Here is a 54,759-nt window from a genome sequence, read left to right as displayed (position 1 = left end):
AACCCGACGACGACGACGAGAACGGGTGCGAGCCGCTTTCCTCTCATGCTGGTCCAGAGTTAGGAGTGACTCCATAAATAGGTGCTGAATGGCCGTCGGTCGGAGTCGGACAGGCTAAGTGTTCCGGGTCGTAACTCCGAGACGAGAGAGGACCGTGAACGGAAACACACCCGACCGGTTCGTCGCCGTGCTCGCCGCCGCCGCGATGGGCGTCTACACGCTGCTCGTGCTCGGCGCAACCACCGCCCTGACGGGTGCCGCCGACGCCTGTACGTCGTGGCCTGCGTGCGGCGGCCAGTGGTTCGCGCTCGACTCCCTGGACCTCGCGGTCGTCTGGGGGCATCGAACTGCGGCAGCAGTGACCGGCGTCGTCGTGGTCGCCGCGGCAGTGTTCGCGTGGCGTCGTGGCGAGTCGCGTCGCGTGCGGGCGGCGGTGACGGCCGCGCTCGCGCTCTACCCCGTCCAGATAGCGCTCGGTGCGTACACCGCGACGACGCCCGGGTCGAGCGCACTCGCAGGCGGCCACCTCGCGCTCGCCGTCGGCATCTTCGCCGCGCTCGTACTGGCGCTCGCGTGGACGCTCGACGCCCAGACCGGCCACCTGCCGTCCGCGGAGTGGGAGGGCGAACCCCGGCACGACGACAGCGAGTCCTCGGACCCGGGGACCGGGCCGCTGGCGACCGCGAAGGCGTACCTGCGGCTGACGAAGCCGCGGCTGATGTGGCTCCTGTGCCTCGTCGCGGGCGCGGGGATGGCGCTGGCTGGCGGCACCCAGCTGGCCGTCGAGACGGTCGCGCTGACGCTCGGCGGCGGCGTGCTGTCGATCGGCGCGTCCGGGACGTTCAATCACGTCCTCGAACGCGAGAAGGACAAGAAGATGGCGCGCACGGACGACCGCCCGCTCGCCACCGACCGCATCCCGCCCCGGAACGCGCTCGCGTTCGGTCTGGTGCTGGGTGTCGGGTCGCTGGCCGCGTTCGCGGCGGTGAACCTCCTGACGGCGTTCCTCGGGCTGACGGCCATCGTGTTCTACTCGGTCGTCTACACGCTCGTGCTGAAGCCGAACACTCGACAGAGCACCGTCATCGGGGGTGCGGCTGGCGCGCTGCCGGCGCTCATCGGCTGGGCAGCCGTAACCGGTGAGGTCGGCGTCGCGGGCATCGCGCTCGCGGCCGTCATCTTCCTGTGGACGCCCGCGCACTTCTACAATCTCGCGCTCGCTTACAAGGACGACTACGAGCGCGGCGGCTTCCCGCTGATGCCCGTCGTCGAGGGCGAGGCGAAGACGCGCCGGCACATCGTCTACTACCTCGGCGCGACGCTGGTCTCGGCCGTCGTGCTCGCCGCGCTCACCGACCTCGGCGCGCTGTACGCCGGCACCACCGTCGCCCTCGGTTCGGTGTTCCTCTACTTCGCCGTGCGGCTCCACCGCGAGCGCGACCGGTCGGCCGCGATGCGGTCGTTCCACGCGTCGAACGCCTACCTCGGCTGTCTGCTGGTCGCCGTCGTGCTGGACGCGATGGTGGTGTAGATGGGGACGCGAACCGTCTCCACCGGCCAGCTCGCGCCCGACCGCGGCACGCTGCTGACGTGGGCCGCCGTTCTGAACGGCGAGCTCGTGCTCGTGTTGCTGTACTTCGCGTTGTCGTCGTCGACGCCCGGCGACGTCCTCTGGCTGGCGTACCCGTTCGTCTGGCTGAACGTCGCCGCCTGGGGCGTCCGCCGCGTCGGTGTGCCGTCGGCGTCCCGCCGCCAGTGGCTCGCAGCGGGCGCTGTCGGCGTCGCGTACTTCCTCCTCCTTGGCGGCGTCGGCGGTCTCTACATGTTCCACGGGGCCGACCTCGGGTCGCGCATCGCGTGGCTGTCACCCGGCTGGGGTCCGGCGCTGGTCTACAGCGGGCCGACAGTCACCGTCAGCCTGCTGCCGTTCAAGGTCGGCGGCTACGCCGCGCTCGCGTACCTCGTCGCCGTCACGGTCGTCGACACCGCCCGAACGGGCCTCGCGGGCTTCCTCGGACTCCTCTCCTGTGTGAGCTGCACGTGGCCGGTGCTGGCGACGCTGGCTACGGGCCTGTTCGGGAGCGCGTCGACGGCCGTCGTCGTCGCCGAGAGCCAGCCGTACGCCCTCTCCACGGCCGTCTTCGTCTCCTCCGTCCTCCTGCTCGTCTGGCGGCCGTCCCGGTAGCCGCGTTCCGCAGTCCTTTATTCGACACGCCACCCACCCAGAGGCATGGATTCGGTACTCGTCGCCGACGACGTGCAGAAGTCGTACGGGGACACCGCAGCGCTCACGGGGGTCTCGCTGTCCGTCGGTGCCGGCGAGGTGTTCGCGCTCGTCGGCCCGAACGGCGCGGGGAAGACGACGCTCGTGCGCTGTCTCACTGGCACTGCGCACGCGGACGCCGGCTCGGTCGAACTGCTCGGCGACTCGCCGCGTGACGCGCGCAAGCAGCACGTCGGCCTGCTCCCGCAGGCGTTCTCGCCGCCCGAGCGCCTCACCGCGAGCGAGCTCGTCAGCTACTACGCGGGGCTCTACGACGACGCCCGCGAGCCCGCAGCCGTCCTCGACGAAGTCGGCCTCGACCCCGGCGAGGACACCTGGTACGGCGACCTCTCCGGCGGTCAGCAGCGCCGGGCGTGCGTCGCCGCAGCGCTCGTCAACGACCCGGACGTGCTGTTCCTCGACGAACCCACCACGGGCGTCGACCCGGCCGGTCGGCGCGCGCTCTGGTCGCTGTTCGAGTCGCTGGCGGACGCCGGCACGACCATCCTCCTCACCACGCACGACATGGCCGAGGCCGCCCGGCTCGCCGACCGCGTCGCGCTGCTCGGTGCGGGCGAGGTCGCTGCGACTGGCACGCCGAGCGAACTCGTCGCCGAGTACGCCGGCGACGCCCGCCTCGTCGTCGACACGGACGCGGACCCCGAGCTGTCGGGCTGGGAGCCCGACCGCACCGACGAGGGACTCGTCTTCCGCGGCGTCGCCCCCGAGAGCGTCGGGGAGATTGCGACCGCGCTCGACGACGCGGGCGTGGCGTTCGGTGCGCTGTCGTGGCGCGAGCCGACGCTGGAGGACGCCTACATGGCGCTCGCCGGCGAGGCCGAGCGCGGGGAGGTGACGCGATGAGCCGCCTCGCCCGGATTCGCGCGGAGGCCGCGGGCGCGATGCGGACGTTCCTCCGCCGCCGCACCGCCGTGTTCTTCACGTTCTTCTTCCCCGTCGTACTCATCGTCATCTTCGCTGGCTTGGTCCGCACGCAGGGTGGCGGTGGCGCGGGGCTGTTCTCGGAACCGACGGGCTACTACCTGCCGGCGTACCTCGCGACGGTCGTGCTGTTCACGCCGCTGTCGCGGGTCGGCAGCGAGGTGGCGCGCCACCGCGAGGACAACCGCTTCGAGAAGCTGTCGACGACACCGCTGACGCGGGCAGAGTGGCTCGCAGCGCACGCGCTCGTGAACGTCGCGCTCATCGTCGCGGCCTCCCTGCTGCTGGTCGTCGCGCTCCTGCTCACGGGCGCGAGCTTCGAGTTCTCGCCGTGGCTGGCGTTCTTCGTGCCCGTCTCCTCGGTACTGTTCTGTGGCGTCGGCGCGATACTCGGCAGCCTCGCGGAGGGACAGGACGGTGCCATCGCCGCGAGCAACGGTATCGCGCTCCCGCTGCTGTTCCTCTCGGAGACGTTCGTCCAGCCCGCCCTGTTCCCCGAGTGGTTCCGGCCGCTGCTCGACGTCTCGCCGCTCGTCTACTTCTCGCGGGGCGTCCGCGCGGCGACCTTCCCCGAGGCGATCGAGGCCGCGGGGTCGTCGGGGGTCGTGGCGACGAACGCCGCAGTGACGCTGGGGCTGGCCGTCGTCGCGTTCACAGTTGGGGCTGCGCTCATCCCCTGGACGGAGTGACGGACGGCTGCCCGCGGCGGGCGGGCTACGAGCCGGTTACGAGCCCGAACGCATCGACGAGGTGCGCGAGCGTCGAGACGACGAGCGCGAGGAGCGTGAATCCGCCGAGCAGGAGCGCGGCACCGTACAGCACCGCGGCGACGACCGACGGTGTCGGGAGGGCATAGCTCGCGGCCGCGACGACCGCGGTACAGCCGGCGGCGAGCAGCGTGGTGCGGGCCGAGGCGGACTTGACGTGTTCGATTCGGGTGGCGGTGAGGTCCGCGCCCGAGGCGGGCGTGTTCGAGAGCCCGGCGAGAGGGGGTCCCGGCCCCGCGGCACCGTCGGAACCCTCGCCGGAGACGAACGTGGTTCCCCAGCAGGACTCGCAGGGCGGCTCGGGGTCTCGCTGGACCGCGCCGCAGTCCTTGCAGCGCCAGACGTCGGCGTCCTCGCCGCCGTCGGTGCCGTCTCGCTCGCTGTCCACCGGTTCGACCGCCATGCTGTCGGGAGAAGGCAGTGCGGCCAGCAAATAGGTGTCGGTGCCGAGGTCCGTGTCGTCGTTACCGCGGCACCCAAGTGTAGACGTGGTTCAGCATGAGGTACGTGACGACGCCGAGGAACAGCGACACGGTCCAGGAGGCGACGGCGATGCGGCCGTACTTCGCGTGGCTGGTCTCGCGGAGCTCCGCGGGGGTGTGCGTGAGGCCGAGAATCACGGCGTACAACACGACCGGGACGGCGACGACGGAGAGGAAGATGTGAATCGCGAGCATCAGGAGGTAGGCGATTTCGACGGTGCCGGCGTACTGCCCGAGGAACATCCCCTCCTCGATGACGATGGACTTCTCGAAGCCGCCGCCGACCTTCCAGAGGTACAGCACGAGGAACAGACAGATGAGCGTGAAGGCGGTGAGCATCGCCGCCCGGTGCTTCCTGACCTCGCCGCGCTTGATGAACGCGACGCCCGCCAGAATGCTCGTGAGCGCGAGCGTGTTCACCACGGCGATGGCGTCCGAGAACAGCAACACGGTCTCTTTGGAGAGGTCCGGGAAGATGGGGATGAGTCCCTCGAACGCGCCGATGACGAGCGCGTACCCGATCACCGACAGCACTACCGTGACGCGTCTCGGGTGCGTCTTCGCGTAGCCAGGAGCGTCGGCCGTTGCCATGTCCGGACGTTAGGACGGGTGGGGGAACCCGTTTTCGCTTCAAGCCGAATTGGAGTAGTGCAACCGTAACTGTAATACAAGTCCGTTAGAGTGAAACGGTCATGCGGCAATTCTTCGTCCATGAGCGAGGAAACTCAGCGGAACGTCCGGTGTCTCGTGGCGAAGGTCGGGCTGGACGGCCACGACCGGGGTGCCCACGTCATCACGCGGGCGTTCAGGGACGCCGGCTTCGAAGTCATCTACTCGGGGCTCCACAAGGCCCCCGAGGAAATCGTGCAGGCCGCCGTTCAGGAGGACGTCGACGTGCTCGGCATCTCCATCCTCTCCGGTGCGCACAACACGCTCGTCCCGAAAATCATCGAGGGCCTCGAGGAGTACGACGCCTTCGACGACACGCTGGTCATCGTCGGTGGCATCATCCCCGACGAGGACCGACCCGAACTGGAGGACGCGGGCGTCGACGCCATCTTCGGGCCGGGCACGCCGATGGCCGAGACCATCGAGTTCATCGAGAACAACGTCCCGCAGCGTGACTGAGATGGCGACCGACCAGCCCGAACTCGTCTCGGAGCTCCTCGACGGCAAACACCGGGCGCTCGCCCGCGCCATCACGAAAATCGAGAACCGGACGCCGGGCTACCGCGGCGTCGTCTCGGCGCTCTACCCCCACACCGGGAACGCCGACGTCATCGGCATCACGGGGAGCCCCGGCTCCGGGAAGTCCACGCTCGTGGACAAACTCGCGAAAGCGTACCGCGACCAGGGCTTGACCGTCGGCGTCATCGCCGTCGACCCGTCCAGTCCGTTCACGGGCGGCGCTGTTCTCGGCGACCGCATCCGGATGGCGTCGACCGCGACGGACATGGACGTGTTCTTCCGGTCGATGTCCGCCCGCGGCAGCCTCGGCGGGCTCTCCACCGCGACCGCGGACGCCGTGAAAGCACTGGACGCGTTCGGCAAAGACAAGATCATCATCGAAACCGTCGGTGCCGGCCAGAACGAGGTCGACGTCGTGAAGACGGCCGACACGGTGGCCGTGCTCGTGCCGCCGTCCTCCGGTGACGACGTCCAGATGCTGAAGGCCGGCATCCTCGAAATCGGAGACGTCTTCGTCGTCAACAAGGCCGACCTCGAGGGCGCGAACAAGACTGTCACCGAACTCCGGAACATGCTCGACTTGCGGGACGCCGAGGACGGCGACTGGGACCCCGAAATCGCCGAGACCATCGCGAAAGACGGCACCGGCGTCCCCGAACTGATGGACGTCTTCGAGGCCCACACCGACTGGCTCGACGAGTCGGGCCGACGCGAGGAGAAACGCCACACGCGGTACGCCGAAGAGCTCCGGACCCTCCTCCGGGAGGACGCCAGCGAACTCCTCGAAGCCGAACTGGAAGCCCGCGGCGGCATCGACGAACTCGTCGCGCGCATCGACGCCGGCGAGACCACGCCCTACGAGGTCGCCGACGACGTGGTCGCACCGGTCCGGGACGCCCTCGGCGACTGACCCGACACAACGGCTAAACACCTGGCAGTTCTCGGTTCTCTCATGCGACTCCGCAGACTCCTCGCTGGTGCCGCCGCCGGCGTCGCCGCTACGGCGGGCGCGAACCGCCTCCTCCGAGCCCGAGTCGGCGACCTCGACCCCGCCCTCGACGGCGACCAGGGGACGTACCACTGGCGCGGCTTCGACATCGCCTACACCGAGGCGGGCGACCCCGAGCACCCGGACGTGGTGCTCCTGCACGGCGTGAACGCCGCCGCGTCCAGCCGCGAGTTCGGCGAGGTGTTCGACGCGCTCGCCGAGGACTACCACGTGCTCGCGCCCGACCTCCCCGGGTTCGGCCGCAGCGACCGACCGCCGGTCGCGTACACGTCGAAGCTCTACGAGCAGTTCGTCGCCGACTTCGTCACCGATACGGCCGAGGACGCGGTCGTCGTCGCGTCCTCCCTGACCGGGTCGTGGGCCGCGATGGCCGCCGACGAGGCCGACCTCTCGGGACTCGTGCTCGTCTGCCCGACCGCCGACACCGGACAGCGCCGGCCGGTGGTGCGTCGCCTGCTCCGGACGCCGGTCGTCGGCTCCGGGCTGTTCAACGCGCTCACCAGCCGGCGCGGCCTCGAGTGGTTCAACGACCGCGACGCCTTCTACCGAACCGAGAACGTCCCCGAGGGCCTCGTGGACTACCAGTACACCACGAGCCACCAGCCCGGCGCGCGGTTCGCGCCCGCGTCCTTCGCCGGCAGCTTCCTCGACCCGAACGTCGACCTCGCGGACACGCTCGCCGGCGTCGACGCCCCCGTCACGCTCGTCTGGGGCCGAGAGGCGAAAATCACACCGCTGTCGGAGGGCCACGACCTCGCGGACGACGCGGACGTTCGGCTGGTCGTCCTCGACGACACCAGCCTGCTCCCGCACGCAGAACAGCCCGACTCCTTCCTCGAAGCGGTGCGCGACGAGCTACCGGCGCTCGAACGTCACTAGGCGCTCGCCGGTCGTCTCCGTCTCGCCGACACTCGCGGTGACCTCGGTCCCGATGTCGACCTCGCCGGGGTCTGCACGCACCTGCCCGGTGAGCCGCACCGCACCGAAGTCCACCACGGCGACGACGTAGGGCGCGTCGTCGGCGAACGCCGGCGTCGCCACGTGGAGCGTCGAACACGAGTCGACGGTCCCCGTCTCGGGCAGCGGCGTCTCCGCGAGGTCGCGGTCGCCGCACTGCGGGCACGCCAGCCGCGGCGGCAGGCTGCCGTGACCCTCGCTGCACTCCAGGTAGTAGCCGTCGCCGGCCGCGAGCGCGTCCACGAAGTCGTCGTAGCCGGCGTCCCGCACGTCCTCGCTCATGCTCCCACCTCCTCGTCGTCGACGGCTTCGAGCACGTGGACCACCGCGCTCGCGACCGTCCCACCGGCGTTGTGCGCGACAGCCGTGGACGCGTCGGCGACGTGCTCGCTGTTCACGTGGTCGCCCCGCAGCAGCTTCGTCAGCTCGGCGACCTGACTGGTGCCGGTCGCACCGACGGGGTGCCCCTTCGCTTTCAGGCCGCCCGAGAGATTCACCGGGAGGTCGCCGTCGCGGGTCGTGACACCCTCGCGGGCGGCCGTGACCCCCTCGCCGTGCTCGAAGAAGCCCAGGGACTCGGTCGCCAACACCTCCGCGATGGTGAAGCAGTCGTGGACTTCCGCCAGGTCTACGTCGCCCGGCGAGACGCCGGCGTCCGCGTACGCCTCCTCGGCGGCGTCGGTCGCGGCCGGAGAGGTCGCCATGTCGTCGCGGTCCTGGAGCGCCATGTTGTCGCCGCCCTGGCCCGTGCCCGTGACCGCCACGTCGGCGTCGACGTCGTGCTCGGCCGCGTACGCCTCGCTGACGAGAACGACCGCGCTCGCGCCGTCGGTGACGGGACAGGCGTCGTAGAGGTGCAGCGGTTCGGCCACCGGCGGCGAATCGAGGGCGTCCTCGACGGTAATCTCGCGCTGGTACTGGGCGTGGTCGTTGCCCAGCGCGTTCGCGTGGTTCTTCACCGCGATATGCGCGAGGTCCTCCCGGGAGCCGCCGAACGCCTCGAAGTACGCCGACGCCATCAGCGCGTACGCGCCGGGGAACGTCATCCCCGCCCGCACCTCGTAGAGGTCGTCGGCCGCGATGGCCAGCGCCTCCGTCGACTCCGCGGTGCTGAGGTTGTTCATGCGCTCGCTACCGCCGACCACGACCACGTCGGCCTCCCCGTTCCGGACGTCCCGGACGGCCTGCCGGAGCGCCACGCCGCTGGACGCGCACGCCGACTCGTAGCGCGTCGCCGGCACGTCGAGCCCCAGTGCTTCGGCCGCCAGCGGCCCCTGGTGGCCCTGGTGTTCGCTCAGCTCTCCCATGAAGTTCCCGTAGTGGACGGCCTCGACGTCCTCGCGGTCGACTCCCGCGTCGTCGAGCGCGGCGAGTCCCGCCTCCGCGAACAAGTCGCGGCTCGTCCGCTCCGGGTGGACGCCGAAGTGCGTCAGCCCCACGCCGGCCACGCGTGCATCTGTCATGTACGTCCGTACTGCAAGTGGGTTCAAAAGGTGTGCGGAACCGGGGACCAAGTCGCGGACTCGCCGCGGGCTACATCCCCATGTCCGACGCGGCCTCGGGCACCGGGAGGTCGTGCTCGCTCACGCCGAGCAGTTCGGCGGCGTGGTCGAGCGCCATGTCGAAGCCGTAGTAGCGCTCCAGCTCGTCGCCGTCCGCGGACGGCCGCACCTTCAGCATCGCGTACCCCTCGACGTTCTGCGCGACCGCCGCGGTCCCCGTGTCGCTGGAGAACTCCAGGACGCGTTCCGTCTCCGTCTCGTAGTACCGGGCAGTGATACCGTCGGCCTCGGCGGTCTCCTCGGTCATCGGCGGGAGTTCGGCCGGCGCGGGCAAAAACGCGGCGGCTCTGCCCGCGGGAACGTATATATCACCCACCGCCGAAAGCCACGACATGACCCCGGGGCCTGCACCGAATGGCTGACGTCGTCTTCTGGGCGCTGGTCGCCGTCGCCACCGCGACCAGCCTCGGGACGGCGTGGACGCTCGGCGCGAACAGCAACTCGCCGCCGTTCGCCCCCGCAATCGGCGCGAACGCCGTGTCGACGATGCGGGCGGCGTTCCTCATCGGGATTCTCGCCGCCGCGGGCGCGCTCACACAGGGCGGCGCAATCTCCGAGACGGTCGGTGCCGGACTCGTCGACGGCGTCGACATCACGTCGCTGGCGGCGACGGCCGGGCTGCTCACCGCGACCAGCTTCATGGCGTTCGGCATCTACACCGGCTACCCCGTGCCCGCGGCGTTCGCCACTACGGGCGCGATGGTCGGCGTCGGCCGCTCGCTCGGGGGCGATCCCGCCATCGGCACCTACCAGCGCATCGCCGTCTTCTGGGCGCTCGTCCCGCCGGTCTCCGGCGGGCTCGCGTACGCAACGGCGTCGCTGCTGCGCCGCGACGACGTGCCCGAGACAGTCTCGATTCCGCTGCTCGCCGCGCTCGTCGCGGGCGTCGTCGCGAACGTCCGGCTGAGCGTGCTGCCGTCGCCGCCCGGCGCGAGCCAGGGCTCGCTCGCGGGCGCAGTCGCGCGAACCGTCGACACGCCGAGCGTGGCTGGTGTCGACGCCGCTGCCGTTGCGGTGTCTCTGGTGTTCGCGGCGCTCGGATTCCAGTTCATCCGAGCGCGAACCAAGCAGTCCGTCGAGGGCGGCGTGAAGACGTTCCTGCTCGTGCTCGGGAGCATCGTCGCGTTCTCCAGCGGCGGCAGCCAGGTGGGACTGGCGACCGGTCCCCTCGAGAACCTCTACAGCGCCGAACTCGAACTCCCGAGCCTCGTCCTGCTCGCGCTCGGCGCGGCCGGCATCCTCGGCGGCGCGTGGATGGGTGCCCCCCGCCTTCTCCAGGCGACCTCCCGGGAGTACGCGCAACTCGGCGTCCGACGGTCCATCGCAGCCCTCGTCCCGGGGTTCATCATCGCGCAGGCCGCCATCTTCCTCGGCATCCCCATCTCGTTCAACAACATCATCATCTCCGGCGTCATCGGCGGCGGGCTCGCCGGCGGGTCGGCGGGTGTCTCTCGCGGCAAAATCCTCACCACGGTCACGTTCTGGGTCGTGACACTCGTCGGGTCCGTGCTCGTCGGCTTCGGCGCGTACAGGGGGCTCGCTGCGGTCCTCGGCCCGTGACGTTCACCGAACGACCGTGACGGACGTCGGCGACTCGGTCACGACCTTCGTCGCGACCGTCCCAAGCAGGCGTTCGGCCAGCCCGGCGTCCGGGCCGCCGTGGCCCCCCATCACGACGTGGTCGACGTCGTTGGCCTCGACGTACGCGAGAATCGTCTCCGCCGGCTCCCCGGTCTCCACGACGGTCTCCACGGTTCGCCCCTGGCTGGCAGCCCGGTCGCTCGCCCGCGCGACCAGCGAATCCGCGCGTTCCATCGCCGCGGCCTCCCGCTGTTCGTCGCGTTGGAGGACGCCGCCCTCGCTCATCCCGCTGTCCAGCGGCGTCACCACGTTCAACACGGTGACCGGGGCGTCGAACAGCGCCAGCGCCTCCCGGAGCGCCTCGTCGGCTAGCGGCGACCCGTCCAGCGGGACGAGCACCTCGCCCTGACTCATACCGGGCGTTCGCGGCCGACACACAAGTAGCTCCGTGTCGGTGTCAGTTCAGCGTCCCCAACCGCACCGTGCGCCTCCCTGCTGTCCGGCGCACCGACCCAAGCGCTCGTTTGACCCTCCCTGACCGCTTTCTTCTCGGGTGGTGAAGACGTGGTATGGACATCGGGCCTCGGCCGGCAGTCGTACTGAGTGTGGTCGTCCTCGTGGTGCTCGCGGGCTGTCTCTCTGTGGGCGGGACCGGTGGGAGCGACCAGCCGACGACGATTCCGCAGTCCGGAACGCCGACGCCAGTTCAGGACGGCTGTCCGAGCGGGCTGGCGTTCTACGGGCTCGGGAGCCCCGGCGACTACGGCTGGTCGACCGACGAGGTCGCCGTCGGATACACGCTGCCCGCGGACAGCAGCGCCCTCCTCGTCGTGCTCGAAGACGAGACGGTCCTTGGGACGACGAAAGTCAGCAATACGAACCCCGATTACGCGGTTGCGGCGGACGGAGACACGGTCGTTCTCGACGACCCACTGCGGGGCTCACACGAGATTCGCGTCGTCGCCTACGCCGACAGCGACGGCGACGGCGAGTTCGACGCTGGTACGGACGCGCCGTGCCACAGCGACGGCGGCGAACTCGTCATGACCGGCCCGGAAGTCGTCGACTTCGACGAACTCGCGTCGTAGCTAAAGGAGTCAACGAGAGTTTATCAGGCGGTAGTCCCGTTGCTCAGTCCAGCAGTTCGTTCGCGATGGTGTTTCGCAGCACTTCCGAGGTCCCCTCGTAGATTTCGTTGAGCTTCGCGTCGCGGTAGTACCGCTCCACGTCGAAGTCCTTCGTGTAGCCGTAGCCGCCGTGAATCTGGATGCCCTCGTTGGTGACCTCGCGAGAAATCTCGGAGGCGTACAGCTTCGCCTGCGCGGCCTCCTTGATGAAGCGCTCGCCGCGCATCTTCTTGTCCGCCGCCTTGTGCATCAGCAGTTCGGCCGACTCGACTTTCGTGTCCATGTCGGCGAGCTTGTGCTGGATGGTCTGGAAGTCGCTGATGGGCTGGTCGAACTGCTCGCGGTCCTGGGCGTACTCCAGGGAGTCCTCCAGCGCCGCTCGCGCCAGCCCGATGGAGCGCGCCGCGATGGTGATGCGGCCACCGTTCAGCGTCTCCAGCGCGTGCCGGAAGCCGTCGCCCTCCTCGCCGAGGATGCGGTCCGCGGGAATGCGCATGTCGTCGAAGCGGAGTTCGGCGGTCGGACAGCCCTTGTCGCCGAGCTTCTCCTCGGTGCCCTCGACGATGAAGCCGTCGTCCTCCTCGGGTCGAACGACGAACGACGAGATGCCGCGGTGGCCCGCATCGGGGTCGGTCTTCGCGAACACGGTCACGGTGTTCGCGACGCTCCCGTTCGAAATCCAGAGCTTGTCGCCGTTCAGGACGTACTCGTCGCCGTCCCGTTCGGCCGTCGTCTGCATCGACGGCACGTCGGAGCCCGCCTCTGCCTCCGAGAGCGCGAACGCGCCGATGTCGTCACCGCGGTTCAGACCCGCGAGGTACTCCTGTTTCTGATCCTCGTCGCCGTACTCGTACAGCATGTTCCCGGCGAGGCTCGTGTGCGCCGCGACGACGGTGCCGAGCCCGCCGCTGCCGCGAGCAATCTCCTCGAGGGCGCTGGCGTACGCGTGGTAGTCGAGGCCCGCGCCGTCGTACTCCTCGGGGAACGGCATCCCCATCAGGCCGAGTTCGCTCATCTCCTCGACGAGGTCCCACGGGAACTCGTCCTCTTTGTCGATTTCGGCGGCCCGGGGTTTCACTTCCTCGTCGACGAACTCCGCGACCATGTCGGTTATCTGGCTGTGCTCTGCGGAGCGCGTGAAGTCCATGCGTAACGGTTCGTCGGTCAATCCTTTACTGTTCTCATCCCGGCTCCCGCCTCCGGGTCTCGCTGTGCCGGTGCCGGCCCGCTGTCCCGGCCAGCGCCCCAATCCCTTTTGTATTCCCCCACCATAATTGGCGACGAGTAATGGACGGCCGTCAGTCCCAGCCGCCGACAATGTCGGACCGCGAGTGGTGCCACGACGCGGTACAGGACGTCTCCCGGACGTTCGCGCTGACCATCGACGCCCTCGAAGAGCCGATGGCGACGCGCATCTGCGTCGGCTACCTCCTCTGTCGGGTCGCCGACACCGTCGAGGACGCCACGTCGATTCCCCCGGACGAGCAGCGCGTGCTCCTAGAGACCTACGACGCCGTCCTCGACACCGACGACGAGACGACGGTCGACGACTTCGAGACTGCGGTCGCCGAGTACGTCCCGGACGACCCGAACGCCGACTGGCGCGTCGTCGCCGAGGCCCCCCGCGTGGTCGCCGCGTTCGAGAGCCTCGACGAGGACGCCAGAGAGGCTATCCGGCCGACAGTTCGCGAGATGGCGACCGGGATGGCGTCGTTCGTCGAGCGGTACGCGGACGCCGGCGGGCTCCGCATCCAGTCGGCGACCGAACTCGAGGAGTACTGCTGGTACGTCGCGGGCACTGTCGGCGAGCTCGTCACCGAACTGCTCGCCCACGACGCCACGCCCGATGCAGCCGACGCGATGCGGGAGAACGCCCGGTCGTTCGCGTTGCTCCTCCAGCTCGTGAACGTCGCGAAGGACGTGCGCCCGGACTACGAGGAGGAGAACAACGTCTACCTCCCGCAGGCGTGGCTCGACGACCACGGCCTCGACCCCGACGAGGTCGCGGACCCCGAGAACGCCACCCGCGTCGGCTCGGTCGTCGAGCGCGTCACCGACCGCGCCCGAGGCTACGTCGACGGCGCACAGCGCTGGCTGGAGGTGATGCCGACCAGCCAGGGGAACACGCTCGCCGCGTGGACCGTCCCGTTCCTACTCGCGGTCGGGACGATGCGCGAACTCGGCGACCGCCCGCAAGACGTGGTCCGCGAGGGCGACGTCAAAGTCGATAGAGAGGAAGTTCACGCCGTGCTCGCGCTCGTCGCCGGCGACTTCGACCGGAACACTATCGACTCCGCACGCGAACGCATCGCCGCCGGCAAGCTGTCCTGACTAGCGCTCAGTTCTCGCCGTCCATCGCCACTCCGCCAGCAGCGACTGACGAGCCACCGGCTGTGAAGGTTCAAAAACGAGGGCGGGACCAGGGCGGCCCGTGACCTGAAACGCTGACGCGGGCGACGCCGTGGCGGGAGTACAGCACACTCGCCCGCGAGGACCGTGCTGTCTGCTCGAAACCGAGGGCCGCGCTACTCGTACTCGTAGAAGCCCTCGCCGGTCTTCTTCCCGAGGTCGCCGGCGTCGACCTTCCGCTTGAGGAGGTAGGCGGGCTTGTAGCGGTCGCCCAGCTCCTCGTGGAGGGTCTGGCTGGCGTCCAGACAGATGTCGAGGCCGATGTGGTCGGCGAGCTCCAGGGGCCCCATCGGGACGTTCGTGCCGAGTTTCATCCCCTTGTCGAGGTCCTCCTTCGTCGCGACGCCCTCGTCGAAGGCGCGGATGCCCTCGTTGATCCACGGCATCAGCACGCGGTTCGTGACGAACCCGGGTTTGTCGTCGGACTCCCACGTCTCCTTGCCGAGCGCCTCGGCGAACTCGTGGGCGAACGAGGCCACGTCCGCGTCGGTCTTCTCGCCGACGACGACTTCGACGCCAGTCATGATGGGGACGGGGTTCATGAAGTGGAGGCCGACGACCTGCCGTTCGCGGTCGGTCACCGACGCGATGGTCGTGATGGAGAGCGTGGACGTGTTCGTCGCGAGCACGACGTCCTCGGGGACCGTGTCGTCGAGGTCCGCGAAGATGTCCTGTTTGACGTCCATGTCTTCGAGGGCGGCCTCGACGACCACGTCGCAGTCCGCGAGGTCCGAGAGCTCCGTCGTCCCCTCGATGCGGTCGACGACGGCGTCCGCCTCGTCCTCGCTCAGTTCGTCCTTGGCGACGAAGCGCTCCAGTGAGGACTCGATGCTGTCGAAGCCGGACTCCACGTAGTCCTCCTCGATGTCGCGCATCACGACATCGTAGCCTTCTGTCGCGGCGACCTGCGCGATGCCAGCGCCCATCGTGCCGGCACCGACGACGCCGACGGTCTCGATGTCTGCGAGGTCTCGCATACCCGACGCTGGGACGGGCCGGAACCTAAGGGTGCCGGAAACGTGGAAACACTGAAGCCGCTCCGGTCGCACCATTCACGCAACCGTGGCACCCGATGACGCCCAGGACGCGCTCCGCGAGCTCCAGTTCGTCGGCCCCGAGACAGCCGGCGTGCTGGCGGCCGCAAACGTGACCCGCGAGGACGTGACGGGCAAACGCGTCTCCCACGCGCAGCTCGTCGAGTACGGCGTCAACCCCGGCGTGGCGGCGCGCATCCGACGCGAGCACTCCCTGCAGTGGTCGTTCGAGGGCGGTGAGGACCTCGATCAGCGCGCCGAGCAGGTGCGGGGCCTCGAGGACGACGAGCGCCAGTGGGTCGCCGCGAGCTACGGCGACGACGCCGAGGCCGACGGGAGCGGGGACGCGACGGCCGAGGAAGCCGACTGGCAGGCCGCCGCAGCCGCCGGCGGTGGGGAGCCCGCGGCGGCCGAGCCGCCGGGTCGGACCGACGACACGGAGGAGGAGGACGGAGAGGCGGCGTGGCGCGAGGATTCGTGGCCGAACGGTCGCGTGGACGAGTCCTTCGAGCGCGAGGAAGCGGCGTGGCGGGAGGCGTCCGAACCGACGCCCGTGACGGCTCTCGACGCCGTCGATGCGGACGCGGCGGCGATGCTCAGCCGGGCAGGCATCACGTCGGTGCGGAGCCTCGCGACCGCCCACGTCGACCAGGTCGCTGACTCCCTGGGCGTGTCAAGCGACCGTGTTCGGGCGCTCCGGGACGCCGCCCGCGAACACGCCCAGTAGTTTACTCGGTTTGTAGTCAAAACGCCCGAAAGAACGGGGCTGCGACCCGAGCAGAGGGTTAGACTCTTATCCCTCTCCGTTGCAGTTTGAGGTGATGCGACCCTTCGAGGACTCACCGATCTCTCGCGACGGGAAGGTACTGATTCTCGCGTACGACCACGGCCTCGAACACGGCCCGGTCGACTTCGAGGCGGTGCCCGAGACCAAGGACCCGGAAGCGGTCTGGGACGTCGCGACCCACGACGCCGTGTCCGCGATGGCCGTCCAGAAGGGCATCGCGGAGGCGTACTACCCCTCCTACGAGGACGACGTGAACCTCCTCGCGAAGCTCAACGGCACGTCGAACCTCTGGATGGGCGAGCCGGACTCGGCCGTGAACTGGACGGTCGACTACGCCGCCGAAGTCGGAGCCGACGCGGTCGGGTTCACGATGTACGGCGGGTCGAACAGCGAGGTCGAGATGGCCGAAGAGTTCCGGGACGCTCAGGAGACCGCTCGCGAGCACGACCTGCCCGTGGTGATGTGGTCGTACCCGCGCGGTCAGGGACTGAAAAACGACAAGAAGCCCGACACCATCGCGTACGCGGCACGGCAGGCGCTCGAACTCGGGGCCGACATCGCGAAGGTGAAGTATCCGGGTAGCAGCGAGGACATGGCCCACGCCGTCGACATGGCGGGCCCGACCGAGGTCGTGATGTCCGGCGGGTCGAAGACGAGCGACCGCGACTTCCTGGAGACAGTGAAAGGTGCCATCGACGCCGGCGCTACGGGGCTCGCCGTGGGCCGGAACGTCTGGCAGCGCGAGAACCCGGCGGCGTTCCTCGACGGCCTCGAGGCCGTCATCTACGAGGAGACCAGCGTCGAGGAGGCGCTGTCCCGCATCTGATGGCGGACGTCGTCGACCGAGTCTTCGACACCGTCGCGGACGCGGCCCCCGAGATTCGAGCGGGGCTCCCGGAGCGCCGCGCGAAGCGCGACGACGAGAACGTCTCCGGGGACACCCAGTTGGAGGCGGACGTGTGGGCCGACGACCTGCTGTTCGACCGCACGGACGCCATCGAGGGCGTGAACTGGTACGCGAGCGAGGAGCGGGACGCCGTCGTGACCGTCGGGGACGCCGACGAGGGATACGCGGTGGCGCTGGACCCCCTCGACGGCTCCTCGAACGTGAAGTCGAACAACCCCTGCGGGACCGTCGTCGGCGTCTACGACCAGCCGCTGCCGGCTCCGGGGTCGAGTCTCGTCGCCGCCGGGTTCGTGCTGTACGGTCCGACGACGACGATGGTAGTCGCGCGGAACGACGAGGTCCGCGAGTACCTCGTGGACGACGACGGCCGCACCGACCTCGGGCTGGTCGAACTGCCGGCGGACCCGACCGTCTACGGTTTCGGTGGCCGCGTCCCCGAGTGGAGCGAGGACTTCGAGGCGTTCGTCCGGAACGTCGAGGACGACCTCAAGCTCCGGTACGGCGGCGCGATGATAGCGGACGTGAATCAGGTGCTCGTCTACGGTGGCGCGTTCGGCTACCCGGGGCTGTCGTCCGCGCCCGACGGGAAGCTGCGCGCGCACTTCGAGTCGATGCCGATGGCGTACGTCGTGGAGGCGGCTGGCGGGTCGTCCTCGGACGGCAGCGGGTCGCTGCTGGACCTGGAGCCGACGCGGCTCCACGAACGCACGCCGACGTTCGTCGGCAACGACGCGGTCATCGAGGACCTGGAGGCGGCGCTACCGGACTGACTAAGCGCCCGCAGCCCCTCCCGTCGAGTATGTGTGGCCGGTACGCGCTGTTCTCCGACCCCGAGGCGGTCGCCGCCGAGTTCGGGCTCGGCGACGCCGACTTCGAGCCGACGTACAACGCCGCGCCGAGCCAGGACCTCCCCGTGATTCTGGACGACGCGCCGGAGCGGCTGTCGAGTGCTCGCTGGGGGCTGGTGCCGGAGTGGTCCGACGGCCCCCGGGCCGACCCCGACCCAATCAACGCCCGCGCGGAGTCACTGACCGAGAAGCGCCACTTCAGCGAGGCGTACGAGCAGCGGCGCTGTCTGGTGCCGGTCGACGGGTTCTACGAGTGGGTGGCGGACGCTGACGGGAAGACGCCGTACTTCGTGTCCCGGGCGGACGACCGCCCGTTCCTGCTCGCCGGGATCTGGGAGACGTGGACGCCCGAGCAGACACAGACGGGTCTCGGCGAGTTCGGGGACGGGGGCGGGCCGACGCGGGAGGCCGAGACGGTGCGGTCGTTCACTATCGTGACGACGGAGCCAAACGACTTCCTCGCGGACTACCACCACCGGATGGCGGTGCCACTGGACCGCGAGCAGGGCGAGCAGTGGTTGACGGCCGAGGACCCGGGAGACCTGCTGACCCCCCGCGAGTTCGGCTTCGAGGCGTGGCCGGTCTCGCCGGCGGTCAACGACCCGTCGAACGACCACTCGGGGCTCGTGGAGCCAGTCCCGTAATCTCGGAATCGACCGAACGCACTTGGCGAGCGCCGGTGAAGCTCCAGACACGCATGACCGGCATCGAGTACGCGGACTTCGTCGACGACGGCTACGAGCCCCGGGACACGGACCTCGTCTGTCAGTTCGTGCTCGACCCGGGTGAGGGAATGAGCATGGTCGACGCCGCCGGCCGGGTGGCCTCGGAGAGTTCGAACGGGACGTGGGCGGCGCTGAACGTCCCCGACCGCGTCACCGAACTGTCGGCGACGGCCTTCGACATCGGCGACGGCGAGGTGACGGTGGCGTACCCGGGAGACCTCTTCGAGGCGGGCAACATGCCCCAGATTCTGTCCTGCATCGCGGGCAACATCATGGGGATGAAGGCGGTCGACTCCATCCGGCTGGTCGACTGCGAGTGGCCCGAGGAGCTGGCGACGTCGTTCCCCGGCCCGCAGTACGGCAGCGACGTGAAGACCGAGATTCTGGACGCCGAGGGCCGTCCGGCGACGGCGACGGTGCCGAAGCCGAAGGTCGGGCTCTCCACCGAGCAGCACGCGCAGGTCGGCTACGACGCGTGGGTCGGCGGGGTCGACCTGCTGAAGGACGACGAGAACCTCACGAACCAGTCGTTCAATCGCTTCGAGGACCGCGTCAAGCAGTCCTTCGAGATGCGGGACCGCGCCGAGGACGAGACCGGCGACCGGAAGGACTACCTCGTGAACATCACGGCGGACACGGAGACGATGCTCGACCGCCTCGAACTGGTCGCCGAGCAGGGCGGCGGGTTCGTGATGGTCGACGTGATTACCTGCGGGTGGTCCGCGGTCCAGACCGTCCGCGAGCACGCCGCGGACCACGGGCTGGCGATTCACGCACACAGAGCGATGCACGCGGCGTTCGACCGGCTGGACCACCACGGCGTCTCGATGCGCGTGCTCGCGCAGGTCGCACGGCTCACGGGCGTCGACCACATCCACACCGGAACGGCGGGCCTCGGGAAACTGGAGAACGAGGACACGCCCGGCATCAACGAGTGGCTCAGCGGCGACCTCTACGGGCTCAGCGACGTGCTGCCGGTGGCGTCCGGCGGCCTGCACCCGGGGACCGTCGCGCCGCTGCTGGACGCGCTCGGACAGGACATTATCGTGCAAGTCGGCGGCGGTATCCACGGCCACCCGGACGGGACCGAGGCGGGCGCTCGCGCGCTCCAGCAGGCAATCGACGCCTATCAGGACGGGGTCGACGCAGCGACGTACGCTGAGGACCACCCCGAGCTGGCGACGGCGCTGGAGAAGTGGGGCACCGGGTCGCCGCGCTGAGCGAGCCCGCGGCTGGGACGAATCGAGTGGCCCGGGCGCAGAATGTTGACAGCCCGGAGCCTGTCAGAGGCACAGCCGGTGTGTGAACACCAGCAAACAGTGGGACGCGACGGCTCAACATTACGTTATCTCGTGAAGAACCTCCCGCCAGCTGACACACGAATATAAGCGCATCGGTCACTTAAGTCGGTGGTTTCTTCGTGCGGCAGCGATGCGGTGTGAATAATGACGGCTCCCTCGACCCTCGTCGAGGTGCTCGCGCGCCGCGCCGACCTGCTCCGCGCGGTCCGGGCAGCGTCGCGCTCGAAGCCGCGGCTCGCCGAGGAACTCGGGGTGTCGCGGTCGACGGTCGACCGTGCGGTCCGCGAACTCGAAGCCGAGGGGTTCGTCGAGCGCGCTGACGGCGTCTCACTCACGCTCCAGGGGCGGCTGGCGGTGAAGAGCTACGAGGCCCTGGCGGCGGACCTCGACGGCCTCGACGCGGCGGCGTCGGTGCTCGGGACGCTTCCCGAGGACGCGCGCGTCGACACCGCGCTGCTCCGGGATGCGGCCGTCGTGGAAGCGTCGCCCGTGGCACCCCAGCGCGCGACCGAGGCCTACCGGTCGCTCGCCGCCGACGCGACCCGCATCCGGGGGTACGCCAGCACACTGCTGGACAGCACGGTGCCGACGCTCCACGACCAGATTGTCGAGGCGGGCCTGGAGATGGAACTGCTCCTCGGCCCGGAAGTCCTGTCGGCGCTCGTCGGTTCCCACAGGCGTGCCGTGGCCGACGCCCGCGACACCGGCCGGATGGCGCTTCGAGAGGTCGAGGACGGACTCGCCTACAGCCTGCTGCTGGTGGAGACGCCGGAGACGACGTACGCCACCGCGCTGTTCTACGACGGGACCGCTCACACGGGCCTCGTCCGCAACGACGCTCCGGCGGCCGTCGAGTGGGCCGAGAGCGTCTACGAGGACCTGCTGGCGGCCGCAGACCAGTTGCCCGAGTAGCAAGTCGGTCGCTACCGCCTCCCAAACCCTCAAGCAGCAGCCGTCCCTCCACCCGGCTATGATTTCGGTCAGGGGCCTGGAGAAACGATACGGGGACGTCACCGCCGTCGACGGCGTCTCGTTCGAGGTCGACGCCGGGGAGGTGTTCGGGCTCGTCGGGCCGAACGGGGCCGGGAAGACATCCACGCTGAAGATGCTCTGTGGCCTCGTCGAGCCGTCGGCCGGCGACGTCACGGTCAACGGCTTCGACGCCGGCGAGACTGAGATGCGGCGCTCGCTGGGCTTCCTCCCGGAGGAATCGCCGCTGTACGACGAGATGAGTCCCCGGGGCTACCTGCGATTCTTCGCGGACCTCTACGACGTCGACCGGGAGGCCGCGAACGAGCGCATCGAGGCCGCGCTCGACCGCCTCGACCTCGACGCCCGCGACCGCCCGGTCGGGGACTTCTCGAAGGGCATGAAGCGCAAGGTCGCCATCGCGCGCTCGCTCGTGAACGACCCGGACGTGCTGGTCTACGACGAGCCCGCGAGCGGCCTCGACCCGCTGACGACGAACACCGTCGTGGAGTTCACGCGAGAGCTCGCCGACGACGGGAAGACCATCGTGTTCAGCGCCCACGACCTCCACCACGTCGAGAGCGTCTGCGACCGCGTCGCCATCATGCGGGACGGCGAACTGGCCGCCACGGGGACGCTCGCCGACATCCGTGAGGAACACGGCGAGGTGTCCTACCGCGTGTTCACCGACGTGCCGCTGGCCGACTCGGAGCCCGCGGGCGACCGCCACGTCACCGAGGTCGAGTCGATGGACGACGTGGAGGCGCTGCGGTCGGAAGCGAGCGACGGCGGCGGCGAGGTCGTCGACATCCGCACCGACGAGTCCACCCTCGAAGACGTCTTCCTCGACGTGACCGGAACATGAAAGCGCGCAACGTCGCCCGCATCGCGCGCTGGGAGACCACCCGGAGCGCCGGCGACATCGACCGCGAGACCGCGGTCGCGTTCGTCGTCGTGTTGCTCGCGCTCGCCGCCATCGTCCCCGCGCTCGTCACGATGGGGCCGACGCCCGGCGAAGGCATCTACCGGGTCGGCGTCTCCGACGACAGCCAGTACGCCGACGTCGTCGCCAGCGACGCCCAGCTCGCGGCCGTCGACCCGACTGCCGAGGCCGACGTGGTCATCACCGAGACCAGTCTCACCTACCGGGACACGCCGAAAGGCAGGGCCGCACTCTCGACGCTGCGGTCGGCGACAGTGTCGTACAACGACTTCCTGATGCGCCAGGAGCCCGACCAGGCCGCCGCGTTCCCGGTCGTCGTCTCTCTGACCTACCTCCCGCAGTCCATCTCGGTCACGGGCCAGCCCGCAGACGACGGCCAGCAGACCGACGGCGACGCGGACGCCGGTGGCGACGGCGGAACGGGTGGAGACGGCGTCCAGTCCGGCGGCGACGCGGCCACCGGTGGCGGCGACGTGCCGACGACCGGCGGCGGGCTGAGCGGCCTACTCGGGCAGGCTCAGTCCGGCACGCCCTCGTCGATTTCGCCGCCGTTCCCGCTGCAGTCGCTCGTGTTCGCGTTCGCGTTCCTGCTGCCGCTGAACATCGTGATTCAGGCCTACGGGTCCAGCGTGCTCGCCGAACGCATCAACCGCCGGGGCGAACCGATGCTCGTCGCGCCCATCTCCCGCGGAGACATCGTCGCCGGGAAGACGCTGCCGTACCTCCTCGGCGCGCTCGCGCTCATCTCCGTCATCGCGGTCGCGACGGGTGCCGGTGCGCTCTCCGTGCTCGCCATCACGCCGCTGGCCGCGCTGTTCCTCGCGGCGACGTTCTTCGGCGCGATGCTCGCCCGGTCGTACAAGGAACTCACGTTCGTCACCGTCACCGTCAGTGTCGCGCTCACGGCGTACGCCTTCGTGCCCGCAGTGTTCGCGGAGGTCCACCCCATCGCCGCCATCTCGCCGCTAACCGTCGTCGTCGACTCCATCACGGGCGACGGCGTGACCGCCGGCCAGTTCGTGCTCTCGACAGTGCCGCCGGGACTCGCCGCGTTCGTCCTCTTCGGCCTCGGTACGGGCGTCTACCGCGAGGAGGACATGTTCACGCAGCTCCCGATTCCCTCGAAGTTCCTGGACGCGCTCGCCGCGCCGCTCACCAGCCGGTGGCGGGCCGGCCTCTGGACGGCGCTGTTCCTGCCGTTTGTCTTCGTCGGCGAACTGTTCGCCGTCGCCGTGCTGTTCGTCGCCCCGGTCTCCATCTCGGTCCCGCTGCTGCTGGGCGTCGTCGCCGTCATCGAGGAGATCGCCAAGAGCGTCCACGTGTTCGCCGGGTTCGAGCGCGGCCAGTACGACCGGTCGTTCCGGAACGCGCTGGTCGTCGGCGCTGCCTCCGGGGTCGGCTTCTTCGTCGCGGAGAAGCTCCTGCTGGTCACCCAGCTCGTCGGACTCCCCGAACTAGACGTGGCACAGGCGGCGTTCTCACCCGAGTTGCTCGGCGCGTCGCCGGGGCTGTTGCTCGTCGCGCCGCTGGCGTTACACGTCGTGACCGCGGCCGTCTCCGCCGTCGGCGCGGCCCGGTCGCGGCTCGCGTACCTCGGCACGCTCGCGCTCGCAATCGTGTTGCACGTCGCGTACAACCTCGCAGTGGTGGTGGTCTCCCTTGGGTAGCCGCATCGTCCTCGCGCGCCGCACGCTCGGGTCGCTGCGCTCCGAGAAGACCATCGTGCTCGCGCTCGTCATCCAGCTGTTCATCGCGGGGTTCTCGTCGTTCCTCGTCGTCGGCCTCGTCTCGCTGTACGACCCCGGCTCCACGGAGGGCGCTCTCGAGGTCGACGTCGGCGTCACCGGGAACGCCAGCGGCGATATCGCCGCCACGGTCGCCGACGGCGGCGTCCGCGTCGTCCCGTTCCAGTCGCAGTCTCGGGCCGGCTCGGCGTTCCAGCGCGGCGATGTCGACGCGCTGTTGCACGCTACGACACAACCCGGCGGCCGCATCCTCGTCGAAGCCACAGCGCCGGAGGGCTCGTTCCGCACGACGCTCGTCGTCTCGGAGCTGAAGAGCGCGCTGTCCGCGCTCGAACGCGAGCAGCGGACGACCTTCGCCCAGCGCCTCGACCGCCAACCCCTCGACCTGCCGCCCGAGGACCGCTCGAACCCCTACTTCTCGTTCACGTACACCGTCCTGCTGCCGCTGCTGGCGTTCCTGCCGGCGTTCATCTCCGGCAGCGTGATGGCTGACTCGCTCGCCGAGGAGGCCGAACGCGGCACCCTCGAACTGCTCCGTGTCGCGCCGCTGTCGCTACGGGACGTGGTCGACGGGAAAGCCATCGCGCTCGTCGGGCTGGCTCCCGCGCAGGTCGCGCTCTGGCTCGCGCTGCTGTCGTACAACGGGACGAGCATCGCGAACCCACTGGCGGTGCTCGCGCTCGTAACGGGCGTCGCGGCCGTGCTGGTCGCCGGGGGTGCCGCGCTCGCGCTCCGAATCGGCGCGCGTCGGGAGGCACAGCTACTGTACTCGTTCGTCGCGCTCGGGGCGTTCGGCGCTGCCAGCCTGCTCCCGCAGAGCCCGCAGAACCTCGTCGCGCGGCTGGCCGTCGACAGCGCCACGACGCTGACGTGGCTCACGCTCGCCGCGACGCTCGCGGCCGCTGCGGTCTCCTACGCCGGCCTCCGGTGGTTCGCCGGCGGCGGCGAGGACTGACGGCTCACGCCTCGCTGGCCGCTCTCGGCCCCGTCACGACCGGACGTACTTGATAGCAGTCAGGAGGACGCCCACCAGCCCGATTGCGGCGAGCTTCACCGGGGTGTCCGTCTGCTGGTTCTTCAGGAAGGCGCTGCCGGGGCTCGCGGGGTCGACGTACGCCGTCACTGTATCGCCCGGCTCGTAGTCGGCGACTACGTCGCGTGCCGCCGACTCGGTGTCGTAGGTCGGCGTCACCGACCCCGGGAACACCGAGTTCCCGGTGTACGTCTCGCCGTCGTGGCTATACTCGAAGGTCGCCGTCGGGCGGTAGTCGACGCGCCCGCGTCGGCCCGACTCGGTGTCGACGCCGGTCTCGACGACGGTCGCGTCGACCTCGACGGCGTTCCGGACGGCCTCCGACTGCTGGAGGTAGTCGTAGCCGCCGTACCCGGCGATTGCGACGCTGATGACGAGGAACACGAGGACGCCGCGGGAGGAGTTGCCGTCGCCGCTGCCGATGTTGATTCTCGGGGACACGTCGCCACCGTGCGTGCCTCGCCTGTTAACCGTGGCGACGCTTCGCTGTGACTTGGTCCGCGCCGGGCTGCGAGCCGCGCTTCGGTCGGCCGCGACGCCGTGGTTCCGGCTAGCCAACGACTATGACACCGGCCGCCGACCACTCTCGCATGGAGTACACGACACTCGGCAACACCGGGATGGAGGTCTCGAAAATCTGTCTGGGCTGCATGAGCTTCGGCTCGTCGGGCTGGCGTCCGTGGGTGCTCGACGAGGACGAGGCCCGCCCCATCATCGAGCGCGCCATCGACCTCGGGGTGAACTTCTTCGACACCGCGAACATGTACTCCGGGGGCGAGAGCGAGCGCGTCCTCGGGAACGTCCTCGCGGACTACGACCGCGACGAGCAGGTCGTCGCCACGAAGGGGTACTTCCAGATGAACGAAGACGACCCGAACTCCGGCGGGCTCTCCCGGAAGTCCATCGAGCAGGAGCTACAGAACTCGCTGGACCGCCTCGGCATGGACACCATCGACCTCTACCAGACCCACCGCTGGGACTACGACACCCCCATCGACGAGACGCTGTCGGCGCTCACCGACGCCGTCCGCCGGGGCGACGTCCGGTACGTCGGCACGTCCTCGCAGTGGGCCCGCCAGTTCGCCGACGCCCTCCACACGAGCGACCGTGAGGGCTACGAGCGATTCGCCACGATGCAGAACCACTACAACCTCGTCTACCGGGAGGAGGAACGCGAGATGCTCCCGCTCTGCCAGAATCAGGGCGTCGGCGTCATCCCGTGGTCGCCGCTCGCCCGCGGCTACCTCACCCGGCCCCACGAGGACATCGACGCGACCACGCGGGGCGACACGGAGGAACACATGTACCGCCACCCCTACACCGAGGGCGGCGGGCGGGAAATCAACGAGCGCGTGCAGGAACTCGCCGCCGAGAAGGGCGTGGAGATGGCGCAAATCGCGCTCTCGTGGCTGTTCCACAAGGACACCGTGGACGCGCCCATCGTCGGCACGACCAGCGTCGAACACCTCGAACAGGCCGTCGAAGCGCTCGAAATCAGTCTCTCCGACTCGGACATCGACTACCTCGAAGAACCCTACGAGCCGGTGCCCGTCTCCGGCCACGAGTAGGGTCTGCATCGAGGGCTGCACTCGCTCCCTCGCGTCGCCGAAAAGCATTCACGAAGCCGACACGTCGGCCCGGTATGGGATTGACCGCGGAGTGGGCGCTGCTGCTCGTCGTGTCCGCCGTAGTCGTGCTGTACGGACTGTACACCGTCTACAACCTCTCGAACGCCCTCGGCGACTACCTGCGTTCCTGACCCGGCTCCCGTCCGGTCCGGAACCACAAGACCGAATCCGGTTGCACGACCACCTCCCGACATGCAGCCGGGCACCTACACCCTCCTCGTCTCGCTGCCCGAACCGGCCACCGTCGAGTTCGGCGCAGCCGGCTCCTACGACCTCGACACTGGCTGGTACGCCTACACGGGCTCGGCGTTCGGCGCGGGCGGCCTGAAGCGCGTGACGCGACACCGAGACCTCGCTGCCGGCGAGCGCGACGCCCGCCACTGGCACGTCGACTACCTGCTGGGCCACCCCGAGGCGAGCGTCGACGCCGTCTACGTCACCGAGAACGAGGACATCGAGTGCGAGACGGCCCGCCGGCTCGCCGACGAGTCGGAGCCGGTTGCGGGGCTGGGCGCGTCGGACTGCGACTGCGAGACGCACCTCGCGTACGCGGCCGACCGAGTCGTCCTCGCGGAGACACTCCGCGACTGCCACGGTAGACGCTGGCCCGACGCCTGACTACTCCGGGAGGTCGTGCAGGAACGTCTGGACCTCCAGCGTCCGGCCCTCGGGGTCCGCGGCGAAGAACTGGTAGATGTCGTAGTCCTCGTTCTCCCGGGGGCCGCCGGTCGCCACGTCCGCGAGGTCGTCGTGTCGCTCGTCGACCGCGGCGCGGGTGTCGTAGTAGACGGTGACGATGCCGTCCGTGTCCACGTCGTCCTCGCTCGCCGCGTCGCAGAACCCGAGTTTGAGGTCGTCGTGGCGGAGAATCGTGCAGCCGCCGTCCTGTTCGAGCCACACTTCGAACCCGAGGCGCTCGCGGTAGAACTCGACGACGCGGTCCCGCGCTGCCGTCCGGAAGAAGACGATGCCGCTCACGCTACTCCTCCAGTGGCACCCACTCGGTCGGTGTGTCGGTGACGCCCCGGAGCCGGGCTTCCTGCCCGCCGTCGTCGGGAACCCGGACTTCGAGGATGCCGTCGAACAGCTGGCTGATGGTGTTGACCGTCTGGGCGTCGTGGCTCTCCGGGTCGACGGAGAACACGCCCAGCCAGTCCTGGCTCTGTATCTGGCTCGTGAACACGTGCAGGAACCGGAACAGCCGCTGGATGTCGACGTACATCAACAGCGGCGAGAGCGAATCGAACCCCACGCGGAGCCGGTCGACGCCCGCCTCGGCGGCCGCTTCGGCGACGCCCGAGAACTCGATGCCGATGCCCGTCAGGTCGCCCGGCGAGGAGACGTGGTGGACGCCCTGTGCGGCCGTCGCCGAGCCGGACTGCGTGCTCACGCAGTCGACGACGTGGAGGAACGAACTCGGTCCGGCGAGTGACTGCTCGTACTCGTCGACGATTTCCTCGGCGGGGTCCCTGGAGGTCACTAACACTGACCCCTCAGCGTCGCGCTCGCCGCGCGCGACCAGGTCGAGGAGCGTGGTTCGCTTGCCCGACATTGCCGGCCCGCTCAACAGGAGATTCGTTCCGTGGTCGAACTCCCGACAGAGCGCGTCCGGTAGCACTCCCGTGACGTCGTACGGCATGTGAAACCCCCGCCGAACACTGTATCCGGCGCTGTCCATCTGTCCGAACCGGAGGCACATAAGTGTGGGCGGGACGGCGACGGAACCGCACGGTTTTCCGGCGACGTTCCGACGGACGTGGTGTGACAACGTACACACTGGAACGGAGCGCGCGTGCGTCCGGTGTCGCAGCCGTCGTCGTCTCGTTCGCGGGAATTCTCGCGGCTGTCGCGTCAGCGCCCTGGTTCTCGTGGACGGCGAACGACCTCTCGGACCTCGGCGTCGCGGGCGGTCTCACGGCCGGGCTGTTCAACTACTCGCTCGTCGCCGCTGGCGTCCTCGCGTTGCCGTTCGCGTGGTGGCTGGCGGCCACGGCGACCTCCAGATTCGGGGTGCTGACCGCCGCGGGGTTCGCTGTCACCGGCGCGTGCATGGCGGGTGTCGGGCTGTTCCCGAGCGATACCGACCTCCACTACCCGGTCGCGGTCGGTACCTACCTCGGTCTCACGTACACGCTCGCGCTCGACGCGAGCGACGCCGCCGTCGCCGGGTCGGCGCGGCGGGCGCTCGCCGGCATCTGGGGGGCGCTCGGCCACGTGACGATGTGGCTGGTCTGGGGTGTCGTCGGCTTCGCAGCCGGCGTCAGCGGCCTCGCACTGCCGGAGGTCGGCGGCTCGCTGCTGCTGGCGGCGTGGGTGGTCGCGACGGCGCGCGGTCGCTCGCAGGCGAGCGGCCGACGGGCGGGCGGGAACCCCGAACGTTGACGGGGGCGCGCTCCAATGCTGGACCGTGACCGTCGCCGACACCCTCGTCACGGGCGCGCTCGGAGTCTGGCTCGGGAGCATCGTCTTCTTCTCGTTCGTCGCCGCGCCGGCGCTGTTCTCCGAACTCGGCAGCGAGCGAGCGGGCGACGCGGTCAACGTCGTCTTCCCCCGGTACTACGTGTTCGGGGTTGCGATGGCGGCCGTCGCCCTCGCCGCCTGGATTGTCGGGCCGCTGGCGTTTGGCACCACCGAGCCGCCGCTGGCGGCCGACGCCGGCGTCTTCATGGGGGCCGCAGCGAACATCTACGCCCGGTACGTGCTCGTGCCGAAGATGGAGGCCGCGGGCTCGGACGCGTTCGCGCAGTACCACAAGCAGTCCGTCGCGCTGAACCTCGTCACGCTGACCGGCGTCGCCGTCGCGTTCGTCTCGGTGCTGGCCTAGCGAACTCCGAGATTCGCTTCGGATTCCAAAGAACCGGTCGCTGTTTTCCGAACGTTCGAAGGGAGAAACCGCTTGAACGGGGATGCCCTACGTACACACAATGACAGAACGGACAGTCCGCATCGACGTCGGCGGGATGACCTGTGCGAACTGCGCGGGCACCGTCGAGGACGCCGTCCTCGGCCTCGACGGGGTCAGCGACGCCGACGCGAACTACGCGACGGACGGCGCGTCGGTCACCTACGACCCCGACCGGACGGACCTCGCCGCCGTCTACGGGGCGGTCGAGGACGCTGGCTACGACCCGGTGACCGCCGAGACCACCATTCCCATTCAGGGGATGACGTGCGCGAACTGCTCGGGAACGGTCGAGGACGCCCTCCACGACGTGCCCGGCGTCGTCGACGTGGCCGCGAACTTCGCCACCGACGAGGCCCACGTCACGTACAGCCCCGGAGCCTTCGACCGCGAGGCGGCCTACGACGCCATCGAGAACGCCGGCTACGAGCCGGTGCGGGACACGGGCGGCGAGGACCGGGACGCCGACCGGAGCGCAGCCGACGAGGCCCGGCAGGCCGACATCCGCCGGGAGCGCAACCGCACGCTGTTCGGCGCGCTGCTGTCCGCGCCGATGCTGCTGTTCGTCGCCGACACGTTCCTGCTCGGCGGCAGCACCTTCCCGGAGACGCTCGCGCTCGGCGGCGTCGAGGTCGCGTTCGGCTGGGTGGAGTTCGCCCTCGCGACGCCAGTCTACGTCGTGCTCGGCCGCGTCTTCCTCGTGAACTCCTACACGGCGCTCGTGAAGAACCGGACCGCGAACATGGACGTGCTCATCGCGCTGGGGTCGACGACCGCGTACGTCTACTCCATCGTCGCGCTCCTCGGCATCCTCCCGAACGCCGGCCTCTACTTCGACACGGCCGCGCTCATCCTCGTGTTCATCACGCTCGGGAACTACCTCGAAGCCCGCTCGAAGGGGCAGGCCAGCGACGCGCTCCGGGAGCTCTTGGAGATGGAAGCCGACACCGCGCGCATCGTCGGCGACGACGGCGGGGAGCGCGAGGTCTCCGTCTCCGAGGTCGAGGTCGGCGACCGCCTGAAGGTCAAGCCCGGCGAGCAGATTCCGACCGACGGCGTCGTCGTCTCCGGCGAGTCCGCCGTCGACGAGTCGATGGTCACCGGGGAGTCCGTCCCGGTCTCGAAAGAGCCCGGCGACGAGGTCGTCGGCTCCACCATCAACGAGAACGGGGTGCTGGTCGTGCAGGCGACGAAGGTCGGTTCGGACACCGCCATCCAGCAGATCGTCGACACCGTCCGGGAGGCCCAGTCCCGGCAGCCCGACATTCAGAACCTCGCGGACCGCATCAGTTCGTACTTCGTTCCGGCGGTCATCGCGAACGCCGTCCTCTGGGGCGTCGTCTGGTTCCTCGCGCCCGGCGTGCTCGCAGACGTGGTCGCCGCGTTCCCGCTGTGGGGGCTCGTCGGCGGTGGCCCCGCGGCCGTCGGTGCCTTCGAGTTCGGCGTCGTCGTGTTCGCGTCGGCCGTGCTCATCGCGTGTCCCTGTGCGCTCGGGCTCGCAACGCCGGCGGCGACGATGGTCGGCACGAGCATCGGCGCGAACCACGGCGTGCTGTTCGAGGGCGGTGACATCCTCGAACGCGTCACCGAGGTCGACGCCGTCGTCTTCGACAAGACGGGCACCCTGACTACCGGTGAGATGGAGCTCACCGACGTCGAAGTCGTCGACGGAGACGCCACGCCCGACGGTGGCACCGTCGAGCAGACCGTCGACGAGTCGTTCGTCCTGCGGCTGGCCGCCGCCGCGGAGGCCAACAGCGAACACCCGCTCGGCGAGGCCATCGTCTCGGGTTCCGAGGCACGGGGCCTCGACGTTCCCGAGGTCGACGACTTCGAGAACGTCCCCGGGAAGGGCATTCAGGCGTCCGTCGACGGCCGCGAGGTGCTCGTCGGGAACCGCGCGCTCCTCGACGGCGAGGGCGTCGACCCCGCGCCCGCCGACGACGCGATGGAGCGCCTCGAACGCGAGGGGAAGACCGCGATGCTGGTCGCCGTCGACGGCCGGGTCGTCGGCGTCGTCGCGGACGCGGACACCGTCAAGGACTCCGCGAAGCGCGCCGTGAGCGAACTCCGGGAGCGCGGGCTCGCTGTCCACATGATTACCGGCGACAACGAGCGCACCGCGCGCGCCGTCGCCGAAGAGGTCGGTGTCGACCCCGAGAACGTCCGCGCGAGCGTGCTGCCGGACGAGAAGGCCGACGCCGTCGACGCCATCCAGCAGTCCGGAGCCGAGGCGATGATGGTCGGGGACGGCGTGAACGACGCGCCCGCGCTCGCCGCCGCCCACGTCGGCGTCGCCATCGGCTCCGGCACGGACGTCGCCATCGAGGCCGCCGACGTCACCCTGATGCGGGACGACCCCTACGACGTGGTGAAGGCCGTCCGCGTCGGCGAGGGGACGCTCGCGAAGATCAAGCAGAACCTCTTCTGGGCGCTCGGCTACAACACCGCGATGATTCCGCTGGCCTCCCTCGGGCTGCTGCAGCCCGTGCTGGCGGCCGGTGCGATGGCTGTCTCTAGCGTCAGCGTGCTCACGAACAGCTTGCTGTTCCGCAGGTACACCCCGGACGAGGACTACAAGCTGTTCGGTCGGTAAGTCGGCTGCCGTTCTCCCGTACCCACTCCCGTTTTTCTGGACTCTGATTCGGCGAGCCTGACGCAGGGCGTGCTTCAGCGAACTGACCAGCAGGTGCCCTGGCGGTCGCCGAGAGAGCGAAGCTCTCTCCAGACCTCGGAAATCTCCGATTTCCGGTGGACTGAAACGACGAGTCGAGAACGCCGAGGGCTTTCGCTGGTATGAGTCGAGTCGCTGTTCCTCGCCGCACGCTCCGGCCCCTCCACTCGCTGCAAGCCGCAAGACCCTAATCAGTCGACCGAGTAGCGCCGATAGCATGTCGAAGACTCTCTCCATCGACGGGATGGGCTGTGACGGCTGCGAGGACATCGTCGAGAGCGCGCTCAGCGACGTGAGCGGCGTCTCGGACGTCGACGCGGACCACGAAGCGGGCGAGGCAACCATCGAGGGCGACGCGGACACGGAGGAACTCCTCCGGAGCGTCGAACTCGCGGGCTACAGCGCGGAATCGGCCGACGTCTGAGGGTTCGGTTCTTCTCGCGGCGGCGCGCTCGACGCGTGCGTGCCGCGGCGCTCCGTCACCCGGTTACCCAGTAGTAACCCCCTCACACCGGCGTTACCGAGTGCCTAAGGGGACGGCGTCCCTTTCAAAGAACGAATGACCTCGACCGACGACATCGTCCAGGACCTGCCGCCGAGCGCGAAACTCGTACTGAAGGTGCTGGAGTACAACGGCGGGCTCACGCAGAAACAGATCGTGGAGAACTCCCGGTTGTCCCAGCGTACGGTGCGTGACGCCCTCGACCGCCTCCAGGAGGCCGACGTGGTCGAGAAAGACATCTACATCCCCGACGCGCGGCAGAACCTCTACCGGCTGAAAGTCGAGGAGTCGGACAGCGAGGCGGAAGCCGAGGCCGAGGCGGCCGAAGCGGAAGCGGTTCTCGACTAGCGGCTTCGTCTAGACGACCGACGCGGCTTCTTCGTCGACGGGGTCGAGGTGTTTCTGACCCCACTCCGCCATCGACATCACCACCGGCTCCAGCGACTCGCCGAGTTCGGTGAGCGCGTACTCGACGCGCACCGGCTTCTCGCTGACGATGGTGCGGGAGACGATGCGTTTGTCTTCGAGGTCGTCGAGGCTCTCGGAGAGCACCTTGCTGGAGATGCCGTCGACCTCCTCCTGGAGGGCGTTGAATCCGAGCGGTCCCTCACTGAGGAGGCGATGGATGATGACTGGGTGCCACTTCTTCCCGACCAGCGCTGCCGTCGACGTGATGGAACACCAGCCATCGCCGGGACACCAGGCCGGCAGCTGCTCCGTGTCTGCCATGTCTCCGGGTAGGGACGCTGCCGTGTTAAGGCTACCTGACCCTACTCGGTTACGGTCGCGTAACGCCCCATCCAGAACCGGATTCGGACGAACGAGGCCGCTCAGAGGTCGCCGGCGGCCGCTCGTCGCCGGACGTGGCGGGCGCGCTCCCGGATGGCGGCGAGGTCGCCCGCGTCGCGTTTGTCGTCGAGGTGCGAGTAGACGAGCCCCATCCGGTGGTTCGACCGGAGGCGGTCCTCGTGGGTCGCGAGGAAGTCCCAGTAGAGGCTGTTGAACGGGCACGCGCGCTCGCCGACGGTGGCGTCGGGGTCGAACGCGCAGTCCGCGCAGTGGTCAGTCATGCGGTCGACGTAGTTCGCGGACGACGCGTACGGCTTCGTGGTGAAGGCGTCCGTGCCGAAGACGCCCATGCCCACGACGTTCGGGGTGACGACCCAGTGGTAGGCGTCCACGAAGCCGCCGTGGAACCAGTCGTTCAGCGCCTGCGGGCTGGCTCCGTACGTGAGCGCGAAGTTCGACAGCAGCATCAGGCGCTCGATGTGGTGGGCGTAGCCGCGGTCGTAGACGCGGCCGACCGCCGAGGACAGACACGCCATGTCGGTCGCGTCGGCGTCCCAGTACAGCGCCGGGAGGTCGCGGTCCGCGCCGAGCTGGTTGGCCGACGCGAGCTCGGGCATCTCCAGCCGGTAGACGTGCCGCATGAACTCCCGCCAGCCGAGTATCTGGCGGACGAAGCCCTCCACGGAGTTCAGGGGCACGTCGTCGCGCGCCCGGTACGCCTCGATGGCTGCTTCGACGACCTCGTCGGGGTCGAGCAGCCCGACGTTCAGCGCCGACGAGAGCAGGCTGTGTTCGAGGTGCCAGTCGTCGGCGAGCACGGCGTCCTCGTAGGGGCCGAACGCCGGGAGCCGGTGGGTCAGGAAGTCGTCGAGCGCGCGCTCGGCCTGCCCGCGGGTCACCGGCCAGTCGAAGCCGGTCGGGTCGCCCCAGGTGTCGAACTCGTCGGCGACCCACTCGCGGAGCGCGGGGACGTGGTCGCCATCCTCGAACGAGGGGACGGGCGGGGACTCGTAGTCGGCCGGCGGGGTCTCTCGATTCTGGTCGTCGTAGTTCCACTCACCGCCCTCCGGATTCCCGTCCTCGTCGACGAGGTAGCCGGTCTCCCGGCGCATCTCGCGGTAGAACGACTCGTGGTCGAACGGCGGCTCCGTCCCCTGCCAGTCGTCGAACTGCGCGGGCGAGCACAGGAAGTTCGCGTTCGGGACGACGTCGAGGCTGCCGCCGCGGTCCTCGACGAGTCGTCGGAGGCGGTCGGCCGCGCCGTGGCTCGCCGGCCGCTGCACGACGAGGTCGTCGCCGGGGTACTGCTCGAAGTACGCGTCCAGTCCGTCCGCGAACGTCTCGGCGCGCTCGTAGACGACCTCGACGCCGTCCGCCCGGAGGTCGTCCCGGCGGTGTCGCATCGCCGCGAACACGAGCACGAGCTTCTGGGGGTGGTAGCGGCGGCGGCGCGCGAACTCGGCGGCCTCGACCATCAGGACCCGGTCGGGGTCGGCCGCGAGCGGGCCGCGCCGGCGCGAGAGCTGGTCCCCGAGTACCCAGACAGTAGTCACACGTAGACTCAGGGACGGCAGCGCCAAAGAGCTACTGTCGCCGTCGCGTCACCGCAGCTTCTGGTAGACTTTCGCCACGGTGTTCATGCCGACCGACCCCTTCTTGACCGTGAAGTACGGGACGAGGTCCGGCGCGAACTTCGCCTTGTACGTGTAGATGCGTTCGTGGTTCGCCCCCATCAGGTCCAGACTCTCCAGTCCGCGGTCGATGCCGTCGACGCAGACCTGCCACTCGAGGAGGTCGTTGACGGGCACCGGCGCGTCGACCTTCCCGCTGGCAATCCACGCGCCGGCGCAGGTGTCGCTCTCCACGTCCACGAGCCCGCCGACGACCTCGCCGTCGACCCGACAGACGTACGGCCGGATTGCGCCCGGCGGGAGCGCGTCGGCGAGGTCGCGCACGAACGCCGCGTCGATGGGGAACGACTCGCCCTGCTCGCGGTGGCGTTCACGGGTGAGCTCGACGATGTTGTCGATTGCACCGGGGCCGCCCTCTTCGACCTCGTAGCTGGTGTCGTACTCGTCGCGGACGCGCTTCCGGAGGTCGGAGCTGAACCGCGAGAGCAGGTCGTCGGGCGTGGTGTCGAGGTCGACGAGGTACGTGTACCGGGGGACGACCTCGTAGTCCCGCCACTGGTACGGCCGGACGTCGTCGTAGCCGACCGCCGTCCGGATGTTGACCAGCCCCGGGGACAGCTCGCGGTCGACCCAGTCGAGGGCGGCGTCGACGAACCGCCGGTGGCGGCGGTCGCGCTTCCGGCGTTTGAGCTTCCCCGTGTTCACCGTCACCGGACCGAGGTAGGGGAGTTTGAGCCCGGGTGGCGGCGAGGCGGCCACCGTTGCCGGCCCCTTCGTCAGTTCGAAGACGGGAAGCGCGCCGACCGGCTCCTGGCCCTTGAAGCCGACGAGCCGGTGGAGGTCGGCGTCGGCGTAGTCGGCGAACACGTCGAGGGCGTCCGAGCGGTGGAACGGCGTCGCCGCCGGCGCAGCCGTCACGATGTCGTTGTACTGCTCGTCGTCGATGGTGCGGATGTCGAGGCTCATGTGTCGTCGAGGTAGCCGAGGTTGGCGAGGCGTGCTTCGACTCGCCGGTCGTCCGTGCGTTCGGTCGGGCCGTCGTCGTAGTCGCCGTAGTCCGCGGGCGGCACGGCGTCGACGACGGGCAGCGGGTCGCCGTCCATCTCGGTGCTGGGCGGGACGCCGAGCGCCGAGAGGACGGTCGGTGCGACGTCGAAGAGGTGGGCGTCGGCGAGGTCGGCGTCCGGGTCCACGGCGTCGCCGGCCGCCGCGACGAGGCCGTGGCGCTTGTGGTTCCAGGATTCGGCGGCCGGCCCGAAGGTGTCGCCGCGCAGCGATGCCGTGAGGTAGGTGTCGAAGCCGTCCGGCACCACGAGCACGTCGGCGGCGTCCTCGACGTGGGGTCCGTCGAAGACCGCCTCCCGGGGTTCGACGGCCGAGAACACCGGGTCGCCGTCTGGCGTGCGGGCGGCCCGGAGCTCCGCGACGAGCGCGTCCCGGACCCGGTCGTACTCCGCCGGCGGGACCGTGCCGTCGGGCTCGCGGCCCCGGAGATTGATGCGGACGCCGAGTTCCGTCCGCGAGCGCATGTAGGCCGTGGAGGCTGCGAAGTCGACGCGCTCGGTGCCCGCTCGCACCGTCTCCGTGGAGACGACCCGGAGCACGAGGTCGTCGAGTCCGAGCGCCGAGAGGACGCGACCGATGCGCTGGCTCGTCAGCCCGACCGAGGCCGCACTCGCCACCAGGCGCTCGCCCAGCGACGGCCCGCGGTCCGTGTCGACGTCGCCGTCCTCGTCGCCGCGCTCTCGGTGCAGCGATGTCCACGAGGGCATCCCGCCCTCGCCGCGCGTGGTCTCCACGAACCCCGTCTCGCGGAGGTACTCGTTCACGCGGAACTCCGCGGGGTCGTAAGGGCCGACGCCGTGGTCGCTGGCGAGAATCACGGTGTCCGGGTCGCAGGCGTCGAGGACCACGCCGAGTTCCTCGTCGACGGCCTCGTAGACGGCGCGCAGGGCGTCCTCGTCGTTGGGGCGCTCGTGGATGACGGTGTCCGTCTGCTGGAACTGGAGGAAGCCGAACTCGGGGTCGAAGCGGTCGGCGAGATGTCGGAACGCCGCGCCCCGCATCTCGGTGAGGCGCTCGTACCACGCGACCTGCTCGTCGCCGTCGACGCCGTCCGGCGCGTACACCCGGTAGTCGCCGAGTGCCTCGCGGAGGTCGTCGAGGAGCCGGTCCGGGTGGGTGGGCGGCGACTCCGGCGCGACGTAGCCCGGGACGAGCGCGCCGTCGAACTCCGTCGGCGGCGCGGTCACGGGAACGTTCACGACCACGCTCGTCAGCCCGCGCTCCGAGAGCAGCTCCCAGAGCGCGGGCCGGCGGACGCGGGTGCGGTTCACCACGTCCCAGTCGTAGCCGTCGAACGCGAGGAAGTCGAAGACGCCGTGCTTGCCGGGGTTCGTGCCCGTGTACATGGAGGGCCACGCGCTCGGTGTCCAGGGCGGAATCTGTGACTCCAGGCGGCCCGACGCCCCGCGTTCGAGGAGGTCGCCGAGCACCGGGAGTCGGCCCGCGTCCACCAGCGGCTCGACCACCGGGAGACACGCGCCGTCCACCCCCACGAGCAGCGTCCGCAGTCCGGGGGAGTCCTGTCTGTTCACGACTCCTCCAATCCAGTACTGGACGATTGTTACGACGTGACTAGCCCGGCGTTACGCCGGCCCGAACCACGCCAGCCCATCGACTCGGGTCCGGCGACCGGGTCCAGACGGGGCCGGCCCGCTGGCTCGGCCCCAGTCACTGGTCGCGCCTCGCGAGTGCGACGCCGGCGAGCGCAATCAGCGCCGCGACCAGTGCCGCCTCCAGCGTGAACCCCGGCACGGTCGCGGGCGCGTCCGCTGTCTCGCTCGTGGTCGCCGTGTCGCCGCCCGCGACAGTGACGGTCACGCTCTGCCCGGCGACGCTCGCCGTGTACGTCCCGGGTTCGACGAGCCGGCGCGTGAACGACACTGTGCGCGTCTCTCCCGGTTTCACGGACACGTTCTCGACCCCGACCCGCTCCCCGAATAGCGCCAGTTCGACGGCCATCGAGCCGACACTCCCGCCGTCGTTGCGCACGGTGGCGTTGACGTGGAATCGGTCGCCAGACGCGACTTCGCTCGCGCTCGCCGAAACGTCGGTCACGGCGAGCCGCGGGTCGGCCGGCGTCACGTCCACCTCGACGCGGCCCGCTCGCTCCGCGGTGACTTCGTACGCGCCCGCCGTCTCGAAGCGGTGAGAGACGCTGAAAGTCGTGTTCTCGCCCGCGTCGAGCGTGACCGTCTCCGTCGCGAGCACGTCGCCGTCGAGCGTGAACGTCACGTTCGTCGTGCCCGACCCGTTCCCGGTGTTCGCGACGCCGACAGCGAACGTCGCGTTCTCCCCGGTGAGCAGGTCGGTGTTCGTGACGTTCAGTTCGCCGACCGCGAACTCGGGCTCCGGCTCGGGTTCCGGCTCTGGGTCGTCGGCCTCGTCTCGGTAGTCGCCCGAACTGCTCTGGTCGCCGCCACTTCCGCCTCCGCCGCCCGCACCGCCACCACCACCCCCGCCGCCTGCACCACCGCCTCCGCCACCGCCACCACCACCTCCGCCACCGCTCCCGTCGTCTGGCTCGGAGACGGTGATATTCAGCGTCGCGGTGTCCGTCAGCGTCTCGTTCGCCGAGTCGTTCCCGCTGACGGTCAGTTCGACGGTGTAGGTGCCGGCAGCGCCGTAGGAGTGGCCGACGACGCCTCCGGACGCCGCCTCGCCGTCGTCGAACGCCCACTCGTAGTCGTCGACTGTGTCTGCGGGCGTCGACCCGGTGCCGTCGAACGTCACCGACTCCCCGGTCTCGACCTCGGTCGCAGACGCGTCGATGGCGGCCGAGAGCGTCGGCGTCTCGTTCGCCGGCTGGACGGCCAGCGACGCCGTCGCCTCGCCGGTCTCGCCGGCCGCGTCGGCGACCACGACGGACGCCTCGTAGGTGCCCGCCTCGTCGTAGCTCGTGGTGGTCGTCGGCTCGGTGGTGTTCCGGTCGACGGCTCCGTCGCCGTCGAGGTCCCACTGGTAGTCGACGACCCCGTCGTCGTCGGTAGAGTTCGACGCGTCGAGGACGACGGGCTCGCCGACGGTCGCGTTCGCCGGGACGGAGAGCGAGGCGTTCGGCGGGTCGTTCGCGTCCACGACCGTGACCGGCGCGCTCGCGTTCGCCGTCTGCCCAGCCCCGTCGACGACCGTCACCGTCGCCGTGTAGTTCCCCGGGGACTCGTAAGCGTAGGTCGCCGTCGGCTGTTCGGTCGCGTCCTCGACCTCGCCGTCGCCGTCGAGGTCCCACTGGTAGGCCGCGATACCCCGGTCGTCGCTGGCGTTCGACGCGTCGAAGGTGACAGACTCGCCGACCGCCGCCTCAGCGGGCGCAGTCAGGGCCGCGGTCGGTGGCTGGTCGGCAGCCACGACCACGGTCGCCGTCGCCGTGTCGGTCGCGGTCTGGGTGTCCACGACGGTCACGCTCACGGACCACTCGCCCGTCTCGTTGTAGGTCGTGGTGGTCGTCGGCCCGGTGGTGTTCCGGTCGACTGTCCCGTCGCCGTCGACGTCCCAGCGGTACTCGGCGATGCCGTCGTCGTCGGTGGAGTTCGACGCGTCCAGCGTCACTGTCTCGTTCGGCGAGACGCTGTCGGGCACCGACAGCGACGCATCCGGCGGCGCTACGACCGCCACGTCCAACTCGGCGCTGTCGTGGTTCGCGTACTCGTCGTACGCCGTGACGTTCACCGTCTTCGTCCCACCGCTGTCGAAGGAGTGTGTGACAGTCGGACTCTCGGTGGTCGCCTCCGCGTCACCGTCGCCGTCGAAGTCCCACTCGTAGCCCGCCACGTCGCCGTCGGCGTCGGTCGTCCCGGACGCGTCGAAGGTCACGGTCTCCCCCGGGCTCGCGTTCGCCGGACCATCGAGGGCGGGCGACGGCGGCGAGCCGGCCCCGCAGCCGTCGTGGTGGACGAACACCCGCTGGTCGAGCGAGAGGTCGGCGACGACCGCGCCGCCAGTCCCCCGGAGCGTCCAGCCCTCGGTCCTGTTGCCGTCGTCGCCCGAGTACGGCCACTCGCCCCAGAAGTCCGCCGCCTCGTTGTACCCCGGGTCGATGGTGATGGTCTCGAAGTCCCCGCCGTCGAGCCCCCGGAACGCAGCGCCGTCCGTGCGGTTCGGGCCGTACTTCCAGTCGATGTCGGCGGTCGAGTCGCCGTCTTCGTACTCGAAGTCGTCGTCCTGCGTGCCGTTCGCGTAGTAGTCGTCCTGAACGGCGAGTTCGCCGCCGGACGGCAGCCCCGTGAGCGTCCACGTGATGGTGCCGCCGCCGTCCTCGACGCCGCGCTCGTCGTGGACGACGACGAGACTCGTCCCGTTCGCGCCGTCGTAGACGAACAGCGAGGACTGCGCCGTCGCCTGGAACGCGTCGGTCCCCCACGAGCTGTACGTCCCGTTCCCCGTCCCGTTGTGCGTCTCCGGGTTCCGGTAGTCGTAGAACGACTCGACGGTCTCGCTGCCGTCGCCCGCCGGTTCGACCGGCTGACAGTTCGTGCCCTGTGCGACTGCGACGCTCGCCGGCGCGTCAGCGCCAGCGGACCCCGCGAACAGTGCGAGCCCCGGAACCGCGGCCACGGCACCCGCAGTGACGACCGCCGCGAGCGTGACTGCGAGTACCCGCCGCCGACTGGTCTCTGGACCGGTCATTGTGGCCCGCTACCGCCGAGCGCGCTATTGTTATAGAGCGGCTGTCGACTGCTTCGCCCCGATTTCGGGCGTGCGAAGGCCCTGTCGGTAGCTCGACGGGACTCGGTAAGGACGTGGCTGGAACCGCGCCCCGACGGCGCTCGCGACTCGTCGTCGCCCGGTACCCAGTGTGTAACGGCCGTTCGACCGTCGCCCACAGGTCGGACGGCGACGGGTCGCGTCTCGGGGCGCTTAAGCCGCCCAGTCGCCTACCCGGTGGCGTGCAGAACGTCACGGACCGAACGAGCAACCCCTTCGACATGCGGCCGCCCTGCGACGCCGTCGTCCCCGGGTACGGCGACGTGAACGCCGACCTGCACGTCGTCGGCGACCACCCCGGCGTCCACGGCGGTGTCGAGTCCGGCATCCCGTTCACCGACTCGCCGGCGGGCGACCGGCTCCGCGAGGCGCTGCGGGCCGGCGGCGTCCTCGACGACGAGGACGGCCCCGAGGGCGTGTTCTTCTCGTACCTCCACGCCTGCGTGCCCGACGGCGAGCCGACCCCCGAGGACTACCGGGAGATGGAGCCGTTCTTCGACGCGGAACTGCGCGCCATCACCGCCCACGTCCTGCTGCCGGTCGGCGAGCGCGCGACCCGCCACGTCCTCGCGAACTACACCGCAATCGCGCCCGACGACGTGACGCTCTCCGAGATCCACGCGACGGACCTCCACGGCAGCGGCTGGCTCGTCGTCCCCTGCCTCGACCCCGCCGGCTGGAGCGACGACCAGGAAGCCGACTACGTCGACGCGCTCCGGAGCTTGCTCGGGACAGACTACCAGCGGGAAGCCGACCTCGGGCGGTTCCTCGTCGGCCCCGAACCGTACACGGTCCGGTAGGGTGACGACCAGTCCGGTCGCGTTCGACAGAGGCGGCCCGGAGGCGGTGGCGAGTGCGGAACGTCAGTCCTCCAGCGGGGGCACGTCGCCCAGGACAGCGAGGCTGTCCATGTCGCTGGCCGTGAAGAACACGGCGTCGTCGACCATGACTGGCGGGACGATTACGTTGGGGCTGCGGCCGAAGTCCCAGTACCAGCGCATCTCCCCTGTCTCGCGGTCGAGCGCGCTGATTGTCGTCTGGTTCGATGCGAAGCTGGGGTCACTGAGCGGGAGCACGACCGTCTGGGATCCGACGCAGAGTTCCGATTTGCTCTCCGGACGGTCGCGGTACCACTGCTCCGCGCCGGTTTCAGCGTCGACCGCTACGACGCCGCCGTAGCTGGCAGCGAAGACCGTCCCGTTGGCGGTACCGAGCCCGACGATATCGTGTACCCCGTTCTCGTGCGTGAACGTGAAGAGTTCGCGGCGGCGCTCGCCCGTCTCCGGGTCGTAGACAACGAGCGTGCCGTCGTCGTCGACCACTACACCACTCTCGGTCACGACGGGCGGTACGGACCAGGGATGATCAGTTAGTTCGGTCTGCCAGCGCTCGGAGCCGTCGGCCAGCGAAATGGCGGCGAGGCTCGGCGCGCCGTCGATCTCGCCGACGGCGAACACGCGCTCGCCGGCCACCGCCGGCGCAAGGGAGAGCCCGCGGACCACATCTGACTCCCAGTGTTGCTCCCCGTTCGCTGCCCCGAACGCTTCGATGCCGTCCTCGGACGCGAGCAGTATCGTCCCGGTGGCGTCGTCCGCGACGAGCAACTCCGAGAACTTGAGGCCGTTCGTCGTCTCGGTCCAGATTCGCTCACCACTCTGTCGGTCGAGCGCGACGAGCGTCGTGTCGTAGGCGACGACGAGCCGGTCGTCGACGAGGGCCATCCCGTTCTCTCCGCTCGCGTCGAGGGTGGTTCGCCACTGCTCGGTGCCGTCCTGCGCGTCGAGTGCGAACACACTCCCGTCTTTGCTCGGGTCGAAATTCGTCAGGTAGACCGTACCGTCGGAGACCACGGGCCGCCAGCGGGTGAACGCCTTCGACGTCCACGCCACGTTTCCACGCGGTGGCGCAGACACGTTCGGCGCGAATGAGTTCGCGCCGTCCGCGCCGTGCTGTGGCCACGTTCCCGTGGGTGTCTCTGGGAGGGGTCTGTCCCGCCTCGACGACGAAAACACCGACAGACACCCCGCGAGAGAACTCGCACCGACGGCCGCTGCAGTCAGGACTCGTCTGCGGTTCACAACTTGACTGTGGAGGGCAGTTTCCATAATAATTCGTCGAGTACTACGGTAGAATATTTTGTGGCGTAGTCCCGTGCCGACCGTCAGGTACGGCACGCCGACACGCCAAATACTGGGGGGTCTGTCCACGTCGAGACGACGGTACGACTACAGTTTATTGACAGCACCGCGAGAGTACGCTCCCGCGAACCACATGCAGGAGTACGCGGAGTTCTCGACGAAGTCGTCCCAGTCGTCGTGGTTGTTCGGACCGTTCTCGACGATGGTCTCGTAGACCTGGTCGGAGTAGTTCGTCGAGTCGCCCGCGACAGTCTCACAGGCCGCCTGCATTGAGCCGTCCCACTGGGGGTTGTTCATCCCCTCGGAGAACCGCTGGCTGAACGACTTCGACGTGTCGTTGGCCGAGCTCCAGTTGTCCTCGATGAACTGCTTGTACGCGAAGTGAATCGTGCCCTGCGTGTCCAGAACCTGCGGCCCGATCGAGCCGGTGTGGAGGGGATGGGACACGTCTTGGAGGAAGTGGAACGCCTGTCCGACCTCCTCGAAGTCCGTGCTCCCGGATGTCGCGCTCTCCCAGTGGGCCTGAGCGTCGTCGGGAGCCGCGCCGTGGACTTCGACCTGCAGGAGGCCGATTCCGATGGGCAGGAACGCGGCGAGGATTCCGTCGGCTTGGAACTTCTCTCCGCCCGGAACGTACATGTGATGCGGGCTCGCGGAATCGTCGATGTCCCGAATCGCCTTCCGAATTTCGTCCTCGACGAGACTGAGGGAGATGTCGACTATGTCGAACCGGTCGCCGAGGTACAGCCAGCCGTCCGAACAGACCTGGCACTTCTGATCCCACTGGTCGGGGTCGACGGCTCCGTCTTTCAGCGTGCCGGATTTGTTTTCGTGTTCCGTTCCTTGGACTGCAGCCGCGGCCATCTTCTTGTGAATGGTCCCGGAGTGTGCCGGTTCGACCTGCGTGTCGAACTCCTGTTGGAGACTGGTCCCGGCACTCGACGCGATTCGTCCGACGGCTTCGCCGCCGTTCTCTGCCTCTGTTAGTTCGCTTCGACCGACATCTGTCTCCCAGAGCGAGGCAGCCTCTGGTTCTGTGAGGTGGTACGTGAGTTCTCGTTCGTCTCGCTCGTCGCGTTCGAGTTCGACGTCGTACGTCGAGCGGAACTCCTTCAGCGTCGCCTGCTTTCGTCGAGTTTCGGTCGCGCTCGCGGGTGCTTTCCGCAGCAGTTCGTTGATTCTGTCGTGGTCCACCGTGAGCAGCCACCAGTGCCGTCCGACAGCCTCCCGAACGTCGTCGCCTACCGTTCGGTACTTGAAGTCGAACGGCGATTCGGGGAGGTTCTCCGACGCGGCCAGTCCGGTTCTCGCACTGGTGACAGCCGGGATTCCCGCGATAGCCGTACTACTCGCGACGCCTTTCAGGAACGTCCGCCTAGTTGGGTCTGTCATGCGAACTGCACTTGGAGATGATGCGGAGAGTGGTTAAAACTACGGATGTTTAAAAATAGTTTAGTTAGATTCTGTGTCTAAAATTTTGAGAGAGATATACTACTATTGTGTGTTTTCTGCCGGGGCGTTCGGAAAATGTGTGAGTGATTCCCATTAGGTCCGGTAGGCGACATATCGGAGATTCTTGACGTGCCCCCTCACGAACTCAATCCAGTGGCCAAGCAGTGCGACCGAGGGTCTAACCACCTCTCTGGAGCGCGCGAACCCCCCGCACGGCGCGGGCACCACTGTGGACGACACAACTATTTGTTCGAGCGACCGCTACGCCCTCGTCGTGTACCACATCCAGTTGACGAACGCCGCCTTCGAGGGCCGGAACAGCGTCTACCTCCTCGGCGTCGGCGACGACGACGCACCGACGACGCTCGTCGACACCGGCATCGCCACGCCCGACGTCGAGTCGGAACTCCGGGACGCCCTCGACGCCCGCGGCGCGTCGTTCGCCGCCGTCGACCAGGTCCTCCTGACGCACTGGCACCACGACCACGCCGGCCTCGCGGGCGCTATCCAGGCCGACGGCGACGCCACCGTCTACATCCACGAGGCCGACGCGCCGATGGTCTCACAGGACGCCGACGCCGTCACGGCGATGGAGACTAAACAGGCGGCCTACCTCGACCAGTGGGGAATGCCCGACGACAAACAGGCAGAACTCAACGACTTCCTCGGCACTCACGACGGTCTCCAGGGTCAATCGGCCGACGTGACGCCGCTGTCGGACGGCGACACCGTCGACCTCGGCTACTTCGAGGCCGAGGTCGTCCACCTCCCCGGACACGCCGCCGGGCTCGCCGCGTACGCCTTCGAGCGCGACGGCCGCCGGGAGGCGTTCGTCGGCGACGCCGTCCTCCCGAAGTACACGCCGAACGTCGGCGGCGCGGATGTCCGCGTCAAGCGCCCGCTCCAGCAGTACCTCGACAGCCTCCAGCGCGTCGAGAGCCTCGACCTCGACCGCGCGTGGCCCGGCCACCGCGGCCCCATCTTCGCGCCGACCGAGCGCGCCCGCGACATCGCCGCCCACCACGACGACCGCACCGAGCGCGTCCTCGATGTCGTCCGCGACCAGGGCCAGGTGACCGCGTGGAGCGTCAGCGCGGCGCTGTTCGGTGGCCTCCGGCACATCCACATCCTCCACGGGCCCGGTGAGGCGTACGCCCACCTCGACCACCTCGTCCATGAGGGCGTCCTCCGCGAAGTCGACGACGCCGGGCCCGCTGTCCGCTACGAACTCGCCTGAACCCAACGACTTTCGGCGCTCCCACGTAACCGTCGGGCATGGTTCAGGAGGAATCCGACCGCGAACTCGAACGAGGCGACACGGCTCCCGACTTCGACCTCCGCGGCACCGACGGCGAGACGTACACCCTCGACAGCTTCGGCGACTCCGAGGCCGTGTTGCTCGTGTTCACGTGCAACCACTGCCCGTACGCGAAAGCGAAGTTCGACACGCTCAACGACATCGCGGCGGACTACGGCGACGTCGCCGTCGTCGGCGTCAACCCCAACGACGCGGACGAGTACCCCGACGACTCGTTCGAGCGAATGCAGGAACTCGTCGACGACGGCACCATCCAGTACGACGCGTACCTCCGCGACGAGAGTCAGGACGCGGCCCGCGCCTACGGCGCGACCTGCACCCCCGACCCCTTCCTGCTGGCGAACACCGGAGACGGCTTCGAACTCGCGTACCACGGCCGCCTCGACGACGCGCTGAACCCTGACGACGAGCCGTCCCGCGAGGGCGGCGATGCCCGCGACGCCATCGACAGCGTGCTCGCCGGCGAGCCGGTCGACGACGAGTTCAAACCGTCCCGCGGCTGCTCCATCAAGTGGAGCGACGACTGACCGCCCGGTAGCCGTTTTCCCGTCGCCGCGGCACAATCGCTAAGCCCCGGGGTACCGACACGTCTGCCATGAGCCGCATCCTCGGCGACGACGTGGAATCGCTGCTCGCCGCCGCGAACCCCGAGCCGTCGCCGCTGCTCGCGGAGATGACCGAACACGGCGACGATCGAGGCTTCCCGACGGTCGGCCCGGACGCCGGCCGCTTCCTGCGACTGCTGGCGACGCTCGCGGACGCCGAGCGCGTCTTCGAGTTCGGCTCCGGGTTCGGCTACTCGGCGGCCTGGTTCCTGCCCGCGCTCCCCGCGGACGGCGAACTCGTGCTCACCGACTACGACGAGGCCAACCTCGACGAGGCCCGTGCGTTCCTCGACCGCCTCGACCCGGACGCCGCAGTGCACTACGAGGCCGGTGAGGCACTCGACAGCTTCGAGCGCTACGACGGTCCCTTCGACCTCGTGCTCCTCGACCACGACAAGGCCCGGTACGCCGAGGCGTTCGACGAGGTGGTCGAGGCCCTCGCGCCGGGCGGCGTGGTCGTCGCGGACAACATCATGGAGGGCCCGGTCACGCCCGAGAGCGTCACCGACGCGCTCCGGGGCGGCGACCCGGTCGACGACTCGACCGCCGGCATCGCGGCGTACGTCGAGCGCGTGCGGGACCACCCGGACTTCGAGACGGCACACGTCCCGCTCGGAGAAGGGCTCGCCGTGAGCACACTGACCCGCTGAGTGAGACACCGCGCTGTCGTCGTCGCTCACTCAGACGAGCATCGTGGCCCTGTAGAGCGCGTACGCCGTCAGCGTCGAACCGAACAGTGTCGCAACCCAGCTCGCGAGCGTGCCGGCGTACTTCCGGGTGTCGACGCCAGCGCCGCCCCCGCTGGCCGCGAACCCGCAGCCGGCGATACTGTTGATGATGATGTGATTGTACGAGATCGGGACACCGAGCACGTTCGCGATGACCTGCACCATCGGAATCGCCGTCACGAGAACGGCCAGCGACGTGCGCTGGCCGAGACTCGCGTACTGACGGCCGACGGCCTGTAGCATCACCGGGCTCTTCACCCACGCGCCGAGCGTGATGCCGAGTCCGCCGAACGCCATCAGCGACAGCAGGCCGAAGCCCAGGTCCTCGACCGTCCCCACCAGAGGACCGACGGCCAGTCCCACCTGACTGCCGCCGCCGATGAACGAGAACACGACCCCGGCGAACAGCACCGCACTGTCGACCCACCGCTCGACACGCGGCGACTCGGGGACGAGCCGTTCCAGCGCGACCGTGACGCCGTACGCCAGCACGACCGCGACGACACCCGACGCCACCCACGCACCGAGTGTGAGCGTCCAGTAGTCGAGATTCGGGTCGTAGCCGGCGGCGAACCCCACGCCGGCGACCGCGCCGAACGTCGAGAACGCCACCGGTATCGAGTGTTCGAAGTAGATACCCAGTCCGACGAAGACGCCGATGACCACGAGTGCGACCGTTCCCATCCCGAAGGTCACGGGCCCGGAGACGATTTCCGTCCCCACGCCCCGGGTGACGGCAGCCCCCTGTGCGACCGCACCGACGAACCCGACGGCACCGACGACGAACGCACCACGGAGCACCGTAATCGAGTTCGACCCGACTGCGGGAGCCATCGACACCGAGACGCTGCTGGCACCCGTCACTGCCGCGACGACGAACGAGATGAGAAACGCCCCCACGAGGAGAATCGGTGAAGGCACGAACTGGCAGGCGCTTGCTCCGCTCTGGAGAAAAACGTGGTGGATTCGACGCGGCTGCGCGCGGTTTCGTCCCAGGATTTAGGTGTCCTGACCGGTACGTTCCCGGCGTCGACGAGACAGCAGAACTGCACCGAGTAACCGACTCGCAGTGACGACACCATCCACATGTCCGAGGACAGGCAGACGCCTTCGTCACCGTCTGAACGTATCGTGACGGAATCGATACGCGGCCCCCGACTCCGGGAGTTCGCGCCGCCGACGCGCCCGCTCGTCGAGAAGCTCCGCGAACTGGTCGGCGAACGCAGCGTACTCGGTTCGGTCGCCGGCTGACGACAGGCCCGTCGTCGGGGCTTCTTCTCGGCGTTACGCCTCGGCTTCGGCGGTCCGCTCCTGGAACTCCTCGACGCGAGAGAGCGCCGCCTCTTCGCTGCCGACCTCCACGCGCTCGTAGGCCGACCCCTCGTCGGCCTGCTCCAGTCGGTCGTAGGTCACCGCCCAGTCGCCGCGCGCCGTCTGCCGCAGCCGGATGACGGCGTTGCCGTCCGCTCGCTCCCACTCGCGACCGGCCTGCCGCTCGACCTCGTGGTACTCCATGCGGGCGAATACGAGCGCTGCGACGTAAGCGCGGCGCTTCCGGTTCGACGCGCTCCTACTCGTCCGGGGAGTCCCAGTCCGCGTGTTGGTGGTCCTGGGTCGGCTCGACGCGTTCGAGGACGACGCCCTCGACGAACCCGCCGCGGTCGTCGGTCTTCGCCGCTCGCATCTCCTCCAGGTAGTCGCGGTCGACGTCCCGCGCCGCACAGATGGCGTCGACCACGTCCAGCACGTCCCCGAGTTCGGCGACCGTCCGGCCGTCGGCGAACTCCTCGGCCTCCTCGACGAGCTTCTCGGCGAGCCGGTCGCGGTACTCCTCGCCCTCCGCGCGGTAGGTGACTGGCGTCTCGCCGTCCTCTCGAATCTCGGACGGTACGTCGTCGCGCACGAGCTTGTCGTACTCTTCGCTCATGGGCTGTCTCCGCCCGACAGTGGCAAAGAACTGTCGTCTACCGTCAGCAGGTCACTCGATCGCGGCCAGCACTTCGTCCGCGTGTCCCTCGGGGTCGACGCCCTCGAATGCGGCCGCGATAGCGCCGTCCGGACCGACGACGTACGTGTTCCGGGACGTGACCGACAGCAGGTCGCCCTGAATCTCGCGCTCGCCGTAGGACTCGTACGCGGTCGCGACCTCGCCGCCGTCGTCGCTCAGGAGGTCGAACGGCAGGTCGTACTTCTCGTGGAAGTCGGCGAGGTCCTCGACGGGGTCGTCGCTGACGCCGAGCACGGGCACGTCGGCGTCCGCGTAGCGGTCCCAGTTGTCTCGGAAGTCACAGGCCTCCTTCGTGCAGCCGGGTGTGTCCGCTCGCGGGTAGAAGTAGACGACGACGTGCTGGTCCTCGAAGTCGGACAGCGCGACGGGCTCGCCGTCCTGATTCGCCAACTCGAACTCCGGAGCCGTGGTGCCTTCCGCTAGCATACTCCCGGCTTCGCGGGCCCCCGGGGAAGCAGTTACGGTACCAGCGAGAGCGCGTACAGCGCGGCCATCCCGACGACGACGGTGGCGAGCATGTCTTCCGTCTTCCACGCGACGCCCGCCGCAATCACGCCCGCAACCAGTCGGTCGTTCCCGAGGGAGACTGAGAGCCCGTCGCCGTAGAGGACGAGTTCGGGGAGCACGAGCGCCGCGAGCACTGCCGGCGGGACGAACGCGAGCACGCGCTTGACGCGCGCCGGCACCTCGTCGGCGCGCCCGAACAGCGTCACGAACGACACCCGGAGCAGGTAGGTGCCGACCGCCGCGGCGAGCACGACCAGCCAGAGCCTCATTGTCCCACCCCCGCGGCGTCGGCCACCGCACCGGCCGAGATACCGACGACGGCGGCGACGACGATGCCGACGTTCATCGGCAGCCCAGCGGCCGCCACCGCCGCGAAGCCGCCCACTGCGGCCGCGACGCCCGTCGCCTCGTCCGTGATGGACGGAACGAGCAGGGCGAGGAAGAGCAGCGGCACCGCGAAGTCGAGCTGGAGGCCGTCCGGGACGGCGTCCCCGACCACCACGCCCGCGGCCGTTCCGGCCACGTAGCCGACGTAGATGGTCGCGCAGACCCCCAGCCAGTACGCGAGCTGGTCGGTCTCGGGGTCGCGTTCGTACTCGGTGACGGCGATTGCGAACGTCGTGTCGACGATGAACTGGCTGGCGAACAGCCGCCACTTCGACGTGAACTCGCGGAAGTACGGCGCGATGGCGGCGCTGTACATCACGTAGCGCAGATTCACGACGACGGCCGTCAGCACGACGACGGCGAGCGGCGACCCCTGCTCCAGCAGTTCGATGGCGGCGAGCTGGCTCGCGCCGCCGAAGACGAGCGCCGACAGCGCCACCGACTGGAGGTCCGAGAACCCCGCCTGAACGGCGGCCGCGCCCGCGACGAAGCCGAACGGGACGTTCGCCGGCAGCGTCGGCACCGAGTCCCACGCGCCGGCGAGGAAGTCCCGTCGGTCGGTCATGGACTCGTGGTAGTCGGTCCGCCGGCCAAGAGCGTTCGCGTTCCGGCAGCCCGAGGCGTCCGCCGGCCGCCTCAGAACGAGTAGTCCGACTCGCGCAACTGCGCGTACCGGCCCTTCCGGAGCCCGAACTTCGCCTTCCGGTACTTCGTGTAGAGGCCGAGGCCGCCCGCCGCGGAGCGCGCGTTCGACTTCGAGATGAGCTTCCCGCCGTCGCTGCCCTCCAGCATCGTCCGCGTGATGCGGATTGTGTCGTCCCAGTCGTCGGGCCCGAAGTCGCCGACGACGTCCGCCATCGCGACGTTGCGCTTGATTTCGTCGCCGATGGCGTCGTGCCAGGCGTCGTTGTACTCCGTCAGCCGATCCTCGGCGGCGAGCCGGCCGGCGAGCAGGCCGGTGCGGTGGGCGACGTGGTCGCCGCCCTCGTGGAACGCCGACGTGGTGCCCATCGCGCCGCCCGCGACCGCGATGCCGGCATCGACGGGGGACTCGATGGGTCGCGTCGACGAGATGGGGTACGTCTCCGTGCCGTTCGACTTCCCGTGGTCCACGGCGAGCGGGAAGTCCTCGTCGACGTCGTACTCGTCACCGTACAGCTCTTCGAGCAGCCGGCGGATGTACACCGAGCCGGACGGAATCTGCTCGTCGTCCTCGCGGAGCAGCCGCCACTCCGAGGCGTCGAAGTCGTCGATGTCCATCCCGATGGGCATCGTGAGGCCGACGCGCGCGACGTTGCCCCGGTTCGGGAACACCCACGGGTACGCCGTCTCGCCCGGCATCCAGCCCCACCAGAACTTCAGGGAGTCGTCGTCGAACAGTTCCTCGGGGAACTGCCGGTACTCCTGGTAGGCGATGTGGTTCGCCGTCGGCGGGCTCAGCACCTCGCTGGCCTTCTTGCCGTCCGGGAGCAGCGGGTCGAGGACGCGCATCGTGACCTGTCGCTGCGGGCCGTCGGCGAGAATCAGGTACTCCGCGGTCACCTCGTCTCCGTTCCCGAGCGTGAGCGTGTGCTCGTGGCCGCCGTCGAGGTCCGAGTCCACGGACTTCACGCTCGTTCCGGCCTCGTAGCGCGCGCCGGCGTCCTCGGCGCGGTCGCGGAGCCAGTCGTCGAACTTCGCGCGGTGGAACGTGAACCCGAAGTGGTCGTAGTCGCTGTCGAGGCCGGTGCGGTCGAGGACGGCGCGCTCGCTCGGCCCGACGAACTCGGCGTCGGTGAGCGTCTTCTCGACGACGTCCTCGGGGATGTCCTCGAAGTCGAGGCCGGCGACCTCCAGCCAGTAGTCGAGGAAGCCCGCCGCGTCCGTCGAGTCCGGTCCAAGTCGCTGCCGGTCGTCGCGGGGCACGCCCTTCTCGTAGACGACCGCGTCCGCGCCGCGGTCGGCGGCCGCGTAGGCGGCGGTCGACCCCGCCGGTCCGCCACCCACGACGGCTACGTCCACGTCAGTCATGTCTTCACCCTCACCGTGCTGGTCTTAAAGTGCTTCGAGTTTTCGAGCGCAGCTACGCCGCCCGGTCGCCGGTCGCGTCGTCGCTCACGTCGTCGGCGTCTCCGAGTTCGGAGACGGCGATGAGCAGCCGGCCGCCGTCCAGCGCCGACACCAGCTTCGACTCCGTGAACGTGGAGCCGTCGGCCCGCAGCCCCTCGCTTCGGCCCCGCCACTCGCCGCCCTTCTGCACGACCGGCAGGACGTGGGTCCGGATGTGTTCGACTTCCTCCTCCGGGTGGAGTTCGGACCAGTGCTTCCCGGCGATGTCCTCGGAGTCGTACTGGTAGTAGTCGGCGTACTGCTCGTCGACCCGTTCGAAGGACTCGTCGCGGCCGACGACGGCGACGCTGCCGAGTTCGGTGTCCGACTCGCCGGTGTCGAACTGGCCGTCGTCGACGCCGTCCTCGACGGCGTGGCCGACCCGCCGCACGAGCATCGTGTACTGGTTGTCGCCGGCTTTCCGGAGGTAGTCGGTGAGGCCGGCCGCCACGATTTCGGCGGCGATGTCGGCGGGCTCCTCGCCGGAGAACAGCAACAGCGGGAGTTCGGGGTCGAACTCGCGGACCGCCTCCAGGAACTCGACGCCGTTGACTCCCGGCATGTTGTAGTCGCTGACCACGCAGTCGAACGTCTCGTCACCCTCGCGGAGCCGCGCGAGCGCGTCCGACGGGGACGTCTCGGTCGTCACGGTGCAGTCCAGGCCGCTCGCGTCGCGTTCGAGGTACGTCGTCACGAGCGACCCCATGCTCGGGTCGTCGTCGACGTGGAGAACCGACAGCCCGCGGTCGGTGGACGAAGTCACACAGCCCGTTCGCTCCCAGTGAGGATAGCTATCTCGGTCACTCACGTCGTGGCAAACCCTTCGAGAGCGGCGTGCGGACGACCCACACGCTGAAGCCCGAGCCGTCCGACAGTCGGTGTGTGCCGCGCCTCGACGACCCCGTGACAGTCGGCGGGCTCCGCCTCCGGAACCGGCTGTACCGCACGCCGCTGCTGGAGTGCGCGGGCACCGACTCGGAGACAGCCGACACGCTCCGAAGCGAACTCGAACCGGCGGCGGCCGCCGGTGCCGGTCTCGTGTGCCAGGGAGCCACCGTCGTCCGCGGCGAGGGCGGCTGTGCCGCACCCGGGATGACCCGCGTCCACGACGACGAGTTCGTCGCCGGACTCGCGCCCGTTCCCGACGCCGTCGAAGCCCACGGCGGTCGCGTGTTCGCGCAACTGGAACACGGCGGACTGCGTTCGATGGAGGTCTGGCACGCCGGCTACCGGTCGGCCCACCCCGACCTCGACCAGCTCGCCGTCTCCGACCCCCCGCTCCCGCTGCGCGCGGCCGACCGACTCGGCCTGCTCGACGTCTCGCCGCGCGTCCTCTCGACCGACGCGGTGTACGACCTCGCGGCGGACTTCGGTCGTGCCGCCGGCCGGCTCGCCGACGCGGGCTACCACGGCGTCCACGTGGCCGGCGCGAACATGGGCATCGTCCAGCAGTTCCTCTCCCCGTTCTACAACCGCCGGAGCGACGAGTTCGCGGACGGCGGCCGGTTCCTCGAAGTCCTCTACGACGAGGTCCGAGAGCGCACCGACGCGCCCCTGATTGCGAAGCTCCCGGCCGAGACGCGGGCCCCACCGGGCATCCGCCGCCACCTCTCTGCCGACGACTGCGTGGCGCTCTGCGAGCGCGCCGCCGAAATCGGCTTCGACGCCGTCGCGCCCGTCTCCGGGAGCGTGTTCTGGGATATGCACATCGTGCGTGGCGAGTACCCCGAGCGCGCCTGGGCTGACGACCGCTTTCAGGCCGGCTACGCGGACGCCTTCGGCAGCCGGTGGCGCGCGAAACTGGTCTCGCTCGCCAACCGGGTCCAGGCCCGCCGCGCCTCGTTCGAGCCCGCGTGGAACGCCGACCTCTGCCGGCGCGTCCGCGAGCGCGTCGACGTGCCCGTCATGCTGGAGGGCGGGGTCAGGGAGCGCGAGCGAATCGACCGCCTGCTCGGGGACGCCTGCGACCTCGTCGGGATGGGGCGGCCGTTCTACGCCGAACCCCGGCTGCCCGCGAGGCTGCTCGACGACCCCGACGCCGCCGTCGTCTGCGAGAACTGCAACAACTGCGCGGTCCCGCAGGCCGCGGGCGTGGACGGCGTCTGCCGGACGCCCGAGGTGCTCGCGGAGCGCGGCCGACTGGCTCGGGAGGGCGCGTACGAGACGAGCGAGGAGGACTGAGGGCTACGCCCGCTGTTCGGCCACCAGTGTCCGGACGAACCCGGCGACGCGCCGCTCGTCCCGGAGCAGCGACCCCTCGACGGCGAGCGCGTCTCTGGCCTCGGTGACCCGGGCGTCGAGGGTTCGGGACGCGTCGCTGTCGCTCCCGTTGCCGGGCGCACCGGCTGCGACGAGCGAGTCGAAGACCGGATTCAGCACGCCGCCCGCGGGGTGCGTCGTGCGCGTCGCTTCGAGGACGGCGACACGCCCGCCGGATGTGAGGCGGTCGAGCCACGCCCGGACCCCGGCTGCCGGGTCCGCCAGCATCCCGACGACGAACGTCCCGAGGACGCCGTCCACGCCGTCGACTGGCGGCCGCGCGGCGTCGCCCTGCACGAGGTGGACGTTCCGCCAGCCCGCGGTCTCGATTCGCCGCTCGGCCGCCGCGAGCATACCGGGCGTCAGGTCGACGCCCACGACGGTGCCGGTCGGACCGACGGCCTCCCGGAGGTGCGGGAGGTTCGCGCCCGTGCCACACCCCAGGTCGACGACGGTGTCGCCGCGCTCCAGGTCGAGGTCAGCGACGGCACCCGCTCGTAGCCCGTCGAGGCCCGGCAGCAGCCGCACGAACCAGTCGTAGGCCCGCGCCCACCGGCCGTACGCGGCCTGCGTCTCCGAGACGGTCACGACTGTCACTTCGACGGTCCGGTGCAAAAGCGCGCCGCCGTGCGAAAGGATAAACTGTGTGATACCTGTTTGTGGGGTATGGACGCGGTCCGGCTCGGCTACGACCTCGTGCGGGCGTACGTCTACGCGCTCGTTCTCGGGGCCGTCGCCACAGTGGTCTGGTTCCTCGCGCCGGAGCTGGCAGCGACGCCGCAGGTCGCGAGCGTCTGG

The 54,759-nt window shown here is 69.5% G+C and carries 60 protein-coding genes (2 of these 60 only partly in view); 32 read left to right on the top strand and 28 right to left on the bottom strand.

What is annotated here, in order from left to right; translation table 11 throughout:
• Positions 1-47, bottom strand: the 5' end (the start) of a protein-coding gene (gene coxB, locus BMW35_RS04025; RefSeq protein WP_089668106.1) for a cytochrome c oxidase subunit II. The gene continues 712 nt to the left of window position 1, outside the view; the window shows 47 of its 759 coding nt (coding positions 1-47); the start codon lies at positions 45-47; its stop codon lies off the left edge, out of view.
• Between the two features lie 158 nt (positions 48-205).
• Between coxB and cyoE the strand changes: the two genes are divergently transcribed.
• The 4 genes from cyoE to BMW35_RS04005 are packed head-to-tail and all read left to right on the top strand — an operon-like array spanning position 206 to position 3,894.
• Positions 206-1,531 carry a heme o synthase gene (gene cyoE / locus BMW35_RS04020; protein WP_089670344.1) on the top strand — a complete coding sequence of 442 codons (1,326 nt, stop codon included), beginning with the start codon at positions 206-208 and terminating at the stop codon, positions 1,529-1,531.
• Entirely contained in the window at positions 1,532-2,185 is a 654-nt protein-coding gene (locus tag BMW35_RS04015) for a DUF7546 family protein (RefSeq protein WP_089668105.1), read from the top strand. It begins immediately after the preceding gene.
• A gap of 45 nt (positions 2,186-2,230) precedes the next feature.
• Positions 2,231-3,127: an ABC transporter ATP-binding protein gene (locus BMW35_RS04010; protein WP_089668104.1), complete on the top strand. Its 897-nt coding sequence runs from the start codon at positions 2,231-2,233 to the stop codon at positions 3,125-3,127.
• Positions 3,124-3,894: an ABC transporter permease gene (locus BMW35_RS04005; RefSeq protein ID WP_089668103.1), complete on the top strand. Its 771-nt coding sequence runs from the start codon at positions 3,124-3,126 to the stop codon at positions 3,892-3,894. Before BMW35_RS04010 ends, BMW35_RS04005 begins: the two co-directional genes overlap by 4 nt.
• A 25-nt stretch (positions 3,895-3,919) precedes the next feature.
• Here the strand turns inward: BMW35_RS04005 and BMW35_RS04000 are convergent, their stop codons facing one another.
• Complete coding sequence (locus BMW35_RS04000; protein WP_089668102.1) at positions 3,920-4,375, bottom strand: hypothetical protein; 456 nt, start codon at positions 4,373-4,375, stop codon at positions 3,920-3,922.
• Between the two features lie 61 nt (positions 4,376-4,436).
• Complete coding sequence (locus BMW35_RS03995; RefSeq protein ID WP_089668101.1) at positions 4,437-5,045, bottom strand: DUF420 domain-containing protein; 609 nt, start codon at positions 5,043-5,045, stop codon at positions 4,437-4,439.
• A gap of 120 nt (positions 5,046-5,165) precedes the next feature.
• On the opposite strand from BMW35_RS03995, the gene BMW35_RS03990 reads away from it, so the two are divergent.
• The 3 genes from BMW35_RS03990 to BMW35_RS03980 are packed head-to-tail and all read left to right on the top strand — an operon-like array spanning position 5,166 to position 7,530.
• On the top strand, positions 5,166-5,582 hold the full coding sequence (locus BMW35_RS03990; protein WP_089668100.1) for a cobalamin B12-binding domain-containing protein: 417 nt from the start codon (positions 5,166-5,168) through the stop codon (positions 5,580-5,582).
• Between the two features lies 1 nt (position 5,583).
• Positions 5,584-6,552 (top strand): methylmalonyl Co-A mutase-associated GTPase MeaB, encoded by a 969-nt coding sequence (meaB, locus tag BMW35_RS03985; RefSeq protein WP_089668099.1) that lies wholly within the window; start codon positions 5,584-5,586, stop codon positions 6,550-6,552.
• Positions 6,553-6,594: 42 nt separating this feature from the next.
• Positions 6,595-7,530 (top strand): alpha/beta fold hydrolase, encoded by a 936-nt coding sequence (locus BMW35_RS03980; RefSeq protein ID WP_089668098.1) that lies wholly within the window; start codon positions 6,595-6,597, stop codon positions 7,528-7,530.
• Here the strand turns inward: BMW35_RS03980 and BMW35_RS03975 are convergent.
• The 3 genes from BMW35_RS03975 to BMW35_RS03965 all read right to left on the bottom strand — a co-directional run bounded on the left by BMW35_RS03975 (position 7,507) and on the right by BMW35_RS03965 (position 9,417).
• On the bottom strand, positions 7,507-7,890 hold the full coding sequence (locus tag BMW35_RS03975; protein WP_089668097.1) for a Zn-ribbon domain-containing OB-fold protein: 384 nt from the start codon (positions 7,888-7,890) through the stop codon (positions 7,507-7,509). The genes BMW35_RS03980 and BMW35_RS03975 overlap by 24 nt on opposite strands.
• On the bottom strand, positions 7,887-9,071 hold the full coding sequence (locus BMW35_RS03970; protein ID WP_089668096.1) for a thiolase domain-containing protein: 1,185 nt from the start codon (positions 9,069-9,071) through the stop codon (positions 7,887-7,889). The genes BMW35_RS03975 and BMW35_RS03970 overlap by 4 nt, the downstream gene beginning before the upstream one ends.
• 70 nt (positions 9,072-9,141) lie before the next feature.
• Complete coding sequence (locus tag BMW35_RS03965) at positions 9,142-9,417, bottom strand: DUF7111 family protein (protein ID WP_089668095.1); 276 nt, start codon at positions 9,415-9,417, stop codon at positions 9,142-9,144.
• Positions 9,418-9,524: 107 nt separating this feature from the next.
• Here BMW35_RS03965 and BMW35_RS03960 point away from each other — a divergent pair, with 107 nt between their 5' ends.
• The gene (locus BMW35_RS03960) at positions 9,525-10,730 is read left to right on the top strand and encodes an inorganic phosphate transporter (protein ID WP_089668094.1); all 1,206 of its coding nucleotides are present in this window, start codon (positions 9,525-9,527) and stop codon (positions 10,728-10,730) included.
• 3 nt (positions 10,731-10,733) lie between these two features.
• Here the strand turns inward: BMW35_RS03960 and BMW35_RS03955 are convergent, their stop codons facing one another.
• Positions 10,734-11,165 carry a universal stress protein gene (locus BMW35_RS03955; RefSeq protein ID WP_089668093.1) on the bottom strand — a complete coding sequence of 144 codons (432 nt, stop codon included), beginning with the start codon at positions 11,163-11,165 and terminating at the stop codon, positions 10,734-10,736.
• A 155-nt stretch (positions 11,166-11,320) separates the two neighbouring features.
• On the opposite strand from BMW35_RS03955, the gene BMW35_RS03950 reads away from it, so the two are divergent.
• Entirely contained in the window at positions 11,321-11,839 is a 519-nt protein-coding gene (locus BMW35_RS03950; RefSeq protein ID WP_089668092.1) for a hypothetical protein, read from the top strand.
• A 43-nt stretch (positions 11,840-11,882) separates the two neighbouring features.
• Here the strand turns inward: BMW35_RS03950 and BMW35_RS03945 are convergent, their stop codons facing one another.
• The gene (locus BMW35_RS03945) at positions 11,883-13,025 is read right to left on the bottom strand and encodes an acyl-CoA dehydrogenase (protein WP_089668091.1); all 1,143 of its coding nucleotides are present in this window, start codon (positions 13,023-13,025) and stop codon (positions 11,883-11,885) included.
• A gap of 140 nt (positions 13,026-13,165) precedes the next feature.
• Here BMW35_RS03945 and BMW35_RS03940 point away from each other — a divergent pair, with 140 nt between their 5' ends.
• Positions 13,166-14,209, top strand: coding sequence for a phytoene/squalene synthase family protein (locus tag BMW35_RS03940; protein ID WP_089668090.1), 1,044 nt, complete (start codon positions 13,166-13,168; stop codon positions 14,207-14,209).
• Between the two features lie 194 nt (positions 14,210-14,403).
• Here the strand turns inward: BMW35_RS03940 and BMW35_RS03935 are convergent, their stop codons facing one another.
• Positions 14,404-15,264, bottom strand: coding sequence for a 3-hydroxyacyl-CoA dehydrogenase family protein (locus tag BMW35_RS03935; RefSeq protein ID WP_089668089.1), 861 nt, complete (start codon positions 15,262-15,264; stop codon positions 14,404-14,406).
• 85 nt (positions 15,265-15,349) lie between these two features.
• Here BMW35_RS03935 and BMW35_RS03930 point away from each other — a divergent pair, with 85 nt between their 5' ends.
• The 9 genes from BMW35_RS03930 (at position 15,350) to BMW35_RS03890 (ending at position 24,501) form a co-directional block, all read left to right on the top strand.
• Positions 15,350-16,048, top strand: a complete 699-nt coding sequence (locus BMW35_RS03930) for a DUF7409 domain-containing protein (RefSeq protein ID WP_245708132.1) — start codon at positions 15,350-15,352, stop codon at positions 16,046-16,048.
• A 94-nt stretch (positions 16,049-16,142) separates the two neighbouring features.
• Complete coding sequence (locus BMW35_RS03925) at positions 16,143-16,934, top strand: class I fructose-bisphosphate aldolase (RefSeq protein WP_089668088.1); 792 nt, start codon at positions 16,143-16,145, stop codon at positions 16,932-16,934.
• Positions 16,934-17,785 carry a class 1 fructose-bisphosphatase gene (locus BMW35_RS03920; RefSeq protein ID WP_089668087.1) on the top strand — a complete coding sequence of 284 codons (852 nt, stop codon included), beginning with the start codon at positions 16,934-16,936 and terminating at the stop codon, positions 17,783-17,785. The genes BMW35_RS03925 and BMW35_RS03920 overlap by 1 nt, the downstream gene beginning before the upstream one ends.
• Positions 17,786-17,814: 29 nt before the next feature.
• Positions 17,815-18,507, top strand: a complete 693-nt coding sequence (locus BMW35_RS03915; protein WP_089668086.1) for an SOS response-associated peptidase — start codon at positions 17,815-17,817, stop codon at positions 18,505-18,507.
• A 53-nt stretch (positions 18,508-18,560) separates the two neighbouring features.
• Positions 18,561-19,808: a type III ribulose-bisphosphate carboxylase gene (gene rbcL, locus BMW35_RS03910; RefSeq protein ID WP_089670343.1), complete on the top strand. Its 1,248-nt coding sequence runs from the start codon at positions 18,561-18,563 to the stop codon at positions 19,806-19,808.
• A 225-nt stretch (positions 19,809-20,033) separates the two neighbouring features.
• Entirely contained in the window at positions 20,034-20,801 is a 768-nt protein-coding gene (locus tag BMW35_RS03905; RefSeq protein WP_089668085.1) for a helix-turn-helix transcriptional regulator, read from the top strand.
• Positions 20,802-20,859: 58 nt separating this feature from the next.
• Positions 20,860-21,723 carry an ABC transporter ATP-binding protein gene (locus BMW35_RS03900; RefSeq protein ID WP_089668084.1) on the top strand — a complete coding sequence of 288 codons (864 nt, stop codon included), beginning with the start codon at positions 20,860-20,862 and terminating at the stop codon, positions 21,721-21,723.
• Positions 21,720-23,468 (top strand): ABC transporter permease family protein, encoded by a 1,749-nt coding sequence (locus BMW35_RS03895; protein ID WP_089668083.1) that lies wholly within the window; start codon positions 21,720-21,722, stop codon positions 23,466-23,468. The genes BMW35_RS03900 and BMW35_RS03895 overlap by 4 nt, the downstream gene beginning before the upstream one ends.
• Positions 23,461-24,501: an ABC transporter permease gene (locus BMW35_RS03890; RefSeq protein ID WP_245708130.1), complete on the top strand. Its 1,041-nt coding sequence runs from the start codon at positions 23,461-23,463 to the stop codon at positions 24,499-24,501. The genes BMW35_RS03895 and BMW35_RS03890 overlap by 8 nt, the downstream gene beginning before the upstream one ends.
• 33 nt (positions 24,502-24,534) lie before the next feature.
• Here the strand turns inward: BMW35_RS03890 and BMW35_RS03885 are convergent, their stop codons facing one another.
• Positions 24,535-25,020: a DUF3592 domain-containing protein gene (locus BMW35_RS03885; protein ID WP_218138586.1), complete on the bottom strand. Its 486-nt coding sequence runs from the start codon at positions 25,018-25,020 to the stop codon at positions 24,535-24,537.
• A 149-nt stretch (positions 25,021-25,169) separates the two neighbouring features.
• Here BMW35_RS03885 and BMW35_RS03880 point away from each other — a divergent pair, with 149 nt between their 5' ends.
• Entirely contained in the window at positions 25,170-26,147 is a 978-nt protein-coding gene (locus tag BMW35_RS03880) for an aldo/keto reductase (RefSeq protein ID WP_089668082.1), read from the top strand.
• A gap of 252 nt (positions 26,148-26,399) precedes the next feature.
• Positions 26,400-26,825, top strand: coding sequence for a GIY-YIG nuclease family protein (locus BMW35_RS03875; RefSeq protein WP_089668081.1), 426 nt, complete (start codon positions 26,400-26,402; stop codon positions 26,823-26,825).
• Here the strand turns inward: BMW35_RS03875 and BMW35_RS03870 are convergent, their stop codons facing one another.
• Both BMW35_RS03870 and BMW35_RS03865 read right to left on the bottom strand, forming a co-directional pair.
• Complete coding sequence (locus BMW35_RS03870; protein ID WP_089668080.1) at positions 26,826-27,185, bottom strand: VOC family protein; 360 nt, start codon at positions 27,183-27,185, stop codon at positions 26,826-26,828.
• 1 nt (position 27,186) lies between these two features.
• On the bottom strand, positions 27,187-27,846 hold the full coding sequence (locus tag BMW35_RS03865) for an RAD55 family ATPase (RefSeq protein WP_089668079.1): 660 nt from the start codon (positions 27,844-27,846) through the stop codon (positions 27,187-27,189).
• 122 nt (positions 27,847-27,968) lie between these two features.
• Between BMW35_RS03865 and BMW35_RS03860 the strand changes: the two genes are divergently transcribed.
• The 5 genes from BMW35_RS03860 to BMW35_RS03840 all read left to right on the top strand — a co-directional run bounded on the left by BMW35_RS03860 (position 27,969) and on the right by BMW35_RS03840 (position 32,633).
• The gene (locus tag BMW35_RS03860; protein WP_177170766.1) at positions 27,969-28,589 is read left to right on the top strand and encodes a DUF998 domain-containing protein; all 621 of its coding nucleotides are present in this window, start codon (positions 27,969-27,971) and stop codon (positions 28,587-28,589) included.
• Positions 28,590-28,614: 25 nt separating this feature from the next.
• Positions 28,615-29,031 (top strand): DUF4149 domain-containing protein, encoded by a 417-nt coding sequence (locus tag BMW35_RS03855; RefSeq protein ID WP_089668077.1) that lies wholly within the window; start codon positions 28,615-28,617, stop codon positions 29,029-29,031.
• Between the two features lie 100 nt (positions 29,032-29,131).
• The gene (locus tag BMW35_RS03850; protein ID WP_089670340.1) at positions 29,132-31,705 is read left to right on the top strand and encodes a heavy metal translocating P-type ATPase; all 2,574 of its coding nucleotides are present in this window, start codon (positions 29,132-29,134) and stop codon (positions 31,703-31,705) included.
• Positions 31,706-32,000: 295 nt separating this feature from the next.
• On the top strand, positions 32,001-32,207 hold the full coding sequence (locus tag BMW35_RS03845; RefSeq protein WP_089668076.1) for a heavy-metal-associated domain-containing protein: 207 nt from the start codon (positions 32,001-32,003) through the stop codon (positions 32,205-32,207).
• 135 nt (positions 32,208-32,342) lie between these two features.
• Positions 32,343-32,633, top strand: coding sequence for a MarR family transcriptional regulator (locus BMW35_RS03840; RefSeq protein WP_089668075.1), 291 nt, complete (start codon positions 32,343-32,345; stop codon positions 32,631-32,633).
• Positions 32,634-32,642: 9 nt separating this feature from the next.
• On the opposite strand, the gene BMW35_RS03835 is transcribed toward BMW35_RS03840, so the two are convergent.
• The 5 genes from BMW35_RS03835 to BMW35_RS03815 form a co-directional block, all read right to left on the bottom strand.
• Entirely contained in the window at positions 32,643-33,014 is a 372-nt protein-coding gene (locus BMW35_RS03835; protein ID WP_089668074.1) for a winged helix-turn-helix transcriptional regulator, read from the bottom strand.
• Between the two features lie 101 nt (positions 33,015-33,115).
• The gene (locus BMW35_RS03830; RefSeq protein ID WP_089668073.1) at positions 33,116-34,627 is read right to left on the bottom strand and encodes a cryptochrome/photolyase family protein; all 1,512 of its coding nucleotides are present in this window, start codon (positions 34,625-34,627) and stop codon (positions 33,116-33,118) included.
• A 48-nt stretch (positions 34,628-34,675) separates the two neighbouring features.
• Complete coding sequence (locus tag BMW35_RS03825) at positions 34,676-35,671, bottom strand: GNAT family N-acetyltransferase (protein WP_089668072.1); 996 nt, start codon at positions 35,669-35,671, stop codon at positions 34,676-34,678.
• Entirely contained in the window at positions 35,668-37,302 is a 1,635-nt protein-coding gene (locus BMW35_RS03820; RefSeq protein ID WP_245708129.1) for an alkaline phosphatase family protein, read from the bottom strand. Before BMW35_RS03820 ends, BMW35_RS03825 begins: the two co-directional genes overlap by 4 nt.
• A gap of 136 nt (positions 37,303-37,438) precedes the next feature.
• Positions 37,439-40,393: a PKD domain-containing protein gene (locus tag BMW35_RS03815; RefSeq protein WP_089668071.1), complete on the bottom strand. Its 2,955-nt coding sequence runs from the start codon at positions 40,391-40,393 to the stop codon at positions 37,439-37,441.
• Positions 40,394-40,653: 260 nt separating this feature from the next.
• On the opposite strand from BMW35_RS03815, the gene BMW35_RS03810 reads away from it, so the two are divergent.
• Positions 40,654-41,271 (top strand): uracil-DNA glycosylase, encoded by a 618-nt coding sequence (locus BMW35_RS03810; protein WP_089668070.1) that lies wholly within the window; start codon positions 40,654-40,656, stop codon positions 41,269-41,271.
• 63 nt (positions 41,272-41,334) lie between these two features.
• Here the strand turns inward: BMW35_RS03810 and BMW35_RS03805 are convergent, their stop codons facing one another.
• Positions 41,335-42,576 carry an outer membrane protein assembly factor BamB family protein gene (locus BMW35_RS03805; RefSeq protein ID WP_177170765.1) on the bottom strand — a complete coding sequence of 414 codons (1,242 nt, stop codon included), beginning with the start codon at positions 42,574-42,576 and terminating at the stop codon, positions 41,335-41,337.
• Positions 42,577-42,696: 120 nt separating this feature from the next.
• Positions 42,697-44,001, bottom strand: coding sequence for a phospholipase C/P1 nuclease family protein (locus tag BMW35_RS03800; protein WP_089668069.1), 1,305 nt, complete (start codon positions 43,999-44,001; stop codon positions 42,697-42,699).
• Between the two features lie 289 nt (positions 44,002-44,290).
• On the opposite strand from BMW35_RS03800, the gene BMW35_RS03795 reads away from it, so the two are divergent.
• From BMW35_RS03795 to BMW35_RS03785, 3 genes are all read left to right on the top strand, one after another.
• Complete coding sequence (locus BMW35_RS03795; RefSeq protein ID WP_245708128.1) at positions 44,291-45,298, top strand: MBL fold metallo-hydrolase; 1,008 nt, start codon at positions 44,291-44,293, stop codon at positions 45,296-45,298.
• A 38-nt stretch (positions 45,299-45,336) separates the two neighbouring features.
• The gene (locus BMW35_RS03790) at positions 45,337-45,906 is read left to right on the top strand and encodes a thioredoxin family protein (protein WP_089668068.1); all 570 of its coding nucleotides are present in this window, start codon (positions 45,337-45,339) and stop codon (positions 45,904-45,906) included.
• A 68-nt stretch (positions 45,907-45,974) separates the two neighbouring features.
• Positions 45,975-46,634, top strand: coding sequence for an O-methyltransferase (locus BMW35_RS03785; protein ID WP_089668067.1), 660 nt, complete (start codon positions 45,975-45,977; stop codon positions 46,632-46,634).
• Positions 46,635-46,664: 30 nt separating this feature from the next.
• On the opposite strand, the gene BMW35_RS03780 is transcribed toward BMW35_RS03785, so the two are convergent.
• The 8 genes from BMW35_RS03780 to BMW35_RS03745 all read right to left on the bottom strand — a co-directional run bounded on the left by BMW35_RS03780 (position 46,665) and on the right by BMW35_RS03745 (position 52,465).
• Entirely contained in the window at positions 46,665-47,633 is a 969-nt protein-coding gene (locus BMW35_RS03780) for an inorganic phosphate transporter (RefSeq protein WP_143052142.1), read from the bottom strand.
• A 363-nt stretch (positions 47,634-47,996) separates the two neighbouring features.
• Positions 47,997-48,227: a DUF7543 family protein gene (locus BMW35_RS03775; protein ID WP_089668065.1), complete on the bottom strand. Its 231-nt coding sequence runs from the start codon at positions 48,225-48,227 to the stop codon at positions 47,997-47,999.
• 55 nt (positions 48,228-48,282) lie between these two features.
• Positions 48,283-48,639 (bottom strand): nucleoside triphosphate pyrophosphohydrolase, encoded by a 357-nt coding sequence (locus tag BMW35_RS03770; RefSeq protein ID WP_089668064.1) that lies wholly within the window; start codon positions 48,637-48,639, stop codon positions 48,283-48,285.
• A 51-nt stretch (positions 48,640-48,690) separates the two neighbouring features.
• Entirely contained in the window at positions 48,691-49,146 is a 456-nt protein-coding gene (locus BMW35_RS03765; RefSeq protein WP_089668063.1) for a peroxiredoxin, read from the bottom strand.
• A gap of 32 nt (positions 49,147-49,178) precedes the next feature.
• A complete protein-coding gene (locus tag BMW35_RS03760) occupies positions 49,179-49,496 on the bottom strand; it encodes an AzlD domain-containing protein (RefSeq protein ID WP_089668062.1) in 318 nt (105 codons plus the stop codon).
• Entirely contained in the window at positions 49,493-50,179 is a 687-nt protein-coding gene (locus tag BMW35_RS03755) for an AzlC family ABC transporter permease (protein ID WP_089668061.1), read from the bottom strand. The genes BMW35_RS03760 and BMW35_RS03755 overlap by 4 nt, the downstream gene beginning before the upstream one ends.
• Positions 50,180-50,250: 71 nt before the next feature.
• Positions 50,251-51,624 carry an NAD(P)/FAD-dependent oxidoreductase gene (locus BMW35_RS03750; RefSeq protein WP_089668060.1) on the bottom strand — a complete coding sequence of 458 codons (1,374 nt, stop codon included), beginning with the start codon at positions 51,622-51,624 and terminating at the stop codon, positions 50,251-50,253.
• 52 nt (positions 51,625-51,676) lie between these two features.
• The gene (locus BMW35_RS03745) at positions 51,677-52,465 is read right to left on the bottom strand and encodes a response regulator (protein WP_245708127.1); all 789 of its coding nucleotides are present in this window, start codon (positions 52,463-52,465) and stop codon (positions 51,677-51,679) included.
• A gap of 119 nt (positions 52,466-52,584) precedes the next feature.
• On the opposite strand from BMW35_RS03745, the gene BMW35_RS03740 reads away from it, so the two are divergent.
• Positions 52,585-53,883 carry an oxidoreductase gene (locus BMW35_RS03740; protein ID WP_089670335.1) on the top strand — a complete coding sequence of 433 codons (1,299 nt, stop codon included), beginning with the start codon at positions 52,585-52,587 and terminating at the stop codon, positions 53,881-53,883.
• Between the two features lie 3 nt (positions 53,884-53,886).
• Here the strand turns inward: BMW35_RS03740 and BMW35_RS03735 are convergent, their stop codons facing one another.
• On the bottom strand, positions 53,887-54,549 hold the full coding sequence (locus tag BMW35_RS03735; RefSeq protein WP_089670334.1) for a class I SAM-dependent methyltransferase: 663 nt from the start codon (positions 54,547-54,549) through the stop codon (positions 53,887-53,889).
• Between the two features lie 78 nt (positions 54,550-54,627).
• On the opposite strand from BMW35_RS03735, the gene BMW35_RS03730 reads away from it, so the two are divergent.
• Positions 54,628-54,759, top strand: partial view of a hypothetical protein gene (locus tag BMW35_RS03730; RefSeq protein ID WP_089668059.1) — the 5' portion only. 72 nt of this gene lie beyond the right edge of the window; 132 of the gene's 204 nt are visible here — the first part of the coding sequence; its start codon is at positions 54,628-54,630; its stop codon lies off the right edge, out of view.

The organism is Halobacterium jilantaiense (genome assembly GCF_900110535.1).
In the GTDB taxonomy this organism is placed as follows: Archaea; Halobacteriota; Halobacteria; order Halobacteriales; family Halobacteriaceae; genus Halobacterium; species Halobacterium jilantaiense.
Note: the sequence above shows the minus strand (reverse complement) of the source record. Positions and strands in the feature narration are given on the sequence as shown.

Coding starts and splice junctions, on each gene's coding strand:
- cyoE (WP_089670344.1), top strand. CDS start 206: ATGGGCGTCTACACGCTGCTCGTGCTCGGCGCAACCACCGCCCTGACG.
- BMW35_RS04015 (WP_089668105.1), top strand. CDS start 1,532: ATGGGGACGCGAACCGTCTCCACCGGCCAGCTCGCGCCCGACCGCGGC.
- BMW35_RS04010 (WP_089668104.1), top strand. CDS start 2,231: ATGGATTCGGTACTCGTCGCCGACGACGTGCAGAAGTCGTACGGGGAC.
- BMW35_RS04005 (WP_089668103.1), top strand. CDS start 3,124: ATGAGCCGCCTCGCCCGGATTCGCGCGGAGGCCGCGGGCGCGATGCGG.
- BMW35_RS04000 (WP_089668102.1), bottom strand. CDS start 4,375: ATGGCGGTCGAACCGGTGGACAGCGAGCGAGACGGCACCGACGGCGGC.
- BMW35_RS03995 (WP_089668101.1), bottom strand. CDS start 5,045: ATGGCAACGGCCGACGCTCCTGGCTACGCGAAGACGCACCCGAGACGC.
- BMW35_RS03990 (WP_089668100.1), top strand. CDS start 5,166: ATGAGCGAGGAAACTCAGCGGAACGTCCGGTGTCTCGTGGCGAAGGTC.
- meaB (WP_089668099.1), top strand. CDS start 5,584: ATGGCGACCGACCAGCCCGAACTCGTCTCGGAGCTCCTCGACGGCAAA.
- BMW35_RS03980 (WP_089668098.1), top strand. CDS start 6,595: ATGCGACTCCGCAGACTCCTCGCTGGTGCCGCCGCCGGCGTCGCCGCT.
- BMW35_RS03975 (WP_089668097.1), bottom strand. CDS start 7,890: ATGAGCGAGGACGTGCGGGACGCCGGCTACGACGACTTCGTGGACGCG.
- BMW35_RS03970 (WP_089668096.1), bottom strand. CDS start 9,071: ATGACAGATGCACGCGTGGCCGGCGTGGGGCTGACGCACTTCGGCGTC.
- BMW35_RS03965 (WP_089668095.1), bottom strand. CDS start 9,417: ATGACCGAGGAGACCGCCGAGGCCGACGGTATCACTGCCCGGTACTAC.
- BMW35_RS03960 (WP_089668094.1), top strand. CDS start 9,525: ATGGCTGACGTCGTCTTCTGGGCGCTGGTCGCCGTCGCCACCGCGACC.
- BMW35_RS03955 (WP_089668093.1), bottom strand. CDS start 11,165: ATGAGTCAGGGCGAGGTGCTCGTCCCGCTGGACGGGTCGCCGCTAGCC.
- BMW35_RS03950 (WP_089668092.1), top strand. CDS start 11,321: ATGGACATCGGGCCTCGGCCGGCAGTCGTACTGAGTGTGGTCGTCCTC.
- BMW35_RS03945 (WP_089668091.1), bottom strand. CDS start 13,025: ATGGACTTCACGCGCTCCGCAGAGCACAGCCAGATAACCGACATGGTC.
- BMW35_RS03940 (WP_089668090.1), top strand. CDS start 13,166: ATGGACGGCCGTCAGTCCCAGCCGCCGACAATGTCGGACCGCGAGTGG.
- BMW35_RS03935 (WP_089668089.1), bottom strand. CDS start 15,264: ATGCGAGACCTCGCAGACATCGAGACCGTCGGCGTCGTCGGTGCCGGC.
- BMW35_RS03925 (WP_089668088.1), top strand. CDS start 16,143: ATGCGACCCTTCGAGGACTCACCGATCTCTCGCGACGGGAAGGTACTG.
- BMW35_RS03920 (WP_089668087.1), top strand. CDS start 16,934: ATGGCGGACGTCGTCGACCGAGTCTTCGACACCGTCGCGGACGCGGCC.
- BMW35_RS03915 (WP_089668086.1), top strand. CDS start 17,815: ATGTGTGGCCGGTACGCGCTGTTCTCCGACCCCGAGGCGGTCGCCGCC.
- rbcL (WP_089670343.1), top strand. CDS start 18,561: ATGACCGGCATCGAGTACGCGGACTTCGTCGACGACGGCTACGAGCCC.
- BMW35_RS03905 (WP_089668085.1), top strand. CDS start 20,034: ATGACGGCTCCCTCGACCCTCGTCGAGGTGCTCGCGCGCCGCGCCGAC.
- BMW35_RS03900 (WP_089668084.1), top strand. CDS start 20,860: ATGATTTCGGTCAGGGGCCTGGAGAAACGATACGGGGACGTCACCGCC.
- BMW35_RS03895 (WP_089668083.1), top strand. CDS start 21,720: ATGAAAGCGCGCAACGTCGCCCGCATCGCGCGCTGGGAGACCACCCGG.
- BMW35_RS03880 (WP_089668082.1), top strand. CDS start 25,170: ATGGAGTACACGACACTCGGCAACACCGGGATGGAGGTCTCGAAAATC.
- BMW35_RS03875 (WP_089668081.1), top strand. CDS start 26,400: ATGCAGCCGGGCACCTACACCCTCCTCGTCTCGCTGCCCGAACCGGCC.
- BMW35_RS03865 (WP_089668079.1), bottom strand. CDS start 27,846: ATGCCGTACGACGTCACGGGAGTGCTACCGGACGCGCTCTGTCGGGAG.
- BMW35_RS03850 (WP_089670340.1), top strand. CDS start 29,132: ATGACAGAACGGACAGTCCGCATCGACGTCGGCGGGATGACCTGTGCG.
- BMW35_RS03845 (WP_089668076.1), top strand. CDS start 32,001: ATGTCGAAGACTCTCTCCATCGACGGGATGGGCTGTGACGGCTGCGAG.
- BMW35_RS03840 (WP_089668075.1), top strand. CDS start 32,343: ATGACCTCGACCGACGACATCGTCCAGGACCTGCCGCCGAGCGCGAAA.
- BMW35_RS03835 (WP_089668074.1), bottom strand. CDS start 33,014: ATGGCAGACACGGAGCAGCTGCCGGCCTGGTGTCCCGGCGATGGCTGG.
- BMW35_RS03825 (WP_089668072.1), bottom strand. CDS start 35,671: ATGAGCCTCGACATCCGCACCATCGACGACGAGCAGTACAACGACATC.
- BMW35_RS03815 (WP_089668071.1), bottom strand. CDS start 40,393: ATGACCGGTCCAGAGACCAGTCGGCGGCGGGTACTCGCAGTCACGCTC.
- BMW35_RS03805 (WP_177170765.1), bottom strand. CDS start 42,576: ATGGAAACTGCCCTCCACAGTCAAGTTGTGAACCGCAGACGAGTCCTG.
- BMW35_RS03800 (WP_089668069.1), bottom strand. CDS start 44,001: ATGACAGACCCAACTAGGCGGACGTTCCTGAAAGGCGTCGCGAGTAGT.
- BMW35_RS03790 (WP_089668068.1), top strand. CDS start 45,337: ATGGTTCAGGAGGAATCCGACCGCGAACTCGAACGAGGCGACACGGCT.
- BMW35_RS03785 (WP_089668067.1), top strand. CDS start 45,975: ATGAGCCGCATCCTCGGCGACGACGTGGAATCGCTGCTCGCCGCCGCG.
- BMW35_RS03775 (WP_089668065.1), bottom strand. CDS start 48,227: ATGGAGTACCACGAGGTCGAGCGGCAGGCCGGTCGCGAGTGGGAGCGA.
- BMW35_RS03770 (WP_089668064.1), bottom strand. CDS start 48,639: ATGAGCGAAGAGTACGACAAGCTCGTGCGCGACGACGTACCGTCCGAG.
- BMW35_RS03765 (WP_089668063.1), bottom strand. CDS start 49,146: ATGCTAGCGGAAGGCACCACGGCTCCGGAGTTCGAGTTGGCGAATCAG.
- BMW35_RS03760 (WP_089668062.1), bottom strand. CDS start 49,496: ATGAGGCTCTGGCTGGTCGTGCTCGCCGCGGCGGTCGGCACCTACCTG.
- BMW35_RS03755 (WP_089668061.1), bottom strand. CDS start 50,179: ATGACCGACCGACGGGACTTCCTCGCCGGCGCGTGGGACTCGGTGCCG.
- BMW35_RS03750 (WP_089668060.1), bottom strand. CDS start 51,624: ATGACTGACGTGGACGTAGCCGTCGTGGGTGGCGGACCGGCGGGGTCG.